Origin of the sequence: Methylobacterium oxalidis (assembly GCF_007992195.1) — a bacterium.
Classification (GTDB): domain Bacteria; phylum Pseudomonadota; class Alphaproteobacteria; order Rhizobiales; family Beijerinckiaceae; genus Methylobacterium; species Methylobacterium oxalidis.
On record NZ_BJZU01000020.1, the window covers coordinates 1 to 55,021 of the forward strand.

51 protein-coding genes (1 of these 51 cut by a window edge) are annotated in these 55,021 nt (G+C 72.5%); 29 read left to right on the top strand and 22 right to left on the bottom strand.

The genetic code is table 11. The features are described 5' to 3' along the window. Positions 1-93: 93 nt before the first annotated feature. From MOX02_RS06575 to MOX02_RS06600, 6 genes are all read right to left on the bottom strand, one after another. Positions 94-1,275, bottom strand: a complete 1,182-nt coding sequence (locus MOX02_RS06575; RefSeq protein ID WP_147025010.1) for a pyridoxal phosphate-dependent aminotransferase — start codon at positions 1,273-1,275, stop codon at positions 94-96. 110 nt (positions 1,276-1,385) lie between these two features. Next, on the bottom strand, positions 1,386-1,580 hold the full coding sequence (locus tag MOX02_RS06580) for a hypothetical protein (RefSeq protein WP_147025011.1): 195 nt from the start codon (positions 1,578-1,580) through the stop codon (positions 1,386-1,388). A gap of 141 nt (positions 1,581-1,721) precedes the next feature. Then, positions 1,722-3,557, bottom strand: a complete 1,836-nt coding sequence (locus tag MOX02_RS06585) for a PAS domain-containing protein (RefSeq protein WP_147025012.1) — start codon at positions 3,555-3,557, stop codon at positions 1,722-1,724. Between the two features lie 151 nt (positions 3,558-3,708). Further along, on the bottom strand, positions 3,709-5,052 hold the full coding sequence (locus MOX02_RS06590; protein ID WP_238178812.1) for an ATP-binding protein: 1,344 nt from the start codon (positions 5,050-5,052) through the stop codon (positions 3,709-3,711). A 65-nt stretch (positions 5,053-5,117) separates the two neighbouring features. Then, the gene (locus tag MOX02_RS06595; RefSeq protein ID WP_147025014.1) at positions 5,118-5,837 is read right to left on the bottom strand and encodes a response regulator; all 720 of its coding nucleotides are present in this window, start codon (positions 5,835-5,837) and stop codon (positions 5,118-5,120) included. Then, positions 5,837-6,394 carry a MarR family winged helix-turn-helix transcriptional regulator gene (locus MOX02_RS06600; RefSeq protein ID WP_147025015.1) on the bottom strand — a complete coding sequence of 186 codons (558 nt, stop codon included), beginning with the start codon at positions 6,392-6,394 and terminating at the stop codon, positions 5,837-5,839. The genes MOX02_RS06595 and MOX02_RS06600 overlap by 1 nt, the downstream gene beginning before the upstream one ends. A gap of 189 nt (positions 6,395-6,583) precedes the next feature. On the opposite strand from MOX02_RS06600, the gene MOX02_RS06605 reads away from it, so the two are divergent. The 3 genes from MOX02_RS06605 to MOX02_RS06615 all read left to right on the top strand — a co-directional run bounded on the left by MOX02_RS06605 (position 6,584) and on the right by MOX02_RS06615 (position 8,215). Then, positions 6,584-7,471, top strand: coding sequence for a branched-chain amino acid aminotransferase (locus tag MOX02_RS06605; RefSeq protein WP_147025016.1), 888 nt, complete (start codon positions 6,584-6,586; stop codon positions 7,469-7,471). Between the two features lie 91 nt (positions 7,472-7,562). Beyond that, positions 7,563-7,805: a DUF3072 domain-containing protein gene (locus MOX02_RS06610; protein ID WP_147025017.1), complete on the top strand. Its 243-nt coding sequence runs from the start codon at positions 7,563-7,565 to the stop codon at positions 7,803-7,805. Positions 7,806-7,981: 176 nt separating this feature from the next. Continuing rightward, positions 7,982-8,215, top strand: coding sequence for a Flp family type IVb pilin (locus MOX02_RS06615; RefSeq protein ID WP_147025018.1), 234 nt, complete (start codon positions 7,982-7,984; stop codon positions 8,213-8,215). Positions 8,216-8,221: 6 nt separating this feature from the next. Here MOX02_RS06615 and MOX02_RS06620 read toward each other — a convergent pair whose 3' ends face one another. The 3 genes from MOX02_RS06620 to MOX02_RS06630 all read right to left on the bottom strand — a co-directional run bounded on the left by MOX02_RS06620 (position 8,222) and on the right by MOX02_RS06630 (position 12,672). Continuing rightward, the gene (locus MOX02_RS06620) at positions 8,222-9,151 is read right to left on the bottom strand and encodes a DUF937 domain-containing protein (RefSeq protein ID WP_147025019.1); all 930 of its coding nucleotides are present in this window, start codon (positions 9,149-9,151) and stop codon (positions 8,222-8,224) included. Between the two features lie 160 nt (positions 9,152-9,311). Next, entirely contained in the window at positions 9,312-10,781 is a 1,470-nt protein-coding gene (locus tag MOX02_RS06625) for an MATE family efflux transporter (RefSeq protein ID WP_147025020.1), read from the bottom strand. Further along, a complete protein-coding gene (locus tag MOX02_RS06630; protein WP_147025021.1) occupies positions 10,774-12,672 on the bottom strand; it encodes a monovalent cation:proton antiporter-2 (CPA2) family protein in 1,899 nt (632 codons plus the stop codon). The genes MOX02_RS06625 and MOX02_RS06630 overlap by 8 nt, the downstream gene beginning before the upstream one ends. Before the next feature lie 157 nt (positions 12,673-12,829). On the opposite strand from MOX02_RS06630, the gene MOX02_RS06635 reads away from it, so the two are divergent. The 5 genes from MOX02_RS06635 (at position 12,830) to MOX02_RS06655 (ending at position 16,183) form a co-directional block, all read left to right on the top strand. Further along, entirely contained in the window at positions 12,830-13,330 is a 501-nt protein-coding gene (locus tag MOX02_RS06635) for a hypothetical protein (RefSeq protein WP_147025022.1), read from the top strand. 234 nt (positions 13,331-13,564) lie between these two features. Continuing rightward, entirely contained in the window at positions 13,565-14,482 is a 918-nt protein-coding gene (gene trxA, locus MOX02_RS06640; protein WP_147025023.1) for a thioredoxin, read from the top strand. Between the two features lie 25 nt (positions 14,483-14,507). Further along, positions 14,508-15,176, top strand: a complete 669-nt coding sequence (locus tag MOX02_RS06645; RefSeq protein ID WP_147025024.1) for an LON peptidase substrate-binding domain-containing protein — start codon at positions 14,508-14,510, stop codon at positions 15,174-15,176. Positions 15,177-15,196: 20 nt separating this feature from the next. Further along, positions 15,197-15,403 (top strand): Trm112 family protein, encoded by a 207-nt coding sequence (locus MOX02_RS06650; RefSeq protein ID WP_147025025.1) that lies wholly within the window; start codon positions 15,197-15,199, stop codon positions 15,401-15,403. Between the two features lie 387 nt (positions 15,404-15,790). Beyond that, a complete protein-coding gene (locus MOX02_RS06655) occupies positions 15,791-16,183 on the top strand; it encodes a hypothetical protein (protein ID WP_147025026.1) in 393 nt (130 codons plus the stop codon). Between the two features lie 17 nt (positions 16,184-16,200). Here MOX02_RS06655 and MOX02_RS06660 read toward each other — a convergent pair whose 3' ends face one another. The 3 genes from MOX02_RS06660 to MOX02_RS06670 all read right to left on the bottom strand — a co-directional run bounded on the left by MOX02_RS06660 (position 16,201) and on the right by MOX02_RS06670 (position 20,023). Next, positions 16,201-16,563 (bottom strand): SpoIIAA family protein, encoded by a 363-nt coding sequence (locus MOX02_RS06660; RefSeq protein WP_147025027.1) that lies wholly within the window; start codon positions 16,561-16,563, stop codon positions 16,201-16,203. A 52-nt stretch (positions 16,564-16,615) separates the two neighbouring features. Next, on the bottom strand, positions 16,616-18,775 hold the full coding sequence (locus tag MOX02_RS06665) for a primosomal protein N' (protein WP_147025028.1): 2,160 nt from the start codon (positions 18,773-18,775) through the stop codon (positions 16,616-16,618). A gap of 72 nt (positions 18,776-18,847) precedes the next feature. Continuing rightward, the gene (locus tag MOX02_RS06670) at positions 18,848-20,023 is read right to left on the bottom strand and encodes an MFS transporter (protein ID WP_147025029.1); all 1,176 of its coding nucleotides are present in this window, start codon (positions 20,021-20,023) and stop codon (positions 18,848-18,850) included. Between the two features lie 104 nt (positions 20,024-20,127). Here MOX02_RS06670 and MOX02_RS06675 point away from each other — a divergent pair, with 104 nt between their 5' ends. From MOX02_RS06675 to MOX02_RS06685, 3 genes are all read left to right on the top strand, one after another. Then, positions 20,128-21,195, top strand: coding sequence for an ABC transporter ATP-binding protein (locus tag MOX02_RS06675; protein WP_147025030.1), 1,068 nt, complete (start codon positions 20,128-20,130; stop codon positions 21,193-21,195). Between the two features lie 166 nt (positions 21,196-21,361). After that, on the top strand, positions 21,362-22,384 hold the full coding sequence (locus tag MOX02_RS06680; RefSeq protein WP_147025031.1) for an extracellular solute-binding protein: 1,023 nt from the start codon (positions 21,362-21,364) through the stop codon (positions 22,382-22,384). Between the two features lie 114 nt (positions 22,385-22,498). Next, complete coding sequence (locus MOX02_RS06685) at positions 22,499-24,166, top strand: ABC transporter permease (protein ID WP_147025092.1); 1,668 nt, start codon at positions 22,499-22,501, stop codon at positions 24,164-24,166. A gap of 3 nt (positions 24,167-24,169) precedes the next feature. Here the strand turns inward: MOX02_RS06685 and MOX02_RS06690 are convergent, their stop codons facing one another. Then, complete coding sequence (locus MOX02_RS06690; protein WP_147025032.1) at positions 24,170-25,150, bottom strand: LacI family DNA-binding transcriptional regulator; 981 nt, start codon at positions 25,148-25,150, stop codon at positions 24,170-24,172. Between the two features lie 165 nt (positions 25,151-25,315). On the opposite strand from MOX02_RS06690, the gene ptsP reads away from it, so the two are divergent. The 5 genes from ptsP (at position 25,316) to MOX02_RS06715 (ending at position 33,667) form a co-directional block, all read left to right on the top strand. Then, positions 25,316-27,868 carry a phosphoenolpyruvate--protein phosphotransferase gene (gene ptsP, locus MOX02_RS06695; protein WP_147025033.1) on the top strand — a complete coding sequence of 851 codons (2,553 nt, stop codon included), beginning with the start codon at positions 25,316-25,318 and terminating at the stop codon, positions 27,866-27,868. After that, positions 27,865-28,818 carry a 1-phosphofructokinase gene (gene pfkB / locus MOX02_RS06700; protein ID WP_147025034.1) on the top strand — a complete coding sequence of 318 codons (954 nt, stop codon included), beginning with the start codon at positions 27,865-27,867 and terminating at the stop codon, positions 28,816-28,818. Before ptsP ends, pfkB begins: the two co-directional genes overlap by 4 nt. Before the next feature lie 100 nt (positions 28,819-28,918). Then, a complete protein-coding gene (locus tag MOX02_RS06705) occupies positions 28,919-30,655 on the top strand; it encodes a fructose-specific PTS transporter subunit EIIC (protein ID WP_147025035.1) in 1,737 nt (578 codons plus the stop codon). A 161-nt stretch (positions 30,656-30,816) separates the two neighbouring features. Then, the gene (locus MOX02_RS06710; protein ID WP_147025036.1) at positions 30,817-32,316 is read left to right on the top strand and encodes a carbohydrate porin; all 1,500 of its coding nucleotides are present in this window, start codon (positions 30,817-30,819) and stop codon (positions 32,314-32,316) included. A gap of 187 nt (positions 32,317-32,503) precedes the next feature. Then, positions 32,504-33,667: a complex I NDUFA9 subunit family protein gene (locus MOX02_RS06715; RefSeq protein WP_147025037.1), complete on the top strand. Its 1,164-nt coding sequence runs from the start codon at positions 32,504-32,506 to the stop codon at positions 33,665-33,667. Positions 33,668-33,674: 7 nt separating this feature from the next. Here MOX02_RS06715 and MOX02_RS06720 read toward each other — a convergent pair whose 3' ends face one another. Further along, positions 33,675-34,394, bottom strand: a complete 720-nt coding sequence (locus tag MOX02_RS06720; RefSeq protein WP_147025038.1) for a sulfate transporter family protein — start codon at positions 34,392-34,394, stop codon at positions 33,675-33,677. Between the two features lie 142 nt (positions 34,395-34,536). On the opposite strand from MOX02_RS06720, the gene MOX02_RS06725 reads away from it, so the two are divergent. Beyond that, the gene (locus tag MOX02_RS06725) at positions 34,537-35,466 is read left to right on the top strand and encodes a Kelch repeat-containing protein (RefSeq protein ID WP_147025039.1); all 930 of its coding nucleotides are present in this window, start codon (positions 34,537-34,539) and stop codon (positions 35,464-35,466) included. 49 nt (positions 35,467-35,515) lie between these two features. Then, entirely contained in the window at positions 35,516-36,832 is a 1,317-nt protein-coding gene (locus tag MOX02_RS06730) for a flavin monoamine oxidase family protein (protein WP_147025040.1), read from the top strand. A gap of 37 nt (positions 36,833-36,869) precedes the next feature. Here MOX02_RS06730 and MOX02_RS06735 read toward each other — a convergent pair whose 3' ends face one another. Both MOX02_RS06735 and MOX02_RS06740 read right to left on the bottom strand, forming a co-directional pair. Continuing rightward, positions 36,870-37,304: a cupin domain-containing protein gene (locus MOX02_RS06735; protein WP_147025041.1), complete on the bottom strand. Its 435-nt coding sequence runs from the start codon at positions 37,302-37,304 to the stop codon at positions 36,870-36,872. A gap of 38 nt (positions 37,305-37,342) precedes the next feature. Next, a complete protein-coding gene (locus MOX02_RS06740) occupies positions 37,343-38,347 on the bottom strand; it encodes a 2-hydroxyacid dehydrogenase (protein WP_147025042.1) in 1,005 nt (334 codons plus the stop codon). A gap of 293 nt (positions 38,348-38,640) precedes the next feature. On the opposite strand from MOX02_RS06740, the gene MOX02_RS06745 reads away from it, so the two are divergent. Then, on the top strand, positions 38,641-39,195 hold the full coding sequence (locus MOX02_RS06745) for an SH3 domain-containing protein (protein WP_147025043.1): 555 nt from the start codon (positions 38,641-38,643) through the stop codon (positions 39,193-39,195). 65 nt (positions 39,196-39,260) lie between these two features. Here the strand turns inward: MOX02_RS06745 and irr are convergent, their stop codons facing one another. Next, positions 39,261-39,770 carry a Fur family transcriptional regulator Irr gene (irr, locus tag MOX02_RS06750; RefSeq protein WP_147025044.1) on the bottom strand — a complete coding sequence of 170 codons (510 nt, stop codon included), beginning with the start codon at positions 39,768-39,770 and terminating at the stop codon, positions 39,261-39,263. A 145-nt stretch (positions 39,771-39,915) separates the two neighbouring features. On the opposite strand from irr, the gene MOX02_RS31050 reads away from it, so the two are divergent. Continuing rightward, positions 39,916-40,083, top strand: coding sequence for a ribosome modulation factor (locus tag MOX02_RS31050; protein ID WP_170267707.1), 168 nt, complete (start codon positions 39,916-39,918; stop codon positions 40,081-40,083). Positions 40,084-40,093: 10 nt separating this feature from the next. Here MOX02_RS31050 and MOX02_RS06755 read toward each other — a convergent pair whose 3' ends face one another. Then, positions 40,094-40,750, bottom strand: coding sequence for a YoaK family protein (locus MOX02_RS06755; protein ID WP_238178815.1), 657 nt, complete (start codon positions 40,748-40,750; stop codon positions 40,094-40,096). Positions 40,751-41,054: 304 nt separating this feature from the next. Here MOX02_RS06755 and fabA point away from each other — a divergent pair, with 304 nt between their 5' ends. From fabA to fabI, 3 genes are all read left to right on the top strand, one after another. Beyond that, the gene (gene fabA, locus MOX02_RS06760; protein WP_147025046.1) at positions 41,055-41,588 is read left to right on the top strand and encodes a 3-hydroxyacyl-[acyl-carrier-protein] dehydratase FabA; all 534 of its coding nucleotides are present in this window, start codon (positions 41,055-41,057) and stop codon (positions 41,586-41,588) included. A gap of 120 nt (positions 41,589-41,708) precedes the next feature. Next, positions 41,709-42,935, top strand: coding sequence for a beta-ketoacyl-ACP synthase I (gene fabB / locus MOX02_RS06765; RefSeq protein ID WP_147025047.1), 1,227 nt, complete (start codon positions 41,709-41,711; stop codon positions 42,933-42,935). Positions 42,936-43,306: 371 nt separating this feature from the next. Next, a complete protein-coding gene (gene fabI / locus MOX02_RS06770) occupies positions 43,307-44,137 on the top strand; it encodes an enoyl-ACP reductase FabI (protein WP_147025048.1) in 831 nt (276 codons plus the stop codon). A 37-nt stretch (positions 44,138-44,174) separates the two neighbouring features. Here fabI and MOX02_RS06775 read toward each other — a convergent pair whose 3' ends face one another. From MOX02_RS06775 to MOX02_RS06785, 3 genes are all read right to left on the bottom strand, one after another. Continuing rightward, the gene (locus MOX02_RS06775; RefSeq protein WP_147025049.1) at positions 44,175-46,331 is read right to left on the bottom strand and encodes a protein-disulfide reductase DsbD family protein; all 2,157 of its coding nucleotides are present in this window, start codon (positions 46,329-46,331) and stop codon (positions 44,175-44,177) included. Between the two features lie 111 nt (positions 46,332-46,442). Next, positions 46,443-48,287 (bottom strand): aminopeptidase P family protein, encoded by a 1,845-nt coding sequence (locus tag MOX02_RS06780; protein ID WP_147025050.1) that lies wholly within the window; start codon positions 48,285-48,287, stop codon positions 46,443-46,445. A gap of 41 nt (positions 48,288-48,328) precedes the next feature. Beyond that, positions 48,329-49,246 (bottom strand): 50S ribosomal protein L11 methyltransferase, encoded by a 918-nt coding sequence (locus MOX02_RS06785; protein ID WP_147025051.1) that lies wholly within the window; start codon positions 49,244-49,246, stop codon positions 48,329-48,331. Between the two features lie 130 nt (positions 49,247-49,376). On the opposite strand from MOX02_RS06785, the gene MOX02_RS06790 reads away from it, so the two are divergent. The 6 genes from MOX02_RS06790 (at position 49,377) to modC (ending at position 54,682) form a co-directional block, all read left to right on the top strand. Beyond that, positions 49,377-49,613: a DUF2798 domain-containing protein gene (locus MOX02_RS06790; RefSeq protein ID WP_147025052.1), complete on the top strand. Its 237-nt coding sequence runs from the start codon at positions 49,377-49,379 to the stop codon at positions 49,611-49,613. Positions 49,614-49,718: 105 nt separating this feature from the next. Then, the gene (gene ilvD, locus MOX02_RS06795; RefSeq protein ID WP_147025053.1) at positions 49,719-51,557 is read left to right on the top strand and encodes a dihydroxy-acid dehydratase; all 1,839 of its coding nucleotides are present in this window, start codon (positions 49,719-49,721) and stop codon (positions 51,555-51,557) included. A 164-nt stretch (positions 51,558-51,721) separates the two neighbouring features. Further along, positions 51,722-51,922 carry a hypothetical protein gene (locus MOX02_RS06800; RefSeq protein WP_147025054.1) on the top strand — a complete coding sequence of 67 codons (201 nt, stop codon included), beginning with the start codon at positions 51,722-51,724 and terminating at the stop codon, positions 51,920-51,922. Between the two features lie 148 nt (positions 51,923-52,070). Beyond that, entirely contained in the window at positions 52,071-52,859 is a 789-nt protein-coding gene (modA, locus tag MOX02_RS06805; protein WP_147025055.1) for a molybdate ABC transporter substrate-binding protein, read from the top strand. A gap of 19 nt (positions 52,860-52,878) precedes the next feature. Next, a complete protein-coding gene (gene modB, locus MOX02_RS06810) occupies positions 52,879-53,571 on the top strand; it encodes a molybdate ABC transporter permease subunit (protein WP_147025056.1) in 693 nt (230 codons plus the stop codon). Positions 53,572-53,575: 4 nt separating this feature from the next. Continuing rightward, complete coding sequence (modC, locus tag MOX02_RS06815; RefSeq protein WP_147025057.1) at positions 53,576-54,682, top strand: molybdenum ABC transporter ATP-binding protein; 1,107 nt, start codon at positions 53,576-53,578, stop codon at positions 54,680-54,682. 4 nt (positions 54,683-54,686) lie between these two features. On the opposite strand, the gene nudC is transcribed toward modC, so the two are convergent. After that, positions 54,687-55,021, bottom strand: partial view of an NAD(+) diphosphatase gene (gene nudC, locus MOX02_RS06820; RefSeq protein ID WP_238179097.1) — the 3' portion only. The gene runs 583 nt beyond the window's last position; only the last 335 of its 918 coding nucleotides appear in the window; the start codon falls outside the window, past its right edge — the gene reads right to left on this strand; the stop codon is at positions 54,687-54,689.

A 55,021-nucleotide genomic window follows, 5' to 3' on the forward strand; every position in this document is an offset into this window, starting at 1 on the left:
TCCCGAACGGGAGAGGTGGGGGCCGCATCCGGCGAAGCTGCGGATGTGCGGACACGGTGGCCCGAACCGAAGAGGTCCGGCGCCCTCCACGCCTCAGCCGTTCGGGCGCGCCGCCAGGAACGTTCCCATCCGCTCCAGCGCCCGCAGGATGTTCTCGGGGGAGTTCGCGTAGGACAGGCGGATGTAGACCTCGCCGTGGACGCCGAAATCGGGCCCGCCGATCGTCGCGACGCCGGCCTCCTCGAGGAGCGCCGAGGCCAGCGCCTTCGCTTTCCAGCCCGTCCGCTCGACGTTCGGGAAGGCGTAGAAGGCGCCCTTCGGCGTGATGCAGGAGACGTCGGGCAGCGCGTTGAGCCCCTCCACCACCAGCCCGCGCCGCCGGTCGAACTCCGCGACCATCTCGGCCACGCAATCCTGCGGGCCGTCGAGCGCCGCGATCCCCGCCCACTGCGTCGCCGCGTTGACGCAGGAATGGGCGTTCACGGCGAGCTTGCGGGCCGCGTCGTAGAGCGGCTTCGGCCAGACCGACCAGCCGAGACGCCAGCCCGTCATCGCGTAGGTCTTCGAGGCGCCATCGAGATAGATCAGGCGCTCGCGGATCTCGGGATAGCGCAGGAGCGAGTGGTGCGCCGCCCCGTCGTAGGTCATCGTGCCGTAGATCTCGTCCGACAGGACCGCGACGTCCGGGTGCGTGGCGAGCCCCGCCACCAGCGCGTCGATCTCCGCCTTCGGCGTGACGCCGCCCGTCGGGTTGGCCGGCGAGTTGAGGATGAGGAGGCGCGTGCGCGCGGTGATGAGGCCGAGCGTCTCCTCGGCGGAGAAGGCGAAGCCATTCGCCTCGCGGATCGGCACCGGAACCGGCGTGGCGCCGGTGAACTCGATCATCGAGCGGTAGATCGGGAAGCCCGGGTCCGGATAGAGGATCTCGGCGCCGGGCTCGCCGAACATCAGGATCGCCATGAACATGGTGACCTTGCCGCCCGGCACGATCATCACGCTGTCGGGCGAGACCTCGACGCCGTGGCGGCGGTGGACGTCGCGGGCCACGGCCTCGCGCAGCGGCAGGATGCCGACCGCCGGCGTGTAGCCGTGATGCCCGTCGCGCAGGGCCTTGACCCCGGCCTCGACGATGTGGGGCGGCGTCGGCATGTCGGGCTGGCCGATGCCGAGATTGACGATGTCGCGACCGACCGCCGCGAGCTGTCCGGCGCGGGCCAGGACCGCAAAGGCGTTCTCCTCACCGAGGCGTCCGAAAGCCGGAACGATGGTGACCATGGAGGCGCCTCCCGTCGATGCCGTCCCGTCAGGCCGGGCGGCCCCCGCCGCCCCGGCCATTCAAGAATCGTGCGCGGGTGGCCGGCCGCAGGAGCGTCGGCCGCGGCTTCTCAGCCGTTCGCGCGGTCGGCGAGCCGGCTCGCCGCGTAGGAGAGCGCGGCGCCGATGATGCCGAGGATCACGAAGGTCTTGACCGAGGCGTAGAACAGCGCCGGCTCGATACCCGTGTCCGTGAAGAGCACGAGGCCGATGGCGGCGATCGGCAGCAGTACGAGAATGAAGAGCGGCGTCAGGGGGCTGTTCATCGGTCACTCACGTCTTGAACGGGGCCGCGGTGCGGCCGTGGCGTCCATACGAGGAAAAGGCGACCGTGCATAGCACCGCCAAGCCGCGGATGGGACACCCCGAGCCCGAGAATTTTCGGGACGGACGAAGGCGGCCGGGCCTCAGACCAGCGCCTCGATGCGGCAGGCGACGCCGCCGGGCTCGAAGCTGAGATCGACCCGCCCGTGGAGCTCCGCCGCAAGGCCGCGCTCGAGGAGGCGGGAGCCGAAGCCGCGGCGGCCGGGCGCCCGAACGGGAGGTCCGCCGCGCTCCGTCCAGCACAGGGTGAGGCGCCGCTCGACGGAGGCCGGATCGTCAGCGGGCTCGATCGTCCAGGACACCGTGACGCGCCCCTCCTCCGCCGAGAGCGCGCCGTACTTGATGGCGTTGGTGGCGAGCTCGTGCAGCGCCAGCGCCAGCGAGAGGGCGGCGTTCGGCGTGAGGCGAAGCGAGGGGCCGTCCATCTCGACCTGGCGTCCCTGAACGCCGAGCCCGCTCTCCAGGGTGGCGCGCACCACCTCGGCGAGGTCGGCCCCTTCCCAGCTCTCGCTGGTCAGGAGGTCGTGGGCGCGGGCGAGGGCCACGAGGCGGGCGGTGAGGTCGCCGCGGGCCTGGTCGAGGTCGCGGGCGGTGCGCAGGGTCTGGCTGGCGATGCCCTGGACGACGGCCAGCGAGTTCTTCACCCGGTGGTTCAGCTCGTTGACCATGAGCTGGCGCCGCTCCTCGTTGCGGTGCCGCTCGGTGATGTCGCGGAAGAAGACCGACAGGCCCGCCGGGCCCGGATAGATGCTCGTCTCGACCCAGCCGCCGAGAGCTTCCGAGAAGTACTCGAGGCGCTGCACGCTCCGGAGCAGCGCGGCGCGCACGTGCGCCCGGCGGATCTCGCTGTCGGGCGAGCGGTCGAACACGCTCCAGATCACCTGCCCGATCAACCCGTCGCGGGGGCGGCCCCAGAGCTCCTCGGCCCTGCGGTTGACGTAGGTGAAGCGGTCCTGCGCGTCGATGGCGTAGAACGCCTCCGAGATGCTCTCCAGGATCTCGCGCATCTGCGCGTGCGAGGCGGCGAGCGCCTCCTCGGCGCGCATGCGCTCGCTGACGTCGTGACCCTGCACGAAGATGCCGGTGACGGCGCCGGACGGGCCGGTGATCGGCTGGTAGATGAAGTCGAGATGGACGAGCGCGGGCTCCTGCGCGCGTCCCCGGAGGAGGCGCACGGGCACGGCGTGGCCGATGAAGGGGCGGCCGCTGGCATAGACCTCGTCGAGCAGCTCGACGAAGCCCTGGTTCTCCAGATCCGGGAAGGCCTCGCGCACGTTGCGGCCCACGAGTTCGCGCGGGCCGACGAGATCGAGATAGGCCGCGTTCACGAGTTCGAAGACGTGGGCGGGGCCGGTCAGCACGGCCATGAAGCCCGGCGTCTGCTCGAACAGGGCGCGCAGGCGCAGCCGCTCGGCATCGATGAGCCGGTTGGTGTGGGAGACGGCCTCGGCCCGGTGGAGCACGTCCGTCTCGATCCGGGCGGCGGTCCCCGTCGGCTCGCGGCGCGCTTGGCTGCGCAGGCGGTGCAGCTCGGTCACGTCCACCGTGTGCTGCAGGATGAAGGCGACGGCGCCCGCGTCGTCCAGGAGCGGCGTGTGGGTGGCGCTCCAGTACCGCTCCTCGTACCCGCCCTGCGGCCGCGCGATGTCGTAGCGGATGAGCGGGAGGTGATCGACCTGCCGGCTCTCGAGCACCCGCTCCAGGGAGGCGCGCAGGATCTCGGCCCCGCCGTCGCTCGGAAAGGCCTCGAATATGTTGCGCCCCACGAGGGCGGAGCGCTGGCGCATGGTGACGCGCAGGTACGCCCCGTTCATGTCGACGAGGACGAAGTCGGGATCGAGCAGGACGTAAGGATTGGGGGAGTGCGCGAAGATCAGCGCGAAGTCGATGGGCTGATCCGGCTGCGCACTCGGCAACATTTCCACACCGCACACGGGACGAGGGTCGGTCCTCGATCAATCTCGGTTCGGGACCACCGGGATCCCGGCCGCCACCCTTGTTGCGGTCAGCGGTAACGCCCGGTGTTTAGCATGCGGAACCTCACGGACAAGCGGTCAGTTCGCCGCCGAACTACGCGGGGATGCGGACCGTGGCGCGCAGGCCGCCAAGCGGGCTGTCCTGGAGGGAGACGTCGCCGCCATGCGCCCGAGCGATGTCCCGGGCGATGGCGAGGCCGAGGCCGGAGCCGCCCGCGTCCTGCCGCGCGTCGTCGAGGCGCACGAAGGGCTTGAACACCTCCTCGCGGCTCTCCGGCGGGATGCCAGGGCCGTCGTCGTCGATCGAGACGAGGAAGGCCCGGTTCTCCTCGCGGGCCGAGATCGCCACCGTCTCGCCGTAGCGGGCGGCATTCGACGCGAGGTTGAACAGGCAGCGCCGCAGGGCGTCCGGCCGCACCGTGAGGACGGGCGAGCCGGCGAGATCCACCGCGGCCACATGCGCGCCGAGACGCTCGACGTCGGTGCGCAGGTCCTCCAGCAGCGCCCGCATGTCTGTGGCTGCGGCGGGCTCGGCGGAATCGCCCCGCGCGAAGGCGAGGTAGCCCTCCAGCATCCGGCTCATCTCGTCGACGTCGCGGGACAGGTCCTCGACCTCCGGCGTCTGCTCCACGAGCGCGAGCGAGAGCTTGAAGCGCGTGATGATGGTGCGCAGGTCGTGGCTGACGCCGTTGAGCATCGCCGTGCGCTGCTCCATCGCCCGCTCGATGCGCCGCTTCATCTCGATGAAGGCGTGGCCGGCGGCCCGCACCTCGCGGGCGCCACGGGGGCGGAACTCGATGTCGCGGCCCTTGCCGAACCCCTCGGCCACGGCGGCGAGCCGCAGGATCGGCTTGATCTGGTTGCGCAGGAACAGGATCGCGACGCCGAGCAGCACCATCGACGAGCCGATCATCCAGACGAGGAAGATGTGCGAGTTCGAGGCGTAGGCCTGGCTGCGGCGCGCCATGATCCGCATCACCCCGTCGGGGATGGCGACCCGGATCTCGATGAGGTTCGAGCGCCCCACCGTGTCGATCCAGAAGGGACGGCCGATCTGGCGCTTGATCTCGTCCGAGAGGGCCTCGTCGAGGATCGAGAAGAAGGGGCGCGGCCCGGCCGGCGGCAGCTTGGCGCCCTTGAGGATGTCGAGGTCGAGGCTCAGGCGCTCGCTCGCGATCCGGGTCAGGGTCTCGGCGTCGCGGGTCTGCGGGTAGCTCTCGTAGATGTCGATGAGGGCGGAGATGTCGGCGGTGACGGCGGAGGAGAGCCGCTTCGTCACGAGCTGCCAGTGCCGCTCCATGAAGGTATAGGCGATCACCGACTGCAGCAGCACCACGGGGGCGATGATGATGATCAGCGAGCGCGCGTAGAGGCCCTTCGGCAGGGCGTCGCCGATGGCGCGAGAGAGCCGTTTCCAGAGGGTGCGCGGCCCCGGCACGCCGGCCCCGGGCGCCTGCCGTGCCGTGCGCGCGAGGTGGGGATCCTGCGCGTTCACGGCGGCGCTCAGTCGACGGCCAGGCGGTAGCCGACGCCGCGGACCGTCTGGAGGAAGGTTGGGTTGCCCGGATCGACCTCCGTCTTGCGGCGGAGGCGGTTGATCTGGACGTCGATGGTGCGCTCGGCCGCAGCGCCGCCGTTCCCGGCCAGAGTCTCGCGCTCGACGTTGGCGCCCCCCGCCGCGGCGAGGATCGTCAGGATCTCGCGCTCGCGCTCGGTGATGCGGATCATCTCGTCCTCCCGGCGCAGCTCGCCCCGGTCGATCCGGTAGGAGAACGGCCCGAAGGTGACGGTGTCGCCGCCCGTGTCCCGGCGCGGCCCGGCGCTCCGGTTGATGATGTTGTTGAGCCGCAGGATCAGCTCGCGCGGCTCGAAGGGCTTGGGCAGGTAATCGTCGGCGCCGATCTCGAGGCCCGTCACCCGGTCGTTGGTGTTCGAGCGGGCGGTGAGCATCAGGATCGGCACCCGGGAGGTCTCGCGGACCTTGCGGGCGTAGTCGAAGCCGCTCTCGCCCGGCATCATCACGTCGAGGACCAGCGCGTCGAAGACGAGGCTCTGCGCCTTGGCCCGGGCCTCGGCGGCGTTCGCCGCCGCCGTCACCCGGAAGCCCTGCTCGAACAGGTAGCGGGAGAGCAGCTCGCGCACGCGCCGGTCGTCGTCGACGACGAGGACGTGGGGAGCCTGATCCGACAGCTCGCAGCGCGGGCCGGTCGCCGGGGCGCTCATCAGGCGGCCCCCTTGGTGCGGCGGGCCATCAGGCGGCGCACGGCGGCGCGCTCGTCGGGCTCGATCATGGAGAGGAGGAAGCTGTGGGCGGAGGTGGAGGCTCCCGAGGGCAGCGCCTCGCCGGCCTCCACGGGGTCGGCGAGCGCGCGCGCGACCCGCCGAACCTGCACGCGGGTGAGATCGGCGGCGAGGTCGGCACCGGCGCGGCTGCAGAAGAGGAGCCTCTGGCGCCGGTCGCTCGTGCCGGTCTTCTGCTCGATGTAGCCCTGCTCGATCAAATCCTTGAGCACCCGGTTCAGGCTCTGCTTGGTGATCCGCAGGATATCGAGAAGTTCGGCGATCGTGAGACCGGGATAGCGGTCGACGAAGTGGAGCACGCGGTGGTGCGCCCGGCCGAAGCCGTACTCGGCGAGGATCCGGTCCGGGTCGCCGACGAAGTCCCGGTAGGCGAAGAACAGGAGCTCGATCAGGTCGTCGCTGGCGCTGCCCTGCCGGTCGGCGCACTCGGTCACCGGAGGCTCCACCACCTCCGCCGTGTCGGCCTCCTGCCTCGTCATGGCGCGTGTCACGTCGCGGTCTGTCCCGATATAAGTCAGTGTTGTTGACATATCTCAGCCCGGTTGATACCCGTCAAGCCTTCCGGCATGACGTGCGCGCTCCCCGGCGCCCGCCCGCCGGCCTTAGCCCGACCCGATCGATCCCGCGACGCGAAGCGGATGCGGCCGCGCGAGAAGGAAGTACCCGCCATGTCCGTGATCCCGTTCGACGAGCGCGAGGGCACCATCTGGTTCGATGGCGCCATGGTGCCGTGGCGGGAGGCCAAGATCCACGTACTCACCCACGGTCTCCACTACGGATCGGCCGTGTTCGAGGGCGAGCGCGCCTATGGCGGGCGCATCTTCAAGAGCCTGGAGCACTCGGAGCGGCTGCGCCGCTCGGCCCAGCTCCTCGATTTCGAGATCCCCTACAGCGTCGCCGAGATCGAGGCGGCCAAGCAGCTCGTGCTGAAGACGAGCGGCCTGACGGACGCCTACCTGCGGCCGGTGGCCTGGCGCGGCTCGGAGATGATGGGCGTCGCCGCCCAGCAGAACACCATCCACCTCGCCATCGCGGCCTGGGAATGGCCGAGCTACTTCGACCCCGCCACCAAGATGAAGGGCATCCGCCTCGACATCGCGGATTACCGCCGCCCGGACCCGCGCACCGCGCCCTCGACCTCCAAGGCGGCGGGCCTCTACATGATCTGCACGATCTCGAAGCACCGGGCCGAGAACAAGGGCTACGCCGACGCCCTGATGCTCGACTGGGAGGACAACGTGGCCGAGTGCACCGGCGCCAACGTGTTCTTCATCCGCGACGGGGTGATCCACACGCCGAAGGCCGACCGCTTCCTCGACGGGCTCACCCGCCAGACGGTGGTCGAGCTCGCCCGCCGCCGCGGCTTCGAGGTGGTGGAGCGCCGTATCCGGCCCGAGGAGATGGAGGGCTTCTCGGAGTGCTTCATCACCGGCTCGGCCGCCGAGGTGACCCCGGTCGCCGAAATCGGACCCTACCGGTTCACGCCGGGGGCGATGACCAAGACCCTCATGGACGACTACCTCGCCGAGGTGCAGCCCAGGGCCAACGCGGCCTGAGCCTGCGGCGGTCCGGCGGGCGGCAAGCCCGCCGGAACCGATCGGAACGCCTTGCGTTGAAGAGAACATTTCGAGAACGAAAGGTTCTGTCATGAGCAAGGCTCAGTCCGCGCCGACCAACCCCAAGACCGATCCGAAGGACGTCTCCAACCAGATCAAGGATCCCGACCAGTGGACGACGGGTGGCGAGCCGATGACCGGCGCGCAGGCCTCCTACCTCAAGACCCTCTCCGAGGAGGCCAAGGAGCCCGGGGCGTTCGACCCCGACCTCGACAAGGCCGAGGCCTCGAAGCGGATCGACGCCCTGCGCAAGGAATCGGGCAAGGAGGGCTGAGGGCACCGGGTCGAGATCGCAACGGGCGTTCCGCGACCACGATCGTCCCGGAGCCGGCCGGTTCTCGGCTCGATTCGCGCCTGCGACACGCCCGGTTTCCCGATCCCCTTAAAGCCTCCGCAACGGACGTACCGTAAATTGTCCCGCGCCGCGTTGCGCGGCCGAGGGCGAAGTCCATGGCGAAGACGGCTGAACAGGAGGGTTGCCCCACCGGCCGCGCTTGCCTCCCGCGTCTGAGTGGTCTCGTCAGCCGGTTCGGTCCGGATCGCCGGGGCGCCACGGCCATCGAGTACGCGATGATCGCCGGCCTCGTCTTCCTCGCTTCGGTCGGCTCCTACAGGCTCTACGCGACGAAGCTCGGCGGCGTGTACGACATGCTCGGCACGACGATCGGTTCCGTCATGAACTGAGGCGCCTCAGCGCGGCTTCGGCGTGCCGGGTCTGCGCGCCGCCCTGGGCGCGCTCCGCGGGGCGGCCGGCTCGGATGCGGCAGGCTTCGCGGCAGCCTTCACGGCGGCGGACCTCGCCGGCGCGGGCTTGGGCGCCGGCGACTTCGACAGACCCGTCCTGACAGGCGCGCGCGCCGCGGCGGGCGCCTCGGGCGCGGGCGTCGACTTGCCGCCGGCCTTGTCCTTCGGGTCGGCCCAGAACGCGTCGAAGATGTCCTGCATCGCCTTGACGTTCTGCTGCTGAACCTCGGCGCCGGACTGAAGCATCTTGTTGAACATCTCCATGGGCTGCGCCTCGGCACCGCCCTTCCCGGGGGGCTTGGAGGGCGCCTTGACGGGCTCCGGCGCCGCCTCCACGGGCGGCGGGCTCGGGGGCGGAGGAGGCGCGGCGGGAGCGGCCGGCGCCTGCTGGGGAGACGTGAACGCCTTCAGCATGTCGGCCCAGAAGGTGTTGACGGCGAGGTAGGGGTTCGCGGGCTCGGCGCTCGGAGGCGGCTGCTGGGGCTGCGTGCCCTGGTTCAACATCATGTGCACGATGCTGGCCACCACCATGCCGGCCATCAGCGGCAGCATCTGGCGCACCACCTGCGAGCCGACGCCGCTCGCGGCGGATGCCTGCTGGATGACCGCCTGGGCGAGCAGCGGCGAGCCGAAGAGCTGGCCGAGCATCAGCTCGGGCGCCTGCGCGGCGGGCGGCTTGGCCGCGGCAGCCGGCAGGCCGAAGAGCTGCCCGAAACCGACCGGATCGGTCGCGGCGCTGCGCTGCAGGCCGATCGTGAAGGCAGGGAGGAGCGCTTCCATGGCCCGGCGGGTCTGGTCCGTCGTCAGGCCGAACTGCTGAGCGAGCCCCTGCATTCCGGCGCTCTGGCCCTGAAGCATGTCGATCGGATTGAACATGGCCGGCGGCCTCATCATCGGGCGCACGGGGTGGAAACCCGCGTGCACGCACCAGTCCCAAGCATGAAATGTGTCCCATCCGCCGCCAACTGACCAGCGCCCGCGGCCTTTTGCCGGCGCAGGGCGGGCAATCGGCCGTGGATTGCGGCTCGATCCGCGCTCAGACGAGCGCGCCGCCCTGCGCCGGGCCCGCGGCGAGCGAGGCCTCGGCGTCAGCCTGGAGTTCGGCGGCCGGCGGCGGGTTCGCGGCCCGCAGGGCGAGGGCGCGACGCTCCAGCCGCGTCACCGTGCGAAAGGCGAGCACGATCCCGAGGGTGCCGAACAGGAGCGAGCCGGCGCCGACCCCGGCGATGACGCCCCGCGGCCCGTAGAGCGCGGCTCCGGCGAGGGCGGGCGGCATCGTCCCGATCGTCGCCCGGCCCCAGTTCAGCGCCGTCGACAGGAAGGGGAAGCCGAGATTGTTGAACGAGGCGTTCGACAGGAACAGGAGGCCGTTGAAGAACCAGACCGCGCCGCTGACGAGGCAGAAGAAGGCGAACAGGCCGCCCGCGCTGCCGTGAAGCTCGAACAGGGCGAGCAGCGGATCGCGCGCGGCGATGAGCGCCCCCCAGACGACGAAGACGTAGGCCGCCGTCACGTAGGCGCCCGTGCGCAGGACGCCGCGCATCCGGTCGAACCGGCCCGCCCCCCAGTTCTGGCCGAGGATCGGGCCGATCGAGCCCGACATCGCGAAGAGCCCGCCGAAGGCCACGGGGGTCAGCCGGTCGATCACGGCGTTGCCCGCGACCGCTTCGGCGCCGAACCGGGCCAGCGCATGGGCGACGAAGGCGCTCGCGACCGAGGGGGCGAGGTTCGTCAGCACCGCCGGCAGTGCGATCCGCAGCATCACGGGCGCGTCCGAGAGCACCTCGGACAGGTGCGGCCGGGAGAGCATGCGGTGGTCCCGCACGCCCTGCCAGCCGATCAGCGCGAAGGTGGCGCGGGCCGCGCAGGTGGCGAGCGCCGCCCCGTCGACGCCGAGGCCGGCCCCGAAGATGAGGAGCGGGTCGAGCCCCGCCGTGACGAGGCCACCGCCGAGGGTGACGTACATGGCCTGCCGCGCCGCCCCGACCGCCCGGAGCAGGCCGGAGAACATCATGCCCGGCGCCATCAGCACGTTCGAAGGCAGCGCGATCCAGAGGAAGCGCTCGGCCACCGGCAGGGTCTCGGCGTCGGCCCCGATGGCGCGCAGGAGCGGGTCGAGCAGCGGAAGCATCACGAGGACGAGGACGGCCGAGACGACGAGCCCGTGCAGGGTGGCCGAGGTGGCGAGCCGGCGCGCCAGCGCGTCGTCGCCGGCCCCGATCGCCCGCGAGACGAGGGCGCCCGCCGCGATCATCAGGCCGATGTTGATCGAGACCGCGAAGAACTGGACGATCGTGGCGAAGCCGACCGCCGCGGTCAGGCGCGGGTCGCCGAGCTTCGAGACGTAGAGGAGCGACAGGAGGTCGACCACGAAGATCGCCATCAGGCCGATCGAGCCGGTGCCGCTCATCACGATGACGTGGCGCAGGATCGAGCCCTCGACGAAGCGCGCGCCCTCGCGCGGGGACAGCGCCTCCTCGCCGCGCCGGACGGGCTCCTCAGGCATCCGGGCGTGCGTCCTGGGTCTCGAGGGCGCGGTGGGCCGCCTCCCGGCGCTCGTGGCCGATGATGTCGCGGGTCTCGGCGTTGAGCGCCCTGGCCGGGCGCTGCGGCGCCGTGAGCGGCTCGGGCTTCAGCTCGCCCGGCAGGCCGCGCATCCAGCCCGACCCGTCCGGCAGGGCGCCCGCCTGCTGCAGCACGAGGCGGGCGACGTCGCGCTTGCGCACCTCGTCCGTTCGGCGCGCGGCCGACTCGGCCGACAGGCCGAGGGCCTCGAGGGTGGCGCGGCCGAAGGCCAGGGCCGATTCCGAGGTCTCGCGGAGCTGGAAGTCCACGTCGCGGTTCATCAGCTCGACCGCGTGGGTGCGGTCGTAGGCCCGCACGTAGGTGCGCACGCTCTCGAATTCCTCGTGCACGATGTCGACGATCTTCAGCGCCGCCTCCGGGTCGTCGATGCAGACGCAGACGAGCTCGACCCGGCCGATCCCGGCCGCCCGCAGCACGTCGAGGCGGGTACCGTCGCCGTAGTAGATCCGGAAGCCGAAGCGGGAGGCCGAGCGGATCTGCTCCACGTCCTTGTCGATGACCGTGACGCTGATCCCCTCGGCGAGCAGGACCTGCGTCAGGATCTGCCCGAAGCGGCCGAAGCCGATCAGCAGCACACGCGCCTCCGTGCTCTCGACGACGTCCGGCGCCTGCTCCTCGGCCGCCGACGGCCGGCGGGCCAGCACCGCGTCGAGCCCCTTGGCGGCGACAGGGCCGATCAGCATGGTGAGCGCGGCGAGCGCCACGGCGAAGCGCGTCGCGTTGGCGTCGATCAGCCCAAGCCCGCCCGCCACAGGCAGGAGCACGAAGGCGAACTCGCCCGCCGGCGCCAGGATCGCGGCGCCCCGCACCGCGTCGAGCCACGGCGAGCCGAACAGCCGGAAGAGCCCCACCACCAGCGCGACCTTGAGCAGGATCGCGCCCGCCGTCGCCCCGAACAGGATCGGCCACAGGCTCTTCACGAGGCCGCCGTCGATCGACATGCCGACGCTCATGAAGAACAGGCCGAGCAGCATGCCGCGGAAGGGCTCGATATCGGCCTCCAGCTGGTGCCGGAAGTTCGACTCGGCGAGCAGGATTCCGGCCAGGAACGCGCCCATCGCCATCGACAGGCCGACCTCCTGCATCAGGAGGGCGGTCCCGAGCACGACGAGGAGCGCGGCCGCCGTCATCACCTCGCGGGCGCCGCTCGCGGCGAGCAGGCGGAAGAACGGGTTGAGGCCGTAGCGACCGACGAGGACCACGGCGAGGATCGCGGCGAGCGCCTTGCCGGTCGATTGCACCGCCTCGCCGAACCAGAAGCCGTCGCCTCCCCCGCCGCCCGCGGAGGCGAGGAGCGGCATCAGGGCGAGGATCGCCACCACCGAGAGATCCTGGAACAGCAGCACCGCGAAGGCGCGGCCGCCGTAGGGCGTACCGAGGTCGCCGCGCTCCTCGAGAAGCTGCAGCGCCACCGCGGTCGCCGACAGGGCGAGCGCGATCCCGACCACGGTCGCCGCTGCCGGCGCGAGGCCGAACAGGAGGCCCGCGCCCCCGAGCGCCGCGGCGCAGACGAGGAGCTGGGCCGTGCCCAGCCCGAAGATGTCCCGCCGCATCGAGACGAGCTGCGAGAGGTGCAACTCCAGGCCCACGATGAAGAGGAGCAGCACCACCCCGATCTCGGCGACGCTCGCCGCGGTCTCGGGCTCGGCGATCAGCGAGAAGCCGAATGGGCCGATCAGCACGCCGGCCACGAGATAGCCGAGTACCGCGCTCTGCCCGATCAGCCGGAAGACCGGCACGCCGATCACCGCGGCCGACAGGAAGGTCAGGACCGGGGGGAGAAAGCTCGCATGTTCCGTCGGGCTCGCCATGGGGCCGGTCGGTCGTCCTTCGAGGGGAGCGGCGGGGCGAACCGTTCTTAGACTGCGCCGCCGCCCGGTGCGAGCTTGCCCGCGTGAGTTTCCTCACGGCACGGTCCGCCGCCCTCGGCCCTCGACGGGGACCCGGGGCGGCCATAGATGTGGCGCCATGACGATCCGCACCAGGACCCGCATGACGACCCGCACGCCGCTCCTCGCCCTTCTCGCCGCCGCGGCCGTGACGGCCGCCCCGGCCGCGCGAGCCCAGACCGCCCTGACCCTCACGGGCACCTGCGAGCGCCTGGTGATCGCGGGGCAGGATCTCAGCGCCTCCTGCCGCGGCACGCTGATGAACACCGTCGCCCGCAGTCGGACGAGCTTCGGCTTCGCGTCGAGCGAGGGCCAGAACCTGACCTTCAGCGGCACCGGCGCCCAGCAGGAGCGGACGGAGGAGAGCGACCCGCTCCAGCCGATCAACCTCGTCAGCCCGGGCAAGTCCGGCCCCGAGGGCGTGGTGCAGACGCCGACGCCGGCGGTCGGTGCCTGCCGCTTCGCGACGCCGAGCCCCGGCAAGACCGCCATCACCTGCGAGGCGGAGGCCGGCGGCAAGGCTTACGCCGGCACCTTCGTCACCGATGCCAAGGCGCCGGACGGCGCTCCCAAGCCCTGAGGCGGACGGCGCGGCCTCAAGCGGAACAGGACCGAGCGGGACGGGGTGGTCAGGGCTGCGCGCCGGCCCCATGTAAACCGTCGCGAATTCTCCTAATGGGTGCTCTCGTAGCGGGGTGGCCGCGATCCGCGTGACGACAGAGCGATCTCACGACGCCGACTCGCCACGGGCGCGATCGAGCCGGGATCGCGCGGACAGCCCGCCTCCACCATCGGCCGTTGCCGCGAGGACAAGATGCTGAACGACGTTCCCCTGACCGGCGCCCCCGCGGGCGACGGATCCGCCGACCTGATCAGGGACACGACCACCGCGAGCTTCCGCCAGGACGTCATCGCCGAGTCGATGAACCGCCCGGTCCTCGTGGATTTCTGGGCGCCCTGGTGCGGCCCCTGCAAGCAGCTCACCCCCGTGCTGGAGAAGGCCGTGAAGGCCGCGGGCGGCAAGGTGGTGCTCGCCAAGATGAACATCGACGAGCACCCCTCGATCGCCGGGCAGCTCGGCATCCAGTCGATCCCGGCGGTGATCGCCTTCCAGCGCGGCCAGCCCGTCGACGGCTTCATGGGCGCGGTGCCCGAGAGCCAGATCAAGACCTTCATCGAGCGGCTCGCCGGCCCCTCCGGCCCGACGCAGATCGATGAGCTGATGGCGGAGGCCGAGACCGCCCTCGCCGAGGGCGACCTCGCGGGCGCCTCGGAGCTCTACGCGGCCGTGCTCGGCCAGGAGCCCGACAACGTCGCGGCGCTCGCCGGCCTCGCCAAGATCCAGCTCGACGCCGGTGAGCTCGAGAACGCCAAGCAGGTCCTCGCCATGGTGCCCGAGGCCAAGGCGAACGACCCGGCGCTCGCCGGCATCCGCGCCGCGGTGGAGCTCGCCGAGCAGGCCGCCTCGCTCGGCGACCTCGCCGGGCTGCAGAGGCAGGTCGAGGCGAACGCGGACGACCATCAGGCCCGCTTCGACCTCGCGCTGGGGCTCAACGCCCGGGGCGAGAGGGCGCAGGCCGCCGACCATCTGGTCGAGATCGTGCGCCGGGACCGGACTTGGAACGACGACGGGGCCCGCAAGCAGCTCCTCCAGTTCTTCGAGGCCTGGGGTCCGATGGATCCGGCCGCGATCCGCGGACGGCGCAAGCTCTCGACGCTGCTGTTCGCCTGATGCCCGGCGGGGCGGGGGAGATGCCATGAGCACGCATGCGGGCTACAAGGGCCCGGCGGATTGCCCCGCCGTGATCCCGGTCTTCCCCCTCCCGGGCGCCCTACTGCTGCCGCGGGGGCAGATGCCCCTCAACATCTTCGAGCCCCGCTACCTCGCCATGGTGGACGACGCTCTGCGAACCGACCGGATCATCGGCATGATCCAGCCGGATGCGGAGGGCGGCGGCTCGCCGATGGCGCCGCGCCTCTACCGCGTCGGCTGCGCCGGCCGGGTGACGCAGTTCGCCGAGACCGGCGACGGCCGCTACCTGATCTCGCTCACCGGCATCAGCCGGTTCCGGGTCGAGAGCGAGCTCGCCACCACCACCGCCTACCGGCGCTGCCAAGTGTCCTACGACGACTTCACCGCCGATTTCGAGGCGCGGGCCGGCGAGGAGGCGGTGGACCGCGAGGGCGTGCTGAAGGCCCTGCGGGATTTCGTCGAATCGAACGACCTGAAGGTCGACTGGGCGGGGATCGACGAGGCGCCGAACGAGGCCCTCGTCAACGCCCTGTGCATGATGAGCCCCTTCGGCGTGCGCGAGAAGCAGGCCATGCTGGAGGCGTCCGACCTGAAGACGCGGGCGGAGGTCTTGATCGCGGTCACCGAAATGGAGTTGGTGCGCGGATCGGGCTCCGAGCCCACCCTGCAGTGACCTGAGGCGAGACGCGCACCATGGCCGACGATTTCTCCCCCCCCGTCGAGGCGACCCGGGTCGACCCGAAGCTCCTCGAGATCCTGGTCTGCCCGCTGACCAAGGGCACGCTGGAGTACGACAGCGCCCGCCAGGAGCTGATCAGCCGCTCGGCCAAGCTCGCCTACCCGATCCGCGACGGCATTCCGATCATGCTGCCGGAAGAGGCGCGCCCCCTCACCGACTGACCGGGGTGGGGCCGGGTCGCGGAAGACGCGTCGACCTGGCCTACCGGATCCCGGGCGCGCGTGACGCGCGCCCGCGACCAGAGGGCCCATCAAGCAGGATCGGGCCGAGCGTGGCCGTTTCGGAACGCTCACGACCTCCTCGCAGAACAAGCCCATACCTCCCGACAGTGCAGAGGCCGGATCGTTCCGCGCACCGCCAAGCTCCGGCGCGGACAGATCTTCGCGTGTCGTGACGCACGGCGCGTCATATTCTCGCCTTTTCCGGTCAATATTCGGGTTTCATTCACATCGCGTCGGGCAATTCGCCCAAAACCGAGATGGCGACCCGCCTCAGCGGGTCAGGCCACGCACCGATTGTTGCCCGAAACGTCGTCCTCAGGGGGTTCCATGTCGAAGCTTGCCACGATCCTCGCGCTCAGCGCCGGCCTCTGCGCGCCGGCCCTCACCTCGACGCGCGCGGCGGATGGCGGCAACTTCAACGGCACCTGGTCGGTGGAGCTCGTCACAGAGAGCGGCCTCTGCGACAGCCGATACAGCTACGCCGTCGCGGTGCAGGAGGGGCAGGTCCGCCTCGTCTCCGCTGCCGGCTCGGCCCGGATGAGCGGGCGCGTCGGTCCGGACGGCACCGTCGGCCTCAGCGTCTCGAACGGCACCGCGAGCGGCGCCGTCTCGGGTCGCCTCCAGGCCCGCTCCGGCGGCGGGACCTGGAAGGTCTCGGCCCTGTGCTCGGGCCGCTGGACCGCCCGCCGCCACGGCGCGCAGGTGGCCCAGGCCGAGTGAGGCCGGAGCGGAGCGGCTCAGGCCGCCGCGGCGAGCCAGCTCCGCGCCTCGTCCATCCGGTTGCGCTCGAACACCTTGATCTGCGCCGGCGACACGAAGCTGAACGTCTCGGCCAGGGCCCTCAGCCAGGTCGCGTCCGTCACGAGGGCGACGTGGCTGACGCCCTTCATCATCGACAGGCCGAAGCGCGGGTCCTTGAAGAAGGCCGCCGGCTCCATGCCCTGGAAGCTGCGGATGTCTTCCAGGAGCTTGAGCTTGCCGCCCCTGTCGAGGTCGGCCTGCATCGCCGTCATCACGGCGTTCATCTCCTCGTCGCTGATCTTCCCGTCGACGACGATCTCGGCGATCTGGGAATCCGGCTTCTTCTCGTAACTCAGCACGTGCACGCTCCTCCTCGACCGTCGGACGACGACGGATGGCGCGCCTAGGTTCCTACAAAAAGCTCTGCGGGTCGACGTCGATCGCGACCTTCACGTTGCCGCGTACCTTCGGCCCCCGGGCGAGCCAGTCGCGCAGGTACGCCTGCAGGTCGATCCCCCGCTCCGTCTTGGCGAGCAGCCGGAAGCGCCAGCGCCCGCGGATCAGGGCGAGCGGCGCCTCCGCCGGTCCCAGCACCATCACGCCCGGCGGCGGCTCGGCGACCCGCGCGAGAGCCTGCCCGTGCGCCTCGGCCGCCTCCCGTTCGTTCGCCGAGACGATCAGCGCCGCGAGCCTTCCGAAGGGGGGCAGGCCCGCCGCCTCGCGGGCGGCGATCTCCTCGTCGTAGAAGCGCTCGGCATCGCCCGACAGGAGGGCGGCGATCACCGGGTGGTCCGGCTGGTAGGTCTGGACCAGGGCCCGGCCCGGCCGCTCGCCGCGCCCCGCGCGGCCCGTGACCTGCTGCAGGAGCTGGAAGGTGCGCTCGGCCGCCCGCGGATCGCCGGTCGTCAGGCCGATATCGGCGTCGAGCACGCCCACGAGGGTCAGGTGCGGGAAGTTGTGGCCCTTGGCCACGAGCTGCGTGCCGATGACGATGTCGCAGCCGCCCTCCGCCACCGTCTGCAATTCCGCCCGCAGGCGCTCGGCGCCACCGGGGAAGTCGCTCGACAGGACGACGATGCGCTGCTCCGGGAAGAGCTCGGCCACCTCCTCGGCGATGCGCTCGACGCCGGGCCCGCAGGGGGTGAGGTGGTCGAAGGCGCCGCACTCGACGCAGGCCTCGGGCTTGCGCTCGGCGTAGCCGCACTGGTGGCAGACGAGGGCCCGGCGGAAGCGGTGCTCCACCAGCCAGGTCGAGCAGTTGCGGCACTGGTAGCGGTGGCCGCAGGCGCGGCACAGCGTCAGCGGCGCGTAGCCGCGGCGATTGAGGAACAGCAGCGACTGCTCGCCCGCCGCGAGGTTGTGCTTGACGGCGTCGACCATCGGCGGCGCCAGGAAGCGGCCGCGCTCAGGCTTGTCGAGGCGCATGTCGACCGCGCGGATGTCGGGCAGGCGGCGCCCGCCGAACCGCTCGGGAAGGACGACGTGACGGTAGCGGCCCTTCTGGGCGTTGACCCGCGTCTCGATGGACGGCGTCGCGGAGGCGAGAACCACCGGGCAGCCCTCGAGCTTGCCCCGCACCACCGCCATGTCGCGGGCGTGGTAGTGGACGCCGTCCTCCTGCTTGTAGGCCGATTCGTGCTCCTCATCGACGACGATGAGCCCGAGCCGGGGAAAGGGCAGGAACAGGGCCGAGCGGGCGCCGACCACGACCGCGATCTCGCCCGAGGCGACGCCCGCGCGGATGCGCTCCCGACGCTTGCCGCCGATGCCGGAGTGCCACGCCGCCGGGCGAACGCCGAAGCGGGCCGCGAACCGGTCGAGGAACTGCGCGGTCAGCGCGATCTCGGGCATCAGGATCAGGGCCTGCCGCCCGGCGCGCACGCAGGCCGCCACGCCCTCGAAATAGACCTCCGTCTTGCCCGAGCCCGTGACGCCCTCGAGCAGAGTCGCGCCCGGATCACCCTCCGGCGGGAGCAGCGCGCGGGCGGCCTCCTCCTGCGCCTCCGAGAGCGGCACGCGGGGATGGTCCGGGTCGGGCGGCAGCGCCACGGGCTCTGGCTCCAGCGCCACCGTCTCCAGGGCACCGTCGTCGATGAGCCCGTCGACGACGCTGAGCGAGACGCCCGCCTCCTTGGCGAGCGCGGTCTTGCCCCTCAGGCCGCCGTCGGCCGCGACCGCCATCACCTTCGTGCGGGCGGCTGTGGCGCGGGCGGGCGGGCTGCCCGTGGCCCGCACACCGACGCGCAGGCTCTCGCGGGCGGCCGCCTCGTCCGGCAGGCGGAGCGCCATGGCGAGGGCCGAGCCCTTCGGCGCCAGGGTGTAGCGGGCGAGCCAGTCGACCAGCCGGCGCAGGGGCTCGGACAGGGGCGGCACGTCGATGCGTCCTGTGACAGGCCGCAGGTTCGAGCCGGAGGCGCTCTCGGCGAGCCCCCAGACGACGCCCACCGTCTCGCGCGGCCCGAGCGGCACCTGCACGACGTCGCCCTCGGCGAGGCTCAGACCCGCGGGCACGGCGTAGCTGTAGGCCGTGTCGAGGGCGAGCGGAATCAGGATCTCGGCGGTCTGCGGCATGAGGCCCGGCGCGTGTCAGCCATCTGTTCTATATATGTCCTGTTTTCGTTCCGCGAAACCGCGTCCCTGCGCTCATCGTTGCGCGCGCAAGCTCAGGCTGATCGGGAGGGCGAGGAGGCTCAGGGCCGCCATGGCCCAGAAGGCCCGCTGCCCGAACGTGGCGTAGAGGCTGCCCGAGGCGAGGGTCAGGAGCGCCGTCGCGAGGCCGACGCCGAGGCTTCCGTAGAGCGTCAGGGCCGTCGCGCGAAGCCCCGGCGCGACATTCCGCTCGATCAGGTCGAGGCAGGCGAGGTGCAGGAGCGCGAAGGTGAGCCCGTGCAGGATTTGGATCCCGGCGATGGCGGGGAGCGCCGCGGTCTCGGCGGTCACGGCCCAGCGCAGCGCGCCGGCCGCCGCGGCGAGGGCGAGGCAGGACCCCGGCCCGAGCCGGCGGACGAGCGGGGCCCCCACGAGCAGGAACACGAGGACTTCGGCGGCGACCGCCTCCGACCAGAGCAGGCCCGCGAGGCCCGCGCCGATCCCGGCCTCGCGCCAGAGGATCATCGTGAAGGCGTCATGCATGGCGTGCGCGCCGACGACGAGGGCGGCCACCAGCAGGATGCGCCGGTACGGGCCGCTGCGGAGCAGGGTCGCGAAGCCCTGCCACAAGCCCTCCTTCGCGCCGGCCTCGGCGGGCTCTCCGGGCGGCACGAGCCCGGCCGCCAGGGCAGCGGCGAGGAACAGGATCCCGCCGGCCGACACCGCCGCGCCGAGGCCGGACCCGCCGATCAGCCAGCCGGCGAGGCTCGCCGCGCCGATGAAGGCGGCCGCCCCCGCCCCGCGGACCCAGCCGTACTGGAACCTGCGGCCGTCCTGGGCGGCGAGGAGCGCGAGGGCGTCGGCGAGCGGCGCCAGGGGCGCGGTGGCGAGCGCGTAGACGAGCCCCACCGCGAGGAGAACGGGAAAGCCGTGGGCGGGCAGGTGCGCGAAGGCCGCGAGGCCGCTCAGCGCCGCCGCGGCCGCGAGGATGCCCCGCCCCGTCCCGCGCCGGTCGGCGAGGCGCCCCGCGAGCGGGCCCGCGACGAGGCGCACGAGGAGCGCACCGGCGAGCACCGCCGCGATCTCCCGCGCCGAGAGGCCGCGCGACTCGAGGAAGTTCGGCAGGATCGGCGACAGGCTGCCGTAGGCCGCGTAGAGCAGCCCGTAGAGCGCGAGGAAGCGCGGGAGGCTCCCTCCCGTCCCCGCCCGCGCCCGCCCGCGCCGCCGCATCCCGCGCCCCATCCGGCCACGCTAGCACGGCGCGCCCGCTCGCGCCGCGTTGCTCCCGGCCAACCATGCGTTAAGGAGCCGGGACCGAGCCACCGGACCCGCCGATGACACCGACCGAAGCCGCCGACGACCGGCCCGAGCCGCCCCGCCTCGAACTCGCGGGCGTCGGCCGCCGCTTCGGCGCCGTGCGGGCCCTCGACCAGGTGTCGCTCGTGGTGCGGGCCGGCGAGGTCGTGGCGCTGCTCGGCGATTCCGGCTGCGGCAAGAGCACCCTGCTGCGGGTCGTCGCGGGCCTCGAATCGGCCGACGCGGGCGTGGTCCGGCTCGATGGGCGGGCAGTCGACGCGGGCGTGCCGCCGGAGGCCCGCGGCATCGGGCTGATGTTCCAGGACTACGCCCTGTTCCCGCACCTGACGGTGGCCGAGAACGTGCGCTTCGGCCTCGGCGGCCGCGCCCGTGCCGAGGCGCGGGCCATCGCGGCGGGACGGCTGGAGCAGGTCGGGCTCGCGCACCGGGCCGAGAGCTACCCGGCGACGCTCTCCGGCGGCGAGGGCCAGCGCGTGGCGCTGGCGCGCGCCCTGGCGCCGGGCCCGCGCATCCTTCTCCTCGACGAGCCGTTCTCGAACCTCGACCGGCGCACCCGCGACCGGGTGCGGGCCGACACGTTCGGGCTCCTGCGCCGGACCGGCACGACGACGCTCCTCGTCACCCACGACCCCGAGGAGGCCCTCGCCTTCTGCGATCGGATCGCGCTGATGCGGGCGGGCCGCATCGCTCAGGTCGGCACGGGCGAGGATCTCTACCGCCGGCCGCGTTCGCGCTTCGTCGCGCGCTTCTTCGGCGACCTCGTCGAGATGCCGGCCCGCTGCCGTGAGGGACGCCTCGACACGCCCTTCGGCCGCCTCGACGCCGGAGGCGCGGCCGACGGCACGGATCACGTCGCCTGCCTGCGTCCGGAGGCGATCCGCCTCGCGGAGCCCGGCCGCGGTGTGCCAGGGCGGATCCTGCGGCGCAGCTTCCTCGGGGCCAGCGCCCTGCTCGAGATCGCGGTCGAGGGGCTGCCGGCCCCGCTCAGCCTCGCCGTGCCGACCGACCACCCGGCCGAACCGGGCGAGACGGTCGGTCTGGAGGCGCACGGGTCCCCGATGATTTTCGAATCCGGGCGGGATTAAATCGTCGTCTCGATCGGAAAACGGCAGTTCTGCCGTGGATTTCACGCGGCAGTTTTTAACTGTTTTAAATCAAATACTTCGCGCTTGCTTTTTCTTGCGTGATGCGTCCCAAGCTCCTGCAATGCAGGAAGGGGTCAGGTCCTGCTGGCAGGGAGAGGGACGCATCATGCTGGGCTCGGTCGCACGGATTGCTGTGGCATGCGGAGGTCTGTTCGCCGCGGGCGCGGTGCAGGCGGCGGAGGTCAACCTCTACACCACCCGGGAGCCGGGCCTGATCCGGCCGCTCCTCGGCGCCTACACGGCGAAGACGGGCGTGAAGGTGAACACCGTCTTCGTCGAGAAGGGCCTCGCCGAGCGCGTGGCCGCGGAGGGCGAGCGCGCCAACGCCGACGTGCTGATGACGGTCGATATCGGCAACCTCATCGAGATCGTGGACCGGGGGCTGGCGCAGCCCGTGAAGTCCCCGGCGCTCGAGGCGGCGGTGCCGGCCTCGCTCCGCGATCCCGACGGCCGCTGGTTCTCGCTCTCGACCCGCGCCCGCGTGGCCTACACCGACGCGAAGGACTACGCGGATCTCAAGGCCCTCTCCTACGAGGATCTCGCCGACCCGAAGTGGAAGGGCAAGATCTGCCTGCGTCCGGGCCAGCACCCCTACAACACGGCGCTGATCGCCCACTACCTCGTCAAGCACGGGCCGGAGAAAACCGAGGCCTGGCTGCGGGGCGTCAAGGCCAACCTCGCCAAGAAGCCCGCGGGCGGTGACCGCGACGTAGCGCGCGACATCCTCGCCGAGACCTGCGAGATCGGCCTCGGCAACTCCTACTACGTCGGCCTGATGCGCTCGGGCCGCGGCGGCCCCGAGCAGGTGAAGTGGGCCGAGGCGATCCGCGTCGTGCTGCCGACCTTCGAGAACGGCGGGACCCACGTGAACGTCTCGGGCGCCGCGGTCGCCAAGAACGCGCCGAACCGCGACGAGGCGGTGAAGCTCCTCGAGTTCCTCGTCTCGGACGAGGCCCAGGGCATCTACGCCCAGACCGGCTACGAGTACCCGGTGAAGCGCGGCGCGCCCGTCGACCCGCTGCTCGTGGAGCTCGGCACCCTCAAGATCGACGACACGCCGGTCGCCGAGATTGCCCGCAACCGGAAGGCCGCGAGCCTGCTCGTCGACAAGGTCGGCTTCGACAACTGAGCGCACCCCCTCCCCGCCCGGATCGGGCGGGGAGACCCGTCGCGCCGCAAGACATCCGCCGTGAAGACATCCGCCGTGACGACCTCGCCGCCCGCGCGGGTCCCGAGCCCCTTCATGAGCCCGGCGCTCGTCCAGACGCTCCGCGCGCCGCCGCTCGCCTGGGTGGCCGCCGGCCTCGCGCTGACCGGGCTCGTGCTGAGCCCCCTCGTCTCCCTGGCCTACGAGGCCCTGCAAGGGTCCGGCGAGCTCTGGCCCCACCTGCTCGAATACGTGCTGCCGCAGGCGATCCTGCAGACGGCGGGGCTCCTGGCGGGCGTCGGCCTCGCGGTGACGCTGATCGGTACCGGGACGGCGTGGCTCGTGGCGGCCTACGACTTTCCCGGGCGGCGCCTCATCGAGGTCGGGCTGCTGCTGCCGATGGCCGTGCCGACCTACATCGTCGCCTTCGCCTATCTCGACCTGCTGCACCCGCTCGGACCGGTGCAGTCCACCTTACGCGAGACGCTCGGCCTCGCGAGCCCGCGCGACCTGCCCTTCCCGGAGCTGCGCTCGCTTCCGGGCTGCATCCTGCTCCTCGGCTTCGTGCTGTACCCCTACGTCTACCTGCCGACGCGGGCGCTCTTCCTGATGCAGGCGGCGAACCTGCTGGAGGCGGCCCGCACCCTCGGCCACGGCCCGCGCGCGGTCTTCGCGCGGGTGGCGTTGCCGATGGCCCGCCCCGCCGTGGCGCTCGGCGCGAGCCTCGCCCTGATGGAGGCCCTGAACGACATCGGCGCGGCCGAGTTCCTCGGGGTGCGCACCCTGACCGTCCAAGTCTACGCCACCTGGATCAACCGCTCGGACCTGCCGGGCGCCGCGCAGATCGCCCTCGTGATGCTCGTGGTGGTGATCGGCCTCGTCGCAGCCGAGCGCTGGGCCCGGCGCGGGCGCGGCTTCGCCGGCACCGCGCAGCGCCCGCGCAGCCTCACCCGGACACGTCTGAAGGGCTCGCGCGCCGCGGCGGCCTTCCTCCTCGGGGCGACGCCCGTCGCCCTCGGCTTCCTGATCCCGGCGGGCTACCTCGCGCACGCCGCCGCCGCCCGGATCGCGCGCGCCGGCATCCCCGAGACCCTGCCCCGCGAGATCCTCAGCACCGTCCTCTACGCGGGCGCCGCGACGCTGATCGCGGGCGCGATCGGCTTCCTCGTCGCCGCGAGCCCGCGGCTCATCGCGCGACGGGCCGGCGCGGCGCTGATCCGCGTGGCGAGCCTCGGCTACGCGCTGCCGGGCACGATCCTCGCCATCGGCCTGCTCGGGCCTCTCGCGATGGCCGATTCGGCTCTCGCGGCCGCCTCGACCGCGATGTTCGGCGCGGCACCCGCGCTGATCGGGCTGGGCACCGGCGGCGCCCTCGTCACAGCCTACCTCGTGCGCTTCCTCGCAGTGGCGATCGGGACCTGCGAGGCGGGCCTGTCGCGGGTGCCCGCCTCGCTGCCGGACGCAGCCCGGATGCTCGGGCGCGGGCCCGTCGCCACCCTGGGCCAGGTGCAGCTGCCGCTCACCTGGCCGGCGCTCGTGAGCGGGGCGCTCCTCGTCTTCGTCGATTGCGTGAAGGAATTGCCGGCGACCCTGCTGCTGCGCCCGCTCAACGTCGAGACCCTGGCGACGCACCTCTACGGCGAGGCGGTCCGCGGCACCTACGAGGACGGGGCGGTCGCCGCCCTCCTCATCGTCATCGTCGGGCTGATCCCGGTGGCGATCCTGCTCCGGCTCGGCAGCCGCGGCCAGCAGGCCCTGCGCTGACGCTCAGCCCCTGCGCGTCGAGCCGCGCAGGACCGGCCGCCCGCTGAGCACGACCTTGCGCACGGGCTGGTCCGGGTTCTTGAGCCGATCGAACAGCAGGCTCATGGCCTGCGCGCCGATCTCGGCCACCGGCTGCTCGATAACCGTCAGGCCGGGGTCGAGGAGTTCGGTCCAGGGCTCGTTGTCGAAGCCCGCCAGCGCCAGCGCGCCGGGGATCGGCAGGGCGAGCCGGCGCGCCGCCCGCACGGCACCCATCAGCATGAGGCCGTTCGAGACGATCAGCGCCTCGGGCCGCCCGACCTCCGCGAGCCAGCGCGCCGCCGCCTCCTCCGCCGCGGCCGCGTTCGGCAGGCAGGCCTGCGCGACGGGCGCCAGCCCGTGGCGGGCCATCGCCGCCTCGTACCCGGCGCGACGCTCCTGGGCGGTAGAGCTCGTGGAGCCGAACAGGCCGCCGATCCGCCCGTAGCCCTGCGCGACGAGATGGTCGACGAGGGCGGCCGAGGCCGCGATGTTGTCGAGGACGACGCTGTCGTGCGCGCCGGGCGGCCCGGAGCGGTCGATCAGCACCACGGGAAAGTCGCCGCCCGTCTTCATCGCCTGCGCGGTCGCGCGGGTCGGCGCGAAGATCACGCCGGTGACCCGCTCCTCCTCCATCAGGCGCAGGTACATCGCCTCGCGCTCGGCATCCTCGTCCGTGTTGCAGAGGATCACCCGCAGGCCGGCCTGGTAGGCGGCGTCCTCCACGGCGCGGCTCACCGCCGTGAAGAACGGGTTGCGGATGTCGGCCACGATCAGGCCGATCGTCCGCGTCGTCTGCGAGCGCAGGCGCCGGGCCGAGAGGTTCGGCCGGTAGCCCGTGGCGCGGACCGCCGCCTCGACCTGCTCCCGCAGCGCGTCGCTGACAGGGCCGCGCCCGAGCGCGCGGGACACCGTCGCCGTCGAGACGCCCGCCGCGCGGGCCACATCGCGGATGCCGACACTCATGGTACGGGAAACGTTTGCAGCGCCATACCGGCGGTTCTGCCACGGGTTGCACTCTGCAGCAAGACCTCACGGACGCGTGATGCGCTGTAACGGTTGACAGAACCGCTGAAAACGTTTTCAGTAGGCCCAACAAGGAAGCGGACAACGATCCGGGAGGAGCACGCCATGCTCGCGCCGACACCGAACCTGACGCCCCGCCTGCTCATCCGCATGGGCACCGCGCCGAAGGACAAGGAAGCCGCCATCCGCGAGGCGGCCCAGCTCCTCAGCGCGGCCGGCTGCATCGATCCGGCCTACGGGGAGAGCATGCTCCGCCGCGAGGAGGTCGCGAACACCTACCTCGGTCACGGTGTCGTTATCCCGCACGGCATGGTCGACGACCGGCACCTCGTCCGGCAGAGCGGGCTCGCCGTCCTGCAGGTGCCCGGCGGCCTCGAGTGGCACGATGGGCAGACCGCGCACCTGGTTGTCGCCATCGCGGCCCAGTCCGACACCCACATCACCGTCCTGCGCCGGCTGACCCGGCTGATCCAGGACGAGGCCCGGCTGGAGCGCCTGCGCGCCACCGACCGCCAGGAGGAGATCGTCCAGGCGCTGACCGAGGATTCGGCCGCCCCATCTGCCGCGGGCCCCGCCACGGACCTCAGCCAGCGCTTCGACTGGACGGTCGACTACCCGACCGGGCTGCACGCGCGGCCGGCCTCGCACTGGGTCGAGACCGCCCGCGGCTGCGCGGCGCGGATCCAGGTCCGGCACGATTCGCAGGTGGCCGACGCCAAGAACCTGATCGCGCTGCTGCAGCTCGGCCTGCGCTGCGGCGACGAGGTCGTGATCTCCGCCGAGGGCGACGACGAGGCCGGCGCGCTCGCGAGGATGTGTGCGGCCGTCACGGGCCTCAGCGCCGGCGAGAAGGCGGCCGCGCAGCGCTCGGCCGAGGCCGCCGCGAAAGCCGCGGGCCCGGTCGCGGGGTGGAACCCGTCGGACGCGCCCCGCGTCCTGCCCGGCATCGGCGCGAGCCCCGGTATCGCGATCGGCCCGGTCCACGTTCTCGCCGCCGCCGAGGTCGCGGTGCCGGACGAGCCCGAGCCCCTGACGAGCGGCGGCGACCGCCTGCACGGGGCGCTCGCGGCGACGGCGGACCAGCTGAAGGCACTGGCCGACGACACCGAGCGCCGCCTCGGCAAGGCCGATGCCGGCATCTTCCGGGCGCAGGCGGAGCTGATCGCCGACACCGACCTGATCACCCTGGCCTGCCAGCTCATGGTCGAGGGCCACGGCGTGGCCTATGCCTGGAACCAGGCGGTGGAGCGCCTCGCGGGCCAGCTCGCCGCGCTCGGCAACCCCGTCCTCGCCGGCCGCGCCGCGGACCTGCGCGACGTCGGCCGGCGCGTCCTCGCGCAGATCGACCCGGCTCTGAAGAGCGGGCACGACCTGCCGGACGAGCCCTGCATCCTGATCGCCCCGGATCTCGCGCCCTCGGACACCGCCGGTCTCGACCCGGCCCGGGTGATCGGCCTCGCCACCGCGCAGGGCGGCCCCACCTCCCACACCGCGATCCTGGCGCGCACCCTCGGCATCCCCGCGATGGTCGCGGGCGGAGCCGGCCTCCTCGGGCTCGCCAACGGCACGCCCGCGATCCTCGACGGAACCACGGGCCGCTTCTACCTCGACCCGAGCGAGGCCGATGCCGCCTCCGCCGGGGTGTGGCGGGAGCGCCAGCGCGAGAAGGCCGAGGAGGAGGCCCGCGAGCGGGCGCTGCCGGCCCGCACCCGGGACGGGCACGTCATCGCCATCGGCGCCAACGTCAACAATCCGGAGCAGGTCCCCTTCGCTCTCGACCAGGGCGCGGAGGGCGTCGGCCTGATGCGCACCGAGTTCCTGTTCCTGGAGCGCGGCCAGAGCCCGAGCGAGGACGAGCAGTTCGAGACCTACCGCGACATGCTCCGGGCTCTCGACGGGCGCCCGCTCATCGTGCGCACACTCGACATCGGCGGCGACAAGCAGGTGGCGCACCTGCACCTTCCGCGCGAGGAGAACCCCTTCCTCGGGGTGCGCGGCGCCCGCCTCCTGCTGCGCCGGCCCGACCTGATGGAGCCTCAGCTTCGCGCGCTCTACCGGGCCGCCAGGGAGTGCGTCGGCCCGGATGCCGCGGCCGGCAAGGACGCCCCGCTCTCCATCATGATGCCGATGATCACCTCGGTGCCGGAGGTGCTGCGCCTGCGCGAGGCCTGCGAGCGCATCCGCGCCGAGATCGGCGCTCCCGACGTGCCGCTCGGCATCATGATCGAGGTGCCCGCCGCCGCGATCCAGGCGGACGTGCTCGCCCGGCACTGCGACTTCTTCTCGATCGGCACCAACGACCTCACCCAGTACGCGCTGGCGATCGACCGGCAGAACACCGAGCTGGCACCGGAAGCCGATTCCCTCCACCCGGCGGTTCTGCGGCTCATCCACATGACATGCGAGGGCGCGGCCCGGCACAAGCGGTTCGTCGGCGTCTGCGGCGGCATCGCGGGCGATCCGTTCGGGGCCTGCCTCCTCGCGGGCCTCGGCGTCCACGAGCTCTCGATGACGCCCCGCGACCTGCCCGGCGTGAAGGCGCGCCTGCGCGCGGTGGAGATGGGCGAGCTGAGGGCGCTCGCCGCCCAGGCCTGCGCCCAGGAGGACGCGGCGGCCGTCCGCGCCCTCGACGCACCGGAAATCGGAGGTGCCGCATGAGCGCCGTCGTCACACTCACCCTCAACCCGGCGATCGACCAGACGGTCACGCTGGAGCGCCTCGTCCCCGGCGCCGTGCACCGCGCGACGGCTTTGCGCTCCGACGCGGGCGGCAAGGGCGTCAACGTCGCGCGCTGCCTCGCCGACTGGGGGATACCCGTCGCCGCCACCGGGATCCTCGGCCAGGACAACGCCGCGCCCTTCGAGGAGTGCTTGGCGCAGAAGGGCATCGACGACCGCTTCGTCTGGATCGCGGGCGAGACGCGCACCAACCTGAAGCTCCTCGATCTCGCCACCTCCGACACCACAGACGTGAACCTGCCGGGCCTCGCGGTGACGCCGGGCACTCTCGACGCGGTCCGCGCCGTGCTCGCCGACATGACGGGGCACGACACGCTCGTCGTGCTCGCCGGCAGCCTGCCGGGAAGCCTGCCGGCCGAGACCTACGCCCGGTTGACCCGCGACCTGCGGGCGCGCGGCGCCCGCGTCGTGCTCGACGCCTCGGGCCCGGCGCTGGCCGCCGCGCTCGCGGCCGAGCCGGCCGCCCTGCCCCACCTGATCAAGCCGAACCGGCACGAGCTCGAGGAGTGGGCGGGCCGCCCGCTCGCGGGCCTGCCCGAGATCGCCGAGGCCGCCCGCGGCCTCGTCCGGCGCGGAATCCCGCACGTCGCGGTCTCGATGGGCGCCGACGGCGCCCTCCTCGCCGCGCAGGACGCGGTGCTCCACGCCCGCCCGCCCGCGATGCAGGTCGCGAGCACGGTCGGGGCAGGGGACGCACTCGTCGCCGGCCTCGTGGCCGCCCTCTACTCGGGCCTCGACCTGCCCGACACGGCGCGGCTCGCCCTCGCCTTCGCGGCCGGCAAGCTCACGAAGCCCGGCGCGAACCTGCCGCCGCGACCCGAGATTGAGGCGATCGCCGCGACGATCGCGGTCGAGGAGATCCGGCCCTGACGGGGCCGTCGACCGTGCCCGACTGAGCACGCCCGATCACGATCCGAAATCCGCGCCCGTCGCATCGCGAACGCACCGAGACGAATTCCAGGAGGAGACGATGGCACAGCTCTTGGCGGTGGTGGGAGGCGGAGACCTCTCGACCCACGCCGTCCTCGCGGTCGAGGCCCTGCGCAAGGCCGCGGGGCGGCGCAACCAGCCGATCGCGCTGGAACTGCGCGGCCCCGGCACCAGCGGCAACGCGCTGCCCGAATCCGCGATCCGGCAAGCCGAGGCGGTGCTCCTCGTCGGCTCGGGCGATCTCGGCGAGGGCCGGTTCGGGGCTCTGCGCCGCGCCAAGGTCGCGATCGAGGACGTGCTGACCGACGTCAACGCGGTCATCGACCGTGTGCTCGGCGGCGCGGGCGAGAAGCCTGGGGCCGAGGGCGCGGCGGCCGCGGCGGCCGCCGGCCCGAAGCGGATCGTCGCCATCACCTCCTGCCCCACCGGCATCGCCCACACCTTCATGGCGGCCGAGGGCATCCAGAGCGCCGCCCAGGCGCTCGGCCACGAGGTCCGCGTGGAGACGCAGGGGTCGGTCGGCGCCCGCGACGCGCTGACCGCGCCCGAGATCGCGGCGGCCGACATCGTCCTGATCGCCGCCGATACCGGCGTCGACCGCGCGCGCTTTTCCGGCAAGCGCGTCTACGCCACGAACACCAAGGCGGCGATCCGCGACGGCAAGGGGCTGATCGCCACCGCGCTCGCCGAGGCCCGGCTGCAGGCGGCGGGCGAGGCCGAGGCGAAGGCGGAGGGTCCGGCCCGGCCGGCCGCCGCCGAGAGAAAGGCCGGCGCCTACAAGCACCTGATGACGGGCGTCTCGTTCATGCTGCCCTTCGTGGTGGCGGGCGGCCTACTCATCGCGCTCGCCTTCGCCTTCGGCGGCATCGACGCCATGGCGCCCGGCAACGCCGGCACGCTCGGCTACGCCCTCGGCGAGATCGGCGCCAAGGGCGCCTTCGCCCTGATCGTCCCGGCGCTCGCGGGCTACATCGCCTACTCGATCGCCGACCGGCCCGGCATCGCGCCCGGCATGATCGGCGGCATGCTGGCGGCCAACCTCCAGGCTGGCTTCCTCGGCGGCATCGCGGCGGGCTTCATCGCGGGCTACACCGCGCGCTTCCTCAACGAGCACATCCGCCTGCACAAGAACCTGGAGGGGCTGAAGCCCGTCCTGATCCTGCCCCTGCTCGCCACCCTCGTGACCGGACTCCTGATGGTCTACGTGGTCGGCGTGCCCGTGGCCGCGATCCTCGCGGCGCTCACCGGCTGGCTCAAGGGCATGCAGGGGGCCGGCGCTCTGGTGCTCGGCCTCGTGCTCGGCGGCATGATGGCCGTCGACATGGGAGGCCCGATCAACAAGGCGGCCTACGCCTCCTCCGCCGCCCTGATCTCCTCGGGCGTCTACGCCCCGATGGCCGCGGTGATGATCGGCGGCATGACGCCGCCCCTCGGGATCGCGCTGGCCACCCGGCTCTTCCCCAACCGCTTCACGAAGCCGGAGCGCGAGGCCGGCGGCGCCGCCGCGGTGCTCGGCGCGGCCTTCATCACCGAGGGCGCGATCCCCTTCGCCGCGGCCGACCCGCTGCGGGTGATCCCCTCGATGGTGGCGGGCTCGGCCATCGCCGGCGCCATCGCGCTGAGCCTCGGCGTCGAGCTGAAGGTGCCGCATGGCGGGCTGTTCGTCCTGCCGATCCCGAACGCCGTGACGAACCTGACGGGCGCCGTGATCGCGCTGATCGCCGGCACGGTGGTGACCGCACTCATGGTGGGCCTCCTGAAGAAACGGGTGGCGTGAGGCCGCGACGACACGGACGCGCGCGGCGCATCGGGTCTAGTCTTGATCAAATCAAATGAACGTTCCGGAATCTGAACAGAAACTGTCCGAAATTCAATATCTTTATCAAGCCGGCGAAGACCGGGACAGAAAATAATCAGGGTCTCATCGGGGGATAGGACATGAAGGGACATCGTCTGCTGCTCGCCGCGCTGGGCCTGTGCTCGGCCGGCGGGATCGCCGCGCCCGCGCAGGCGCAGACCGCGCCGCCGGAGGGAGGAACCGGCATCGCGGTACCGGGGACCGTCCAGCGGCCGGCGGCTCGCCTGCGCCGGGCTCCGCTTCCGCCGGGGGGCGGACAGGGGCTCGACGAAGCCGACACCGTCGCGGCCGCGGCCGACACGCTGGGGCAGACGGCGACGCCGCCGACCCTGCCGCCGGGCACCTTCGATCTCGGCAACGGCCTCAGCTTCCTGCTCAACTACACGGGCCAGGGCGCCATCAACCCGGTCGGCGGCATCCGGCAGGGCTCGGCCTGGGCGGGCCAGCTCTTCTTCGGCATCGACGCCGACCTGAACCGGCTCGCCGGAATCGACGGCGGCTCGCTCCACATCGCGGTCACGAACCGCCACGGGCGCAGCCTCGCCAACGACTTCATCGGCAACAACACCAGCGTGCAGGAGATCTTCGGCGGCGGCCAGACCACCCGCCTGACCCTGTTCAGCTACCAGCAGAAGCTGTTCGACAACCGGATCGACATCGAGGTCGGGCGCCTGGTCGCCAACATCGCCTTCCTGAACTCGCCGATCTACTGCAACTTCCAGACGAATTCAGCCTGCGGAAATCCAACCTTCGTCTTCAAGACCTCGAACTTCACCTTCTGGCCTGTGGCGAGCTGGGGCGGCCACGCCAAGGCGTGGCTCACCGACACGGTGTTCGTCCACGCGGGCGCCTACGAGGTGAACCCGCTCCACCAGCAGCCCGGCGACAACGGCCTCGATTTCTCAACGAAGGGCGCCACCGGCGCGATCGTGCCGTTCGAGCTCGGCTACTCGACGACCTTCGCCAACGACCTGCTGCCGCGCAACTACGGCATCGGCGGCTGGTACGACGCCTCGGACTACCCGGACCCGGTGCGCGACGTGCGCGGGGGCGCCGCCGTCCTCAGCGGGCTGCCCTCCGCCACGCGGTTCGGCCGCTCGGGCGTCTACGCCCGCTTCGACCAGATGGTCTGGCGCCCCGATCCGACCGCGCCGCAGGGCCTGACCCTGTTCGGCGTGGCGATGGCCGGCACCTCGGGCCGGCTGATCGAGGACTACTTCCTGGAGATCGGCGCCCTTCAGACGGGTACCTTCGCGGGGCGGCCCTACGACACGGTGGGCTTCGTCATCAACACCCAGAAGTTCAGCTCGCTCGGGCTCGCCAACATCAACCTCGCGCAGGCTTTCCAGGGCATCAACCGGACCATCCCGACCCAGCAGATCATGATGGAGCTGAACTACGGTATCCAGGTCACGCCCGCGATCCGGCTGACGCCGAACCTGCAGTACATCATCAACCCTGACCAGACCCGCTTTCCCTTCCGCACCCGGAACATCCCGGACGCCTTCGTGGTCGGCGCCAAGCTCTCGGTCGACCTCTTCACCCTGGCCGGCCTCGCCAAGGGCCCCGGCAGCCCCTGAGGCCGGCGAGGCGCCGTCCCGGGAGGTCGGCGGCGACCCGGGACGACGGAGAGGCCGCGATTCCCCACACTTCCGGACCGGACGGCGCATTTCGTATCCCGATCCGGCTCCCCATCGGCTCAAATTGGTCTAAACAGCCCCTCGATCGCAGGCGCCCGCGCCCGGCGAAAAGCATCGAGAACAGGCGATGACCGGCTTCGACACCCTGCCCCTGACACGGCCCACCTCGCAGCTCGTCACGATCTTCGGCGGGTCCGGCTTCCTCGGGCGCCACGTGGTCCGGGCGCTGGCCAAGCGCGGCTACCGGATCCGCGTCGCGGTGCGCCGGCCGGACCTCGCCCTGTTCCTGCAGCCGCTCGGCAAGGTCGGGCAGATCGTGGCCGTCCAGGCGAACCTCCGTTACCCCGACTCGGTCGCCCGCGCCGTCGCGGGCTCCAGCGTCGTGATCAACCTCGTCGGCATCCTGCAGGAGACCGGCGCCCAGAGCTTCTCGCGTCTCCAGGCCGAGGGCGCGGGCGTGATCGCGCGCGAGGCCGCGAAGGCCGGCGCGGCGATGATCCAGGTCTCGGCGATCGGCGCCGATCCCGACTCGGCCTCGGCCTACGCGCGCACCAAGGCGGAGGGCGAGGCCCAGGTCTTCGCCGCCTGCCCGGACGCCATCGTGGTCCGCCCCTCCCTGATCTTCGGGCCGGGCGACAGCTTCTTCAACCGCTTCGCGAGCCTCGCCCGGGCGCTGCCGGTGCTGCCGCTCGCGGGCGCCGAGACCCGCTTCCAGCCCGTCTTCGTGGGCGACGTCGCCGAGGCGATCGCGCGGGCCGTCGAGGGCCGCGTGCCGGCGGGGAAGGTCTACGAGTTCGGCGGCCCCGAGGTCGCCACCCTGGAGCACCTCGTCCGCTACATGCTGGAGACGACGCAGCGCCGACGCGCGGTCGTCGCCCTGCCGCTGCCGGTCGCCAAGATCCAGGCCCGGGCCATGGAGATCGCCAACACGCTGACCCTCGGCCTCCTGCCGGACGAGCTGAAGCTCACCCGCGATCAGGTGATCCTGCTGCAGACCGACAACGTGGTCTCGGAGGCCGCGAAGGCCGAGGGCCGCACCCTGGAGGCGCTCGGCATCACGCCGACCGCCGCCGAGGCCGTGGTGCCGGGCTACCTCTGGCGCTTCCGGAAGGCCGGCCAATTCGCCACCGGGCGCGGCACGGAGGCCGAGGCCGAGGTGCCGGACACGATCAGCCCGGAGCCGATGGGCGAGGGCTCGCAGCACCGCCCGAAGCGCGCCAGCGGTCCCTCGATCGGTCCGAACGCGGCCAACCCGAGCCGCATGGGCAGCCGCTGGGGCAGCCGGCGCTGACCGACCCTCAGCGGATCTGCCCGGCCCGGGCGGGCGCCGCGAGTGCGGGCCCGCGCCGGCTCAGCGCCTTGTGGACGTGGACCATCAGCGCGATGCCGAAGAGCGGCGTCAGCAGGTTCACCACCGGCACCACCATCATCCCGGCCAGCAGGCAGCCCGCCGCCAGCGTGGTGCCGCCGAAGTGGCGCCGCATGGCGGCGGCCTCGTCGAGCGGCCGGAAGCGGGCCGCGGCGGTCTCGAAATACTCCCGGCTGAGCAGGTAGGCGTTGGCCGCGAAGAAGGCCACGAGCCCGACGACCGGCACGAAGAACAGGATCAGGGCCACGAGGTTCACGAGGAGCGCGAGCCCCGCGAAGCGCGCCGCGTAGAGGAGCGCCGTCCCCGCCGGAAGAGCCTGGCCCGTCGGCTCGCCGGGGAAGTCCGTGCGCTCGACGATCTCGGCGGCATCGTCGAGGAAGAAGCCCGCCACCAGGATCGAGACCGCCGGCATGATGTAGGCGAGCGCCACGAACAGGCCCGCGCCCGCGAGGAAGAAGGCCAGCGTGTCGAGGAACGGGTAGTCGGCGGAGATGTGGTGGCTCGCCTGGAACCACTGGATCAGCCGGGTCAGCCCGAACCAGATCAGCAGGAGGAGCCCCACCGTCATGCCGAGCGATTTCCAGAGGATCGCGCGCAGGGGCGCCGAGAAGACCTGCCGCAGCGCGGCGAAGGCGGCTTGGATGAGCATGCCGGGGCTCCTCTCCGATGTCGGCCGAGCGCTTAAAGAGGAGGCGGGGCCCGAAGTGCAAGCCCGCAATCGCGGGCGCGCACTTTCGTCGCCCTGCCGCGTTCTCGTGCCGTCCGCGCCGATCGACGGAAGGATCGCACCCATGCGCCGCACAGGTCCGCTCGCCCTCTGCCTCGCCCTGCTCCTGCCGGCGGTGCCCGCGCCCGCCCACGAGATCGGCGCGTGGGCCGGCGGCACCGCCGCGCCGGCCGAGCGCTCGGAGGTCGCCGTCGCGGCGATCGACGGCAAGGCCTACGTGATCGGCGACTACAACGGCGCGACCGAACTCCTGATCTTCGATCTCGCCACCGGCACCTGGAGCAAGGGCGCGCACTTCCCCTACCCCGTCCACCACGCCATGGCGGCCGGGTTCGGAGGCAGGATCTACGTCTTCGGCGGGTACACGAACGGCTGGAACGCGGTTCCCGACACATTTGCATACGACCCGAAGACCGACGCCTGGACGCCGCGGGCGCCGCTGCCGACGCCCCGCGCCGCCGGCGGCGCCGCGCTCGTCGGCACGCGCATCCACGTCGTCGGCGGCAGCGTCACGGGCCGCGGCAACACCCCGGCCCACGAGATCTACGACCCGCAGACGGACAGGTGGACCAAGGCCGCGCCGCTGCCGACACCCCGCGACCACCTCGCGGTGCAGGCGATCGACGGGAAGATCGTGGCCGCAGGGGGCCGCGTCGACGGCGATCCCGGGCGCAACCTCGACGCGACGCAGGTCTTCGACCCGCAGGCCGGGACATGGTCGCAGGCCGCTCCGATGCCGACCGCCCGCAGTGGCACCGCCTCGACCGTGCTCGGCCGCGAGGTCTTCGTGATCGGGGGCGAATCGCGCGACAGGACCTTCGGCACCGTCGAGGCGTACGACCTGCCCGAGAACGTCTGGCGCGGGCTCGCCGCCCTGCCGACGCCCCGGCACGGCTTCGGGGCGGTGACCTACAACGGACGCATCTACACGCTGGTCGGCAGCCCGAAGCCGGGCGGGGACAAGTCCGGCACGGTCGAGGTGTTCAAGCCGTGAGCGAGACTGCGGCTCGCGGCACCGGACGGGTATGATCGGGGATCACAGGATGACAGGACAAGCCGCGGCCCAGGCCCGCTTCCGGCCGAGCGTGACGCCGCGCCTCGTCCCCCTTCCCTCCGCCTCCGACGTGATCGTGATCGGGGCGGGCGCCGCGGGCATCGCGGCAGCGCGGCGCCTTCTGGAGCGGGGCGTCCGCGTGGCCGTGCTGGAGGCCCGTCCCCGGGTCGGCGGCAGGGCGCTCACGACGTCGCTGCGCGGGCACGCGATCGATCTCGGCGCGCACTGGCTGCATGCCGGGCCGATCAACCCGCTGGTCGCCCTCGGGCAGGCGCGGGGCGAGCCCCTGCGTCGCGCGCCGCAGGAGAGTCACGTCTGGGTCGGGCGCCGGCCGGGGCGCCCGGACGAGGCCGCAGCCTCGGCCCGAGCCTTCGCGCTCGCCGACCGCGCCATGACGGCGGGGGCCGCCGAGGGCGGTCCGGACAGGGCCGCAGCCTCCGCGCTGCCGCCGGGCCTCGGCCCCTGGGCCGAGCGCGTGGCGCGGGTCCACGGCCTCGTTTCGGGGCAGCCCCTCGGTAGGGTCTCCCTCCACGACTTCCCGAGCATGGAGTACGGCGACAACTTCTTCCTGGCCGGCGGCTACGGTGCCTTTCTGGCGCGGCTCGCGCAGGGCCTGCCGATCGCCCTCTCCTGCCCCGTCACACGCGTCACCTGGGGCGGTCGCGGCGTGCGGGTCGAGACGGCGGACGGGCGCAGCCTGTCCGCGCGCGCCGTGCTGGTGACCGTGCCGGTGATGGTGCTGCGCGACAGCGTCACCTTCGTGCCCGCCCTGCCCGGGCCGGTGCGGGCGGCGATCGACGGATTCCTCTCCGGCATCTACGAGCACGCCGTGCTGCACTGGCCGTCGAGCCCCTTCCGGGGCGCGGACCGGCTCGCCAGCATCGTCGGCGGGCGCCACAAGCCGCCGGGTCTCCTCTCTCGCATCGACGGCACGCCGTTCCACTATTTCGAGCTCGATGCGCCGGCTGCCAGGGCTGTCGACGCCCGCGGAGGCGGCGAGGACGGCGTGCGCCGCTTCGCGCGCGCGGTGCTCGCCGAGCATTTCGGCCACGCCCGCCTGCGCGACCTGGCGATTCCCGCCGTCAGCGCGTGGCGGCACGATCCCTGGTCGCGGGGTTCCTGGGCGGTGGTGCCGCCGGGCCATGCCGGGGCGCGGACGCTGCTCCGTGCCTCGGTGGGAGAGCGCCTGTGGTTTGCGGGCGAGGCCCTGTCGCGGCTGCAATGGGGGACGGTGGGCGGCGCCTACGAGGAGGGCACGCGGGCCGCCGACGCGATCGCGAGCGGGCTCCGGGCCGCAGCGGCGTAGGGGCGTTGGCGAACGCCTGAGCGGGCGGCGCGGCCGCTCAGTCCGGCTGGCGCATGAAGGTGTCGGGCGTGCCCGTCCCCTCCGTGACGAAGCGGATGTCGCGCGGCTCGCGGCGCGGCGTGTCGACCGACAGGAAGACCAGCGGCTCTTCCAGGATCTCGGGCACGGAGTGGACGACGTCCCGCTTGAACACCACGAGCTTGCCGGGCCCGACCTCGACCGGCGCCTCGTCGCCGAACTTCATCCGGCAGCGCCCAGTCAGGACGTAGAGGTACTCGTCGCAGCTCGCGTGGGTGTGGGGCGGCGTCGGCCTGTAGACGCGGAAGACCCGTGCGCTCGCCGCCGCATCCTCAGTGAAGCGATGGTCGGCGACCATGGTCGCCGAGGTCTCCGGCAGGCCCGCGGCCGCCGCGGCCACGTCGAAGACCGCGTGCGAGAGCCGCTCGGGAACGCTCGACCCGGTGCCGCTCATGCCCTCGTCCTCCCCATCCCCGTGCGGAATGCCGCGCCTCAGAGCATGCTCGGCAGGATGCGGTCCGGCGGCCGGTGCCCGTCCATGAAGGTCTTGATGTTGATGATGACCTTCTCGCCCATGTCGACGCGGCTCTCGAAGGTGGCCGAGCCCATGTGGGGCAGGAGGACCACCTTGCCGCCGCGCGCGAGCTTGACGAGCCGCGGGCTCACGGCGGGCTCCTGCTCGAACACGTCGAGGCCGGCCCCCGAGATCTCGCCCGCCTCGATCAGACGCGCCAGCGCGTTCTCGTCGATGACCTCGCCGCGGGCGGTGTTCACGACGATCGCCTCCGGCTTCAGGAGCTTCAGGCGCCGGGCCGAGAGCAGGTGGTAGGTCGCAGGCGTGTGCGGGCAGTTGATCGAGACGATGTCGACCCGCGCCAGCATCTGGTCGAGGGATTCCCAGTAGGTCGCGTCGAGGCTGGTCTCGATCGGGGACGGCACCCGGCGGCGGTTGTGGTAGTGGATCGAGAGGCCGAAGGCGCGGGCGCGCCGGGCGAGCGCCTGGCCGATGCGGCCCATGCCGACGATGCCGAGGCGCTTGCCGGTGATGCGGCGGCCGAGCATCCAGGTCGGCGACCATCCGGCGTCCCAGGAATCGTCCGGGATGATGCGGGCACCCTCGGTGACGCGGCGCGCCACGGCGAGGATGAGCGCCATGGTCATGTCGGCGGTGTCCTCCGTGAGGACGCCGGGCGTGTTGGTGACGGTGATGCCGCGCTCCAGCGCGACGCCGACGTCGATGTGATCGACGCCGTTGCCGAAATTCGCGATCAGCCGGAGATTCGGGCCCGCCTGCGCCAGGAGGCCGGAATCGATCTCGTCCGTCACGGTGGGCACGAGCACGTCGGCCTCGCGCATCGCCGCGGCCATGGCCTCCTGCGAGAGCGGCTTGTCCTCGTGGTTGAGGCGTGTGTCGAAGAGCTCGCGCATGCGCGTCTCGACGACGTCCGGCAGGCGCCGCGTCACCACGACGAGCGGCTTGCGCTTCAACGACGACATCTCTCCTCCCCCGCCGATGCGCGGCTTGGCCTCGACATCGACGCGTCTCGGGCTCGGCCGGTTCCGCCGGCCGGCCTCGACGCGCGGCGATGCGGCTTCAAGCTCCGTTAACCAGTTTTCCGTCAGACAGGACCCGACGACGCCCGGGGCCGCCCAGGAATGGCCCTCCGGCCTCTCTAGCAGAGAGGGTGCGGAACACAATGCGGTCCGCGGCCTCTCGCTCGGGAGGCGCGGCATCGGCAAGGGTTCCGGAGGCCGCACGGCCGTGCCCCGCGGAAATCAGGAGACGGACGATGCGCTCCCTTGCCCTTCTCGTCGCCGGCCTCGCCCTGCTCGTCGGCCCCGCCCTCGCGGCGCCGACCGCCGGAGCGCCGGAGCCGGGCACCGGCCCGGTGACCAAGCTGCCGCTCCCGCGCTACGCCAGCCTGAAGACGGACCGCGTGAACCTGCGCGAGGGCCCCTCGAAGGACCACCGCACCCTCTGGGTGTTCCAGCGCGCCGGACTGCCTGTGGAGATCGTGGCGGAGTTCGAGACCTGGCGCCGGATCCGGGATTCGGAGGGCACGGAGGGATGGGTGCTGCACTCCCTCCTGTCGGGGCGCCGCACCGCCATCGTCACCGCGCCGAAAGGCGGCGACCGGACCGCGCCGGTGCCGCTGCGCGCCCGGGCCGACGAGGGCGCCTCGGACGAGGCGCGGCTGCAGGCCGGCGTGATCGGCAGCGTGAAGAGCTGCACCGGCACGTGGTGCCGCCTGATCGTGGCCCTGCCGGACAAGCGCGGCGACGTCGACGGCTACATCCGCCAGGACCGGCTCTGGGGCGTCTACCCGAACGAGAAGGTCGACTGAAACGAGGACAGGCCCGGTCGGGGGGACCGGGCCTGCTCTCCGCGGCTTCGATGAGCCGGCGGGTGTCAGCTCTGGCGGCTGCCGGGACGGCGGCGCAGGCGCACGATCACCTCGACGCCCGCGATCTCCATGCCTTCCGGAGCGTCGGGCAGCGAATCGACGGTGATGCCGCAATCGGGCATGTCCATCACCTGCCCCTCGTCCTCGAGGTAGAAGTGGTGGTGCTCGCTCGGATTGGTATCGAAATAGGCCTTCGACCCGTCGAGCGCGAGCTGCCGCAGCAGGCCCGCTTCCGTGAACTGGTGGAGCGTGTTGTAGACGGTGGCGAGCGAGACCGGCACCTTGGCGCGCATGGCCTCGTCGTAGAGCATCTCCGCCGTCAGGTGGCGGTCGCCGCGGCCGAACAGCAGCCAGCCGAGGGAGAGGCGCTGCCGGGTGGGGCGCAGGCCCGCGCGGCGCAGTCGGTCCCGCAGATCCGACAGCGGGCAGCCACGACGGCCCGCACCGGCGGCCTCGCCCAGGAGGGTGGAGGTCCGCGCGTTCAGCACGGCCTGAAGGGGCACCAGATCGGACATCGGCGGGACTGAATGCTCGCGAACAGAAGGAATTTTGCCGCGTAGTATATGAGAGGGGCCGCGCCCCCGCAACCCGAGCCGTCGTCGGGGGACGTCCGCGCACAGCACATCGGACGCGGCGTCCCCGGTTTTCTGGGAGACCCGCATGCCGTTGTCCAGCCTCTCCCCCGCCACCGCCCGCGAGGAGGGGCGCCACGCCCGCGACCGGGGCGACCCCGCCGAGGCCAATCCCTACCCCGAGGGCAGCGAGGCGCACGCTCTGTGGCAGCGCGGCTGGGAAAAGCCCGACGACGAGAGCAACGCCGCCGAGTGAGATCGGATCCTCAGCGCTCCCGCCCGACCAGCGGGATCAGGATCGCGAGCACGAGAATCGGCAGGAGGAGGCAGGCGAAGGCGTAGTAGGCGATTCCGAACGCGCCCGCGATCGCCCCGACCGCGAAGGCGAGGATGGCCGGCAGCATCCGGCCGATCCGGCCGCGCGCTGCCCCCGCTCCCTGCCTGCCGAGCCGCAGAAGATCGACGGCGTCGATCACCGCCTGGGTGACGTTGACGGTCATGACCGTGGTGGCGGCGAGGTGCGCGAGCGCCAGCCGGGCGATGGCGTTCTGGACGCCCATCGCCGCGACGCCCAGCATCCCGACGAGGATCGCGTCGGGCGCGTCGGCGGCGTGCAGCGGCGAGAGGGCGATGCCGACGGCGCAGAAGAGGGCGAGCATCACCGCCTCGAGCGCGAGGAGCCAGCGCAGGGTCGAGGCCCGCCGACGCTCAAGCGCCAGGGTCAGGAGGCGGGTGCCGGCCACCGAGAAGACGAACGCCGGCAGCGCCAGAAGCTTGGCGATGACGCCGCTCGACGTGGCCACGAGCTCCGCCCCGATCAGCACGAAGTTGCCGGTGACGTGCGAGGTGAACAGGCCGAACAGCGCGACGAACCCGGCCGCGTCGACGAAGCCCGCGACGAAGCCGAGGCCGGTTCCCGCCAGGAGGTCCCGCCACGCCCTCTGGTCCGGAGCGGCGGCGGCGGAAGGTTGGGCGGAAGCCTGCGAACTCAAGGCCGTATCTCCGGAACGTATCGCGGACGTTGCATCCCGGCGGCCATCTACCTCAAGCGCATGCCCTGGTACAATGAATGCCACGATGGGAGGAGGCGCGGGGTTGGGGCGCGAGACCGTGCTTTGATGGCGCTTGCCCCCTGTGCTAACGAGGCCGCGATTTCCGCCGCGCCGGGTTTCAGACGCCCGGCGCGACCGTCGAGACCCCACGCGAGCCGAGGACCGTAGCGCCTTCATGTCTTCCGCAGAGACCGCCCCGCCGGCCCCGCCCCGCGCGTCGAGCTACAGCTACGAGGACCTGCTGGCCTGCGGGCGCGGCGAGCTGTTCGGCTCCGGCAACGCTCAGCTTCCCCTGCCCCCGATGCTGATGTTCGATCGCATCACCTCGATCGGGACGGAGGGCGGCGCCTACGGCAAGGGCCATGTCCGGGCCGAGTTCGACATCCGGCCGGACCTCTGGTTCTTCGGCTGCCACTTCCAGGGCGACCCCGTCATGCCGGGCTGCCTCGGCCTCGACGCGCTCTGGCAACTCGTCGGTTTCCATCTCGGCTGGCTCGGCTCCCCCGGACGTGGCCGCGCCCTCGGCGTCGGCGAGGTGAAGTTCACGGATCAGGTGCTGCCCAGCGTGCGCCAAGTGGTCTACAATGTGGACCTGAAGCGCGTTCGCCAGGGCAAGCTCGTGCTCGGCATCGCCGACGGCAACGTCGAGGCCGACGGCAAGCGGATCTACGAGGCTCAGGACCTGCGCGTCGCCCTGTTCCAGTCCTGAGGCGCCGCCCGATGCGGGACGTCGTGCGTACGCACCGGTTGAGATCGGGCCCGCGCCGTCCTAGGTGAGCCGGAGAGCGCGGCGCGCGGGCAAGCGCCGCTGCGGAGAAGATCGACTTTCATGCGCCGTGTCGTGATTACCGGGATGGGCATCGTCTCATCCATCGGCAACAACACCCAGGAAGTGCTGGCCTCCCTGCGTGAGGCGCGCTCCGGCATCGTCCGCTCGGATTCCTACGCCGAGCACGGCTTCCGCAGTCAGGTGGAGGGGGCGCCGAGCCTCGACCCCGAGGGCGTGGTGGATCGGCGCGCCATGCGCTTCCACGGCGGCGGCACCGCCTGGAACCACGTGGCGATGGATCAGGCGATCCGCGATGCGGGGCTCGAGGAGGGCGACGTCTCGAACGACCGCACCGGCATCATCATGGGCTCGGGAGGTCCCTCCACCCGCACCATCGTGGAATCGGCCGCCATCGCGACCGACAAGGGCCCCCGCCGCGTCGGGCCCTTCGCGGTGCCGAAGGCGATGTCCTCGACGGCTTCCGCGACGCTCGCGACCTGGTTCAAGATCAAGGGCGTGAACTACTCGATCTCGTCGGCCTGCGCGACGTCGAACCACTGCATCGGCAACGCCGCGGAGATCATCCAGGCCGGCCGCCAGGACATCATCTTCGCGGGCGGCTGCGAGGAGCTCGACTGGACGCTCTCCGTCCTGTTCGACGCCATGGGGGCCATGTCCTCCAAGTACAACGACACGCCGGCCCGGGCCTCCCGCGCCTACGACGCCAACCGCGACGGCTTCGTCATCGCGGGCGGGGCGGGCGTCCTGGTGCTGGAGGAGTACGAGCATGCCCGCGCCCGCGGCGCCCGCATCTACGGTGAGGTCGCGGGCTACGGAGCGACCTCGGACGGGCACGACATGGTGGCCCCCTCGGGCGAGGGCGCGGTGCGCTGCATGCGGCAGGCGCTTGCCGGCCTGAAGGGAGCGCGCATCGACTACATCAACCCGCACGCCACCTCGACGCCGGTGGGCGACGAGAAGGAGATCGAGGCGATCCGCGAGGTGTTCGGAACGGGCGACGCCTGCCCGCCGATCTCGGCGACGAAGTCTCTGACGGGCCACTCGCTCGGCGCCACCGGCGTGCAGGAGGCGATCTACTCGCTCCTGATGATGAACAACGGCTTCATCTGCGAGAGCGCGCATATCGACGAGCTCGACCCGGCCTTCGCCGACATGCCGATCCTGCGCGAGCGGCGGGACGGGGCGAAGCTCGGTCACGTCCTCTCGAACTCGTTCGGATTCGGTGGCACCAACGCCACCCTGGTGCTGAAGCACGTCGACGCCTGACCGGTCCGGAAACGGAACGGAAACCTTGAGCCTGCGTTTTTCTTGCAACACGCAAGGATCTTCGCAGATGCTCTGGATCGCCCTCGCGGCTCTCGGCGGCGCGACCCTGATGGGGATTGCCGCCGTCTACACCAAGCAGACCCTGATCGACGATGCGCGGTCCGGGACGCGGGGCTACTTCTAGCCGCCCGGCACCCCGCATAGACCACCCGAGCCCTGCCCTCCGGCGGGGCTTTTTTCTGTCCCGCCGGCATGGGCTGGGCCGGCGCGGCCCGAACCGCGTGATTGGACAGGCCCGCGAGCGCCGGGCTAAGCCTCACTCGGAGCCGTCCTTGCGACGGCGGGCGTTCAGCAGCGGGGCGGACAGGCGCATGACGGGATTGATGACGGGCAAGCGCGGCCTGATCATGGGCGTGGCGAACGATCACTCGATCGCCTGGGGCATCGCCAAGATGCTCTCCGAGCACGGTGCCCAGCTCGCCTTCACCTACCAGGGTGAGGCCCTCGGGCGCCGCGTCGGCCCGCTCGCCGCCCGCCTCGGCTCCGACATCGTGGTCCCCTGCGACGTCGAGGATCTCGCCTCGGTGGACGCCGCCTTCGCCGCGCTCGACGAGCGCTTCGGCGGCGAGCTGGACTTCGTGGTCCACGCGATCGGCTTCTCCGACAAGGCTCAGCTCAAGGGCCGCTACGTCGACGTGACGACGCGCGAGAACTTCTCCCGGACCATGACGATCTCGTGCTTCTCCTTCACGGAGATCGCGCAGCGGGCGGCCAAGCGCATGAGCGGAGGCGGCTCGCTCCTCACGCTCACCTACGGCGGCTCGACCCGGGTGATGCCGAACTACAACGTGATGGGCGTGGCCAAGGCCGCGCTGGAGGCTTCCGTGCGCTACCTCGCGGCCGATCTGGGGCCGAACGGCATCCGGGTGAATGCCCTCTCGGCCGGCCCGATGCGGACGCTCGCGGGAGCCGGAATCGCGGATGCGCGCTTGATGTTCAACCACCAGAAGGCGCACGCCCCGCTTCGCCGCACGGTCACCCTGGAGGATGTGGGCGGCTCCGCGCTCTACCTGCTCTCCGATCTCTCGGGCGGCGTGACGGGCGAGGTCCACTTCGTGGATTCCGGATACAACATCATCTCGATGCCGCGCCCCGACGTGCTGCAGGCGCAGGACGCCGCAGGGGTGGTCGGCGACGAGTGACAGGACCCGGGCAGGTCCGACGTCCTCGTCCCACGGCTCAAGGGTGCAGCCCCGCGCTGCGCGCCCCGGCCGCCGGCCGCACCGCCTCCAGCGCGGCGAGCACCGTGCCCTTCGTCAGGATCTGCGGCAGCACGACCGGCTCGCCCGTGCCCGTGTAGAGCAGGTAGAGCGGTACGCCGCTGCGTCCGTAACGCTCGAGGAGCCGGGTGATCTCCGGGTTCTGGTTCGTCCAGTCGCCCTTGAGATAGGCGATGCCGCGGTCCGTCAGGGCCGAGCGGACGCTCTCCGTCGCCAGGGCGGTGCGCTCGTTGACCTGGCAGGTGATGCACCACGCCGCCGTCATGTTGACGAGGGCCGGCCGACCCTCGCGCACAAGCGCGTCGAGCCGCGCCTGGGTAAAGGTCTCGGCCCCCTCCCCCGCCGCGCTCATGGCGACGGCCCGGTCCCGGTCGAGCCCGAAGGCGAGCCCTCCGGCGCCGAGGAGCGCCGCCAGGGCGCAGATCTGGGCGAGCCGCGCGGCGGTGGGGCCTGCGCGGCGGCCCTGCTCCCAGGCCCAGGCCGCGAAGGCGATCAGAACGAGACCGAGGAGGCCCGCGAGGAGGCCCGCCGGGCCGACCTGCTGCGCCAGCACCCAGACGAGCCATGCGGCGGTGGCGTAGACCGGGAAGGCGAGCGCCCCCTTCAGGGTCTCCATCCAGGCGCCGGGCCGCGGCAGCCGCGCCAGAGCGCCCGGCCAAGCGGTCAGGAGCAGGAAGGGAAGCGCGAGGCCGAGGCCGAGGCTCGCGAACACGGCGAGCCCGATCGGCGCGGACTGGGTGAGCGCGAACCCGACCGCCGCGCCCATGAACGGGGCGGTGCAGGGGGTCGCCACCACCGTCGCGAGAACGCCGGTGAAGAACGAGCCCTCCAGCCCGCCGCGGCGGGCGAGCCCGTCGCCGAAGCCGGCGAGGCCGCCGCCGAGATGCACGACGCCCGACAGGCTGAGGCCCATCGCGAGGAGCAGGTAGGCGAGCCCCGCCACGACGAGGGGCGATTGGAGCTGGAAGCCCCAGCCGATCGTCGCCCCGCCGCCCTTCAGCGCGATCAGCAGGCCGGCGAGCGCCAGGAAGCTCGCGAGGACGCCCGCCGTGTAGGCGAGCCCGTGCAGCCGGACGCGCGTCGGCGCCTCGCCGGAGTGGCGCACGAGGCTCAGCACCTTGATCGACAGGACCGGGAAGACGCAGGGCATCAGGTTGAGGATCAGGCCACCGAGGAAGGCGAGGCCCGCCGCGCCGAGGAGCGTCAGCGCATCCTCGGAGGCCGCGGACGCGACGGGGGCCGAGGCCGCCACGTCCGGGATCTGCCCCGCCGCGGGCGGGGCCGCAGGCTCTTCGCCGAGCGCGAAGGCGTGGCGGACTGCGCCGTCGCCATCCGTCTCGACGACGACAACGCCCGGCAGCGTCGCGGGTGGCGGATCCGTGGGCGTGGCGCGCACGAGCGTGAGCCGGAGCCCGGACGCGTCGGTCTTCAGCTCCTGGGCGGCGGCGTTGTCGATCGCCGTCTCGGAATAGGGGAAGAAGTGCGCGGTGAGGACGGCGGCCGGGTCGAGACCGAGCCTGCCTAGCGCGAGGACGAGACGATCGCCCTCCACGGAGAGGTGGACCGGATCGGGAGCGGGCTTCGGCAGCGCGGCGCGGGCCCTGGCGAAGAGGGCGATGCTGGCGGGGTCGGCCCGCACCGGACCCGACGCCACGGGCAGGGTCAGGCTCAGGTTGGCGGAGCCGGGCACGCACTCGGTCTCGCAGGCGAGGTAACTGAGCTTGCCCGAGAGCCGCACCGGCGCCGCCGGGTCGAGGCTCGGCGGCGGCGTGAGGGTGACGAGGAGCGCCGTCTCGCCCTCGTAACCGTAGTTCATCAGGTGGGCGACGGGGATGCGGTGGGGCGCCGGCCACCGGATCGGTCCGGCCGAGAAGCCCGCGGGCAGCGTCCAGACCATCTCGGGCGGCAGACCGGAATCGCCGGGATTGCGCCAGTAGACGTGCCAGCCGGGCTTCATCACCATGCGCAGCGCGACGGTGAAGGGCTCGCCCGCGCGGACCGAGACCGGCTCCGCGACGAGGCTCGCCCGGACGAGGTCCGTGGGCGCCTTGAAGCCCTGCGCCCCGGCGCCGACTGTGCCGAGGATCAGGACAAGGAGGGAGAGAAGCCGGATCATCGTGCCCTTGTCACCCGCGCCGGCTCGCGGCGCGGCCAGTCCACCCCGATCATACGGCCTTTGCGGGAAAGCCGGAACCGAGGGCCGGCGCGGGATGCCGCCGCGGGTGGCTCAGGCCGCAGGGGCGAGCGGCGCCGTCGCACGCTCCAGCCAGGACGCGGTCTCCGGCTCGAGATCCCCCGCGAGGGTCTCGCGGACCCGGGCGTGATAGGCGTCGATCCAGGCCATCTCGGCGGCCGAGAGCAGGCCCGGCTCGATCAGGCGACGGTCGTAGGGGGCGAGCGTCAGCGTCTCGAAGCCGAGCATCGGGCGCTCTCCTCCGGCGATCTCGGCCTCCTGCACGAGGACGAGGTTCTCCGTGCGGATGCCGTAGGCGCCGGCCTTGTAGTAGCCCGGCTCGTTCGAGAGGATCATGCCGGGCTGGAGCACCACCGTGCCGGTCTTGGCGATGCGCTGCGGCCCCTCATGCACGGACAGGAAGCTGCCGACGCCGTGCCCCGTGCCGTGGTCGAAGTCGAGCCCGGCCTCCCACAGGGCGAGACGGGCGAAGGCGTCGATCTGAGCCCCGGTCGTGCCCTTGGGGAAGACGGCGCGGGAGATCGCGACGTGCCCCTTCAGCACGCGGGTGAAGCGGTCGCGCATCTCCGCGGTGGGCTCACCCACCGACACCGTGCGGGTGACGTCGGTGGTGCCGTCCCGGTACTGCGCCCCGGAATCGATCAGGAACAGCTCGCCCCGGCGGGCCCGCCGGTCGGTGGCGTGGGTCACCCGGTAATGGACGATGGCCCCGTTCGGGCCGGAGCCCGAGATCGTCGGAAAGGAGACGTCGCGCAGCTCGCCCCCGGCGGCACGCAAATCCTCCAGAGCCTCGACGGCCTCGATCTCGCCGATGCCGCCCGAGGCGGCGCGGGCGTCGAGCCAGGCGAGGAAGCGGGTCAGGGCGAGCCCGTCGCGGCGGTGGGCGGCGCAGGTGCCGGCAATCTCGGCCGCGTTCTTGACCGCCTTCATGGCGGTGACCGGGTCCGGCCCGACATCGGCGACGCCGCCCGCTGCCTCGACCAGGCCCTTGAGTGCAGCGGCACCCGTCGCCGCGTCGAGCCGGGTGCGGCCAGTGCCGAGCCCGGCCAGCGCCTCCGCGAGGGCGGCGCGCGGGACGATGTCGGCGATCGGTTCGAGGGCGGCGCGGGCTTCGGGCGCGATCTCGGGCGAGGCGAGGAAGAGGCTCGCCCGGCCCTCGCGCGGCACCAGCGCGTAGCCGAGGGCGAGCGGCGTGTGCGCCACGTCGCCCCCGCGCAGGTTGAAGGCCCAGGCGAGGTTGTGCGGGTCGGAGATCACGAGGACCTCGCAGCCGGTCTCTGTGAGGGCCTCGCGGATGCGCGCGAGCTTGGCCGAGGCCGCCTCGCCGGCGAGTGCGTCCGGCTGCACGACGACGAGCCCCGCCGGCGGGCGGGGACGCCCCGCCCAGACGGCATCGACGAGGTTCCCGTCGACGGCCCGTAGCGTGGCGCCGGCCTTGGTCGCGGCCCGCTCCAGGCGCGCGACGCCGTCCGGCGTGTGCAGCCAGGGGTCGTAGCCGAGCACGGCGCCCTCCTTCAGCGTCTCGCCGAGCCACGCCTCGGCCGTCTTCTCGGCCAGGGGAACCGGGGTGATGACGCCCGTATCGACCTGTTCCGGCGCCTGCAGGGTGTAGCGCCCGTCGACGAACAGGGCTGCGACGTCGGCGAGCACGATCGCCGTGCCGGCGGAGCCCGTGAAGCCGGTGAGCCAGGCGAGGCGCTCGGCATTGGCGGGCACGTACTCGGACTGGTGCTCGTCGGCCCGCGGGACCACGAATCCGTCGACCCGCGCCTCGCGCATCGCCGCCCGGAGCGCCGCGATCCGCTCCGGGCCCTTGCGGCGGCTCGGATCGTCGAAGGTCTGGAAGCGGTGGCGGCTGGTCGGGACGGCGGAGGTCATGCCGAAGGGTTACGTCGCCCGTCCCGGCCCGGCAACCGGGTTCAGCGCGGGCGGGGAGCCGCCCCGCCGCGGCGCAGGACGAGCGTCGCCCAGCCCTCGATCACCCCCTTGTGCGCGAGGTGGAAGCCCTGGTGCCCGTAGGTCGAGAGCACGCCGGGCACGTCGCGCTCGATCAGCCCGGAGAGGATCAGCACGCCGTCGTCGGCCACCACGGCCGTGAGCGAGGGGGCGAGGCGCTTCAGCGGCCGCGCCAGGATGTTGGCGAAGACCACGTCGAAGTGGCGCGGGCGGTTCGCCATCGCGTTCTGGACGCCGGGGCCCTGGTAGAGCCGGAGCCAGGGCGTCAGGCCGTTCAGGCGCGCGTTGGCGTGCGCGGTCGTCACGGCCTCCGGGTCGAGGTCGCCCGCCACGACGGCTTTGCGCAGCGCCCGCGCCGCCGCGAAGGCGAGGATGCCCGTGCCGGTTCCGACGTCGAGCACCCGCGCCGGACGGCCGCGCTTCATCGCGGCGACGAGGGCGCGCAGGCAGCCGAGGGTGGTGCCGTGGTGGCCGGTGCCGAAGGCGAGCGCGGCCTCGATCTCGATCGGCAGGTCGTTAGCGCGGACGTGCTCCCGGTCGTGCGCGCCGTGCACGAGGATGCGGCCGGCCCGCACCGGCTTCAGGCCCTCCAGGGAGGCGCGCACCCAGTCCTGCTGGTCGATGGTCTGGAAATCGGCGGCGTCCGCCTGATCGCCGACGATCGGGCGGATCAGCTCGCGGACCATCTCCTCGTCCGGCGCCTCGGAGAAGTACGCCTCGAGCCGCCACGTCACCCCGTCCTCCGCCTCGAAGGCGGCCACCGCCGTCTCGGTCGGGTCGAACATCTCGCCGAGGAGGTCGGTCATGGCGCGGGCCGACGCCTCGTCGGTGAGGAGGCGCAGGACGTGGGTCGGGCGGTGGGGCGGCAGGCCTTCGAGCATGGGCCCGGCTCTAAGCGCACGCGGCCCGCCTGTCACGCCGCCCGTGCGTCCGATCGCGGAACCGAGCCCCGCGCTGGCACGCGGCGTGAATCCGGCCGAGCCGGCGCAAGGCAGGGGAAGGACACGCGCAATGCTCGGATTGTCGCGCCGGCACAGCCACTTCGTCTACGGGGTGATCCAGTCGGGGCTGACCTGCGGCATCGCCTCCGGCATCGCGAGCGTGCCGCTCCTCGCCGAGGGCGCCTTCCTCGCGAGCTGGCTGCGCGCGTGGCTCCTCGCCTGGGCGGCGATGCTGCCCGTGGTGATCCTCGCCGCGCCGCTGATCCGGCGCCTCGCCGACGCGCTCACGCTGGAGGAGCAGGGCTGACGGGAAGCGTGGCCGGGCGCGGGCGCGTTGAAGTCCCGCACCCATTCGTGAGAGAGGGTGCGGCGAACGGGCCGAGAGCCCGACCGTCCGGACCCGACGCACGTCATGCCCGCCTACCGCTCCCGCACCACCACCCACGGCCGCAACATGGCCGGCGCCCGCGGCCTCTGGCGCGCCACCGGCATGAAAGATTCCGATTTCGGCAAGCCGATCATCGCGGTCGTGAACTCCTTCACGCAGTTCGTGCCCGGCCACGTCCACCTGAAGGATCTCGGGCAGCTCGTGGCACGCGAGATCGAGCAGGCCGGCGGCGTGGCCAAGGAGTTCAACACCATCGCGGTCGACGACGGCATCGCCATGGGCCACGACGGGATGCTCTACTCCCTGCCCTCCCGCGAGTTGATCGCCGATTCCGTCGAGTACATGGTCAACGCGCACTGCGCCGACGCCATGGTCTGCATCTCGAACTGCGACAAGATCACGCCCGGCATGCTGATGGCGGCCCTGCGCCTCAACATCCCGGTCGTGTTCGTCTCGGGCGGCCCGATGGAGGCCGGCAAGGCCGTCCTGAAGGGCGTGACCCGCAAGTTCGACCTCGTGGACGCCATGGTGGCCGCGGCCGACGACCGGGTCTCGGACGAGGATGTCCAGGTCATCGAGCGCTCGGCCTGCCCGACCTGCGGCTCCTGCTCGGGCATGTTCACGGCCAATTCCATGAACTGCCTCACCGAGGCGCTGGGGCTGGCGCTGCCCGGCAACGGCTCGGTGCTCGCCACCCACGCCGACCGCCGCCGCCTGTTCGTGGAGGCCGGCCACCTGATCGTGGATCTCGCCCGCCGCTACTACGAGCAGGACGACGCGCGCGTGCTGCCGCGCGCGATCGCGAGCTTCGCGGCCTTCGAGAACGCGATGACCCTCGACATCGCCATGGGCGGCTCGACGAACACGGTCCTGCACCTCCTGGCCGCCGCGCACGAGGGGGAGGTGCCCTTCACGATGGCCGACATCGACCGATTGTCCCGGCGCGTTCCGGTGCTCTGCAAGGTCGCACCGGCGGTCGCCGACATCCACATGGAGGACGTGCACCGGGCCGGCGGGATCATGGGGATCCTGGGCGAGCTCGACCGGGCCGGCCTGATCGACGGGTCCGTCGGCAACGTCAGCGCCGGCACGCTCGGCGAGGCGCTCGCCCGCTGGGACGTGCGCCGCTCGGAGAGCGCCGCCGTGCAGAGCTTCTACCGGGCCGCTCCCGGCGGCGTGCCGACCCAGGTCGCCTTCAGCCAGGACTCGCGCTTCGACGCGCTCGACCTCGACCGCGAGGCGGGGGTGATTCGCGACATGGCCCACGCCTACTCGCGGGACGGCGGCCTCGCCGTGCTCTACGGCAACCTCGCCGAGGACGGCTGCATCGTGAAGACCGCGGGCGTCGATGCCAGCATCCTCACCTTCACGGGCACGGCCCACGTCTTCGAGAGCCAGGACGCGGCGGTGGACGGCATCCTCAACGGCCGCGTCAAGGCCGGCGAGGTGGTGCTGATCCGCTACGAGGGCCCGCGCGGCGGCCCCGGCATGCAGGAGATGCTCTATCCGACGAGCTACCTGAAATCGAAGGGCCTCGGCAAAGCCTGCGCCCTCGTCACGGACGGGCGCTTCTCGGGCGGCTCCTCCGGGCTCTCGATCGGCCACGTCTCGCCCGAGGCGGCCGAGGGCGGGCTGATCGGCCTCGTCGCCCAGGGTGACCGGATCGAGATCGACATCCCCAACCGGCGCATCCATCTCGCCGTGGACGAGGCCGAGCTCGGCCGCCGCCGCGCCGCGCGCGAGGCGGCCGGCTGGCGCCCGGAGGTTCCGCGCAAGCGCAAGGTCAGCGCGGCGCTCCGCGCCTACGCGATGCTGGCGACGAGCGCCGCGAAGGGGGCCGTGCGCAACCTCGCGGCCGACTGAGCCGCGCGCCTCAGCGTTTCACCGCGCGCCCGGCCGGGAACCGCCCAAGGATGCGTCAGTTTGTTCATCCTGTGGGCGTAAGCTCGGCTGGAACGGAGAGCGCCGAGGGGCGTTCTCGGTGGCCCTGCTCCGAACCGAGAAGGCTGTTGAGGCTGCGTTCGCGCATGAAGAAGAAAAGATCCGGCCGTCGTGAGCCGGTGATCCTCACGACCGAACTCCGACCGCGCCGCGGTCGCCGCCGCGTGCAGGCGATGGGCACCGAAGGACTGGACGCGCCGATGCCCGGCCAGCTCCTCGTCCTGCTGAGTCGCCTGCACCGGTCCGAGACGGCCCGCGCCCGCCCCGACGACGAGGCGCTCGGCTGACCCGCGCGTCGCGCGCATGGTGTCGTGCCCGCGCGTCTCGCGCATGGTGACGTGACGGGGGCCGGCGCTTGTGCGTGCCGGCTCCGCCCTTATCATCCCCCCGGCAATGCCGCCGGCCGAACCCGGCGCCGGACACCGAGGGGCCTCCATGACATCGACGCGGCGGATCTGGCTCGCGGGCGCGCTCGCGCTCCTCCTCGGAGCACTCCCGGCTCGGGCGGACGAGCCCGTCCTCGTCTTCGCCGCTGCGAGCCTGAAGAACGCGGTCGACGACGCGGCCGCCGCCTGGAGAGGGGAGACGGGCAAGGTGGCCAAGGTCTCCTACGCCGCCTCGAACGCGCTGGCGAAGCAGATCGAGGCCGGAGCCCCGGCCGACCTCTTCATCTCCGCCGACCTAGCCTGGATGGACTACGCCGAGAGGGCCGGCACGATCCGGCCCGGCACCCGCGCGAACTTCCTGCGCAACAGCATCGTGCTCGTCGCGCCGAAGGATTCGCCCCTCTCCGTCGATCTGAAGCCCGGCCTCGATCTCGCCAAGGCACTCGGCGGCGGGCGCCTCGCGGTCGGCAACGTCGAGTCGGTGCCGGCTGGCAAGTACGGCCGCGCGGCGCTCCAGGCCCTCGGCGCCTGGGACGGCGTGAGGGATCGCCTCGCCCAGGCCGAGAACGTCCGCGCCGCCCTCCTCCTCGTCTCCCGCGGCGAGGCGCCGCTCGGGATCGTCTACGCCACCGACGCGGCCTCCGACCCGGGCGTGCGCGTGGTCGCGACCTTCCCGGCCGACAGCCATCCGCCGATCGTCTACCCGATCGCTGAGACGAAGGATTCGGCCAATCCGAACGCTGCCGCCTTCCTCGCCTACCTGAAGAGCCCGGCCGCGCGCGGCCACTTCGAGCGCCAGGGCTTCACCGTGCTGGGGCAGGCGGGCGAGCGCTTCTGACGCGCCGGTCCGCGCCGCCATGCTCGGCCTGACGCCGGATGAGTGGGTCGCCGTCGGCCTGAGCCTGAAGGTGGCGAGCGTCGCGACGCTCGCGAGCCTCGTTCCCGGGATCGCGGTGGCCTGGCTCCTCGCCCGCCGCGACTTCTACGGCCGCGCGCTGCTCGACGGGCTGGTGCACCTGCCTCTCATCCTGCCGCCCGTGGTGACGGGCTACCTGCTCCTCCTCGCCTTCGGGCGCAAAGGTCCGGCGGGCGCGTGGCTCGCCGAGTTCGGCGTGGTCTTCGCCTTCCGCTGGACCGGCGCGGCGCTCGCCTGCGCGGTGATGGGCTTCCCGCTGATGGTGCGGGCGATGCGCCTCTCGCTGGAGGCGGTGGACCGGCGCCTTGAGCAGGCGGCCGCGACGCTCGGCGCCAACCCGCTCGCCGTGTTCCTCACCGTCACGCTGCCCCTGAGCCTGCCGGGCATCCTCGCGGGCGCGGTGCTGGCCTTCGCCAAGGCGATGGGGGAATTCGGCGCCACCATCACCTTCGTGTCCAACATCCCCGGCGAGACCCAGACCCTGCCCTCGGCGATCTACACGCTGACGCAGGTGCCCGGCGGCGAGGGCGGCGCGCTCCGCCTGACGCTGGTCTCGATCCTCGTCTCGATGGGAGCGCTGCTGGCCTCCGAGGTGCTCGCGCGGCGGGTCAGCCGCCGGCTCGGGTCGGCCTGAGGCGATGGCGCTCGCGGTCGACGTCGCCCTGAAGCGAGGTGCCTTCTCGCTGGAGGCCGCCTTCGAGAGCGGGCCCGGCCTCACCGCCCTGTTCGGCCGCTCGGGCTCGGGCAAGAGCACGCTGATCCACCTGATCGCGGGCCTCGCGCGGCCGGACCGCGGGCGGATCGTGGTCGGCGGCGAGACCCTGCTCGACACAGGGGCGCGCGTCAGCGTGCCCGTGCACCGGCGACGGATCGCCTGCGTGTTCCAGGAGGCGCGCCTGCTGCCGCACCTCAGCGTGCGGGGCAATCTCGGCTACGGGCGCTTCTTCGCGGGCCGCCGGGCCGGGTCCGCTGCGGAGATCGCCCCGGTCGTCGAGATGCTCGGGATCGGTCACCTGCTCGACCGGCGGCCGGCCGGGCTCTCGGGCGGCGAGACGCAGCGCGTGGCGATCGGGAGGGCGCTGCTGGCCAAGCCGCGCCTCCTCCTGATGGACGAGCCCCTGGCGGCCCTCGACGAGGCGCGCAAGGCCGAGATCCTGCCCTACATCGAGCGGCTCCGGGACGAGGCCGGCATCCCCATCGTCTATGTGAGCCACGCGGTGGCCGAGGTCGCGCGCCTCGCCAGCACCGTCGTGGTGCTGGAGGACGGGCGGGTCGCCGCCGCGGGGCCGGCCGACGCGATCCTGCGCCGGGCCGAGATCCTGCCCGCCCACGAGGCGGAGGTGGGCGCCCTCCTCGACATGGTGGTGGAGGACCACGACGCCTCCGGCGGCGTGACCCGGCTCACGGGCACGGCCGGCCGCCTGGTGCTGCCGCACTTCGATCGACTGGTCGGCAGCCCGGTCCGGGTGCGCCTGCCGGCGCGCGATGTGCTCGTGGCGACGCAGATGCCCGTCGGGCTCAGCGCCCGCAACGTGCTGCCCGGGCGGATCACCGCTCTGAGCCCGCTCGGCGAGGCCGTGATGGTCGAGATCGCTTGCGGCGAGGTCTCGGTGGCGGCGCGCCTGACCCGCGCCTCGGCCCGGGACCTCGGCCTCGCGCCGGGGCTTGCCGTCTACGCCATCGTGAAGAGCGTCGCGCTCGATCCCGCGGGCGTCGGCACCGGGCGCCGGACGCTCGAGATCTGAGCGCTCAGGCCGCGCCCTCGACGAAGGCGCACATCAGGAGGTGCGCGATCGCCATCGGCGGCGGCACGCCCAAGCCCTCCGGGTGCGTGCCGGCGATCATCGCGGCGACCTCCGCGCGGGAGAACCAGCGGGCATCCTCGAGCTCGGCGGGATCAATCGTGATCGCCGCGTCGAGCGCCTCCGCCACGCAGCCGAGCATCAGCGAGGCCGGGAAGGGCCAGGGCTGGGAGGCGAGGTAGCGCACCGCGCCGACCCGGATGCCGGCCTCCTCGAACGTCTCCCGCCGCACCGCGTCCTCGACGGTCTCGCCGGGCTCCAGGAAGCCGGCGAGGCAGGAGT

What these genes read in the sequence shown, in the direction of transcription:
- MOX02_RS06575 (WP_147025010.1), bottom strand. Translation starts at nt 1,275, where the DNA reads ATGGTCACCATCGTTCCGGCTTTCGGACGCCTCGGTGAGGAGAACGCC.
- MOX02_RS06580 (WP_147025011.1), bottom strand. Translation starts at nt 1,580, where the DNA reads ATGAACAGCCCCCTGACGCCGCTCTTCATTCTCGTACTGCTGCCGATC.
- MOX02_RS06585 (WP_147025012.1), bottom strand. Translation starts at nt 3,557, where the DNA reads ATGTTGCCGAGTGCGCAGCCGGATCAGCCCATCGACTTCGCGCTGATC.
- MOX02_RS06595 (WP_147025014.1), bottom strand. Translation starts at nt 5,837, where the DNA reads ATGAGCGCCCCGGCGACCGGCCCGCGCTGCGAGCTGTCGGATCAGGCT.
- MOX02_RS06600 (WP_147025015.1), bottom strand. Translation starts at nt 6,394, where the DNA reads ATGACGAGGCAGGAGGCCGACACGGCGGAGGTGGTGGAGCCTCCGGTG.
- MOX02_RS06605 (WP_147025016.1), top strand. Translation starts at nt 6,584, where the DNA reads ATGTCCGTGATCCCGTTCGACGAGCGCGAGGGCACCATCTGGTTCGAT.
- MOX02_RS06610 (WP_147025017.1), top strand. Translation starts at nt 7,563, where the DNA reads ATGAGCAAGGCTCAGTCCGCGCCGACCAACCCCAAGACCGATCCGAAG.
- MOX02_RS06615 (WP_147025018.1), top strand. Translation starts at nt 7,982, where the DNA reads ATGGCGAAGACGGCTGAACAGGAGGGTTGCCCCACCGGCCGCGCTTGC.
- MOX02_RS06620 (WP_147025019.1), bottom strand. Translation starts at nt 9,151, where the DNA reads ATGTTCAATCCGATCGACATGCTTCAGGGCCAGAGCGCCGGAATGCAG.
- MOX02_RS06625 (WP_147025020.1), bottom strand. Translation starts at nt 10,781, where the DNA reads ATGCCTGAGGAGCCCGTCCGGCGCGGCGAGGAGGCGCTGTCCCCGCGC.
- MOX02_RS06630 (WP_147025021.1), bottom strand. Translation starts at nt 12,672, where the DNA reads ATGGCGAGCCCGACGGAACATGCGAGCTTTCTCCCCCCGGTCCTGACC.
- MOX02_RS06635 (WP_147025022.1), top strand. Translation starts at nt 12,830, where the DNA reads ATGACGATCCGCACCAGGACCCGCATGACGACCCGCACGCCGCTCCTC.
- trxA (WP_147025023.1), top strand. Translation starts at nt 13,565, where the DNA reads ATGCTGAACGACGTTCCCCTGACCGGCGCCCCCGCGGGCGACGGATCC.
- MOX02_RS06645 (WP_147025024.1), top strand. Translation starts at nt 14,508, where the DNA reads ATGAGCACGCATGCGGGCTACAAGGGCCCGGCGGATTGCCCCGCCGTG.
- MOX02_RS06650 (WP_147025025.1), top strand. Translation starts at nt 15,197, where the DNA reads ATGGCCGACGATTTCTCCCCCCCCGTCGAGGCGACCCGGGTCGACCCG.
- MOX02_RS06655 (WP_147025026.1), top strand. Translation starts at nt 15,791, where the DNA reads ATGTCGAAGCTTGCCACGATCCTCGCGCTCAGCGCCGGCCTCTGCGCG.
- MOX02_RS06665 (WP_147025028.1), bottom strand. Translation starts at nt 18,775, where the DNA reads ATGCCGCAGACCGCCGAGATCCTGATTCCGCTCGCCCTCGACACGGCC.
- MOX02_RS06670 (WP_147025029.1), bottom strand. Translation starts at nt 20,023, where the DNA reads ATGCGGCGGCGCGGGCGGGCGCGGGCGGGGACGGGAGGGAGCCTCCCG.
- MOX02_RS06675 (WP_147025030.1), top strand. Translation starts at nt 20,128, where the DNA reads ATGACACCGACCGAAGCCGCCGACGACCGGCCCGAGCCGCCCCGCCTC.
- MOX02_RS06680 (WP_147025031.1), top strand. Translation starts at nt 21,362, where the DNA reads ATGCTGGGCTCGGTCGCACGGATTGCTGTGGCATGCGGAGGTCTGTTC.
- MOX02_RS06685 (WP_147025092.1), top strand. Translation starts at nt 22,499, where the DNA reads ATGAGCCCGGCGCTCGTCCAGACGCTCCGCGCGCCGCCGCTCGCCTGG.
- MOX02_RS06690 (WP_147025032.1), bottom strand. Translation starts at nt 25,150, where the DNA reads ATGAGTGTCGGCATCCGCGATGTGGCCCGCGCGGCGGGCGTCTCGACG.
- ptsP (WP_147025033.1), top strand. Translation starts at nt 25,316, where the DNA reads ATGCTCGCGCCGACACCGAACCTGACGCCCCGCCTGCTCATCCGCATG.
- pfkB (WP_147025034.1), top strand. Translation starts at nt 27,865, where the DNA reads ATGAGCGCCGTCGTCACACTCACCCTCAACCCGGCGATCGACCAGACG.
- MOX02_RS06705 (WP_147025035.1), top strand. Translation starts at nt 28,919, where the DNA reads ATGGCACAGCTCTTGGCGGTGGTGGGAGGCGGAGACCTCTCGACCCAC.
- MOX02_RS06710 (WP_147025036.1), top strand. Translation starts at nt 30,817, where the DNA reads ATGAAGGGACATCGTCTGCTGCTCGCCGCGCTGGGCCTGTGCTCGGCC.
- MOX02_RS06715 (WP_147025037.1), top strand. Translation starts at nt 32,504, where the DNA reads ATGACCGGCTTCGACACCCTGCCCCTGACACGGCCCACCTCGCAGCTC.
- MOX02_RS06720 (WP_147025038.1), bottom strand. Translation starts at nt 34,394, where the DNA reads ATGCTCATCCAAGCCGCCTTCGCCGCGCTGCGGCAGGTCTTCTCGGCG.
- MOX02_RS06725 (WP_147025039.1), top strand. Translation starts at nt 34,537, where the DNA reads ATGCGCCGCACAGGTCCGCTCGCCCTCTGCCTCGCCCTGCTCCTGCCG.
- MOX02_RS06730 (WP_147025040.1), top strand. Translation starts at nt 35,516, where the DNA reads ATGACAGGACAAGCCGCGGCCCAGGCCCGCTTCCGGCCGAGCGTGACG.
- MOX02_RS06735 (WP_147025041.1), bottom strand. Translation starts at nt 37,304, where the DNA reads ATGAGCGGCACCGGGTCGAGCGTTCCCGAGCGGCTCTCGCACGCGGTC.
- MOX02_RS06740 (WP_147025042.1), bottom strand. Translation starts at nt 38,347, where the DNA reads ATGTCGTCGTTGAAGCGCAAGCCGCTCGTCGTGGTGACGCGGCGCCTG.
- MOX02_RS06745 (WP_147025043.1), top strand. Translation starts at nt 38,641, where the DNA reads ATGCGCTCCCTTGCCCTTCTCGTCGCCGGCCTCGCCCTGCTCGTCGGC.
- irr (WP_147025044.1), bottom strand. Translation starts at nt 39,770, where the DNA reads ATGTCCGATCTGGTGCCCCTTCAGGCCGTGCTGAACGCGCGGACCTCC.
- MOX02_RS31050 (WP_170267707.1), top strand. Translation starts at nt 39,916, where the DNA reads ATGCCGTTGTCCAGCCTCTCCCCCGCCACCGCCCGCGAGGAGGGGCGC.
- fabA (WP_147025046.1), top strand. Translation starts at nt 41,055, where the DNA reads ATGTCTTCCGCAGAGACCGCCCCGCCGGCCCCGCCCCGCGCGTCGAGC.
- fabB (WP_147025047.1), top strand. Translation starts at nt 41,709, where the DNA reads ATGCGCCGTGTCGTGATTACCGGGATGGGCATCGTCTCATCCATCGGC.
- fabI (WP_147025048.1), top strand. Translation starts at nt 43,307, where the DNA reads ATGACGGGATTGATGACGGGCAAGCGCGGCCTGATCATGGGCGTGGCG.
- MOX02_RS06775 (WP_147025049.1), bottom strand. Translation starts at nt 46,331, where the DNA reads ATGATCCGGCTTCTCTCCCTCCTTGTCCTGATCCTCGGCACAGTCGGC.
- MOX02_RS06780 (WP_147025050.1), bottom strand. Translation starts at nt 48,287, where the DNA reads ATGACCTCCGCCGTCCCGACCAGCCGCCACCGCTTCCAGACCTTCGAC.
- MOX02_RS06785 (WP_147025051.1), bottom strand. Translation starts at nt 49,246, where the DNA reads ATGCTCGAAGGCCTGCCGCCCCACCGCCCGACCCACGTCCTGCGCCTC.
- MOX02_RS06790 (WP_147025052.1), top strand. Translation starts at nt 49,377, where the DNA reads ATGCTCGGATTGTCGCGCCGGCACAGCCACTTCGTCTACGGGGTGATC.
- ilvD (WP_147025053.1), top strand. Translation starts at nt 49,719, where the DNA reads ATGCCCGCCTACCGCTCCCGCACCACCACCCACGGCCGCAACATGGCC.
- MOX02_RS06800 (WP_147025054.1), top strand. Translation starts at nt 51,722, where the DNA reads ATGAAGAAGAAAAGATCCGGCCGTCGTGAGCCGGTGATCCTCACGACC.
- modA (WP_147025055.1), top strand. Translation starts at nt 52,071, where the DNA reads ATGACATCGACGCGGCGGATCTGGCTCGCGGGCGCGCTCGCGCTCCTC.
- modB (WP_147025056.1), top strand. Translation starts at nt 52,879, where the DNA reads ATGCTCGGCCTGACGCCGGATGAGTGGGTCGCCGTCGGCCTGAGCCTG.
- modC (WP_147025057.1), top strand. Translation starts at nt 53,576, where the DNA reads ATGGCGCTCGCGGTCGACGTCGCCCTGAAGCGAGGTGCCTTCTCGCTG.